Here is a 56,986-nt window from a genome sequence, read left to right as displayed (position 1 = left end):
GATGCCCTGCTGGCGGCCGCGATCGACCATAAAGAAGGTCTTGCTGTACGGCACCAGCACCCGCACCAAGCGGCGCTCACGCATGCCATCGAAGTCGCCGATCCAATCCTCCGGCACCGGCAGCACCAGGCTATCCACCTCGGCTTCTTCGGCCTCATTGAGCTGCGTCGACATCCAGTCAAACAGCCCGGCCTGCGCCACAGGGCTGGCCACGCACAGCCACAGCGCAGCCAGCACACACCCGCCCATCATCCGATAACCACGCATGGCCGCTCTCCGCCTAAGCCGTTGTCTCACTCTGCGGCTAAATACTGGCCCACACCCTGCAGCTGCGCCAGGCGAGCACAGATGCCGATTTGCCTGTGCGCGCCAGTCCGTTAAGCTCCAGCAACTGCCCCTCCATCGCACAAGGATGCCCACCATGCTTCGTTTGCTTTCCCTGGCCGCCGGCCTCGCCCTCTCCAGCAGCGCCTTCGCCCTGTCCCTCGCTGACCTCTCGCAAAGCGACGCCAGCGGCGGCCTCAAGGACGCCCTCACCCAAGGCGCCAAAGTGGCCGTGCAGCAACTGGGCAAACCCGGCGGTTTCAGCAACAACCCGGACGTGCGCATCGAACTGCCGGGCAACCTCGGCAAAGCTGCAAAAACCATGAAGATGATGGGCATGGGCGCGCAGGTTGATCAGCTCGAAGCGAGCATGAACAAAGCCGCCGAAGCCGCCGTACCGCAAGCCCAGGCGCTGCTGGTGGACTCGGTGAAAAAGATGACCGTGCAGGACGCCAAAAGCATCCTCGCCGGCTCGAACGACTCCGCCACCCAATACCTGAACAAAACCAGCCGCGAACAGATCCGCGCCAAGTTCCTGCCCATCGTCAAACAAGCCACCGACCAGGTCGGCCTGGCCAAGCAATACAACAGCTTCGCCGGCCAAGCCGCGAGCTTCGGCGTGATCGACGCGAAAAGCGCGAATATCGAGAACTATGTAACCGAGCAGGCGCTGGACGGCCTGTTCGCCATGATCGCCGAGCAGGAAGCCAGCATCCGCCAGAACCCGGCTGGTGCGGCGACCAGTTTGGCGAAGAAGGTGTTTGGGGCGTTGTAAGAAGGGTTGGATAGATGTGAAAAAGCCAGACTTTGGGGTCTGGCTTTTTTGGCACTGCAGAAGTCTGATTTATTTAAAAATAAATCTGTCCCCTTTTCCGCGCATCCAACCGCGGAGTTCGCCGCACCATGATGGAATGCATAAAGCCTGGAAACGCCATTGATGATGACGTGAAAACGTGCATTGAAGGCTTGCGAGTAAAATAGTGGTGAGACGAGTCACTATGCAACATGAGAACTGCCTCCAATCTAAAATCAAAGGCTTATGACAATTACTCTCACAAAATCACTTCGGAATTGAAAGGATAATTGTCTGAACCCACGGAGTTAACATATTCCCTAAGATGCCTGCAGGCATAGCCTCCAATGTCTTACTGAGGCGAGACAATATACCAGGCGACTCTACCTCCAATACATTTAGAGACGCATTCAGGTTTCTCTCGGACGCTGCTGTTTTTTCGCCACCAACAATCTGAGAAACCTTTTCCAAGGCCAGGAGAAAATTGTTACTTTGACTATCGCTGGCCGATAGATTCTTTATAGTTTCGATCAAACTCGTCTGATGAGTAAGCCCTTGCCCAACCAGATTATGTAAATTCGATATTTGCGACTCTAAGTTTACAATCCTACTTTCATATTGCAACGACCGCTCACATGACGCCTCCTGCCTTAACCTTAACTCTAAATTTGTCACTTCAAGCCTAGTTTTCAATTCTTGAAGAAGCACTTGATCCTTAGAGATAGACTCTATTGGTGCTTTACCCATAACAGCCATACCATAAGCATTTAGCTTCTGCTCTACCTCTTTTAAAACCTTACCATCAGGAGTTTCAATGCGCAAAGTAACGGAATTCCCACTCTGCATAATCCCCACTTTCACGGACTGATTGGAAAACTCTCTCTCAACAATCTCAGAAAAGAAATTTAAAATTGACACGCCAGCCTGGCGATATTCCGCATCGAAAACTATTGAACGCTCGATAAATGGAGCCTGAACAACTTCTGACTCGGCCACCTTAGAACCGATTAGTCTAACCGGGTTAACTTCGAGACCAGAGTATCTAGACAAATCTTGACCAAGCACTTCAGCAATTATAGAAAGGTCGCCCTCTAGAATAGACCTAGCAACCCCCCTCTCGATTTTCGATATCAGCGTTGAGGGAAACGAGCAAAAAACCCAACCTCGCTCATTCTCAATTGCATTACCTCGAGACTTCAATAGCTGCTCTTTTTCATCCTCTGAAAGCCTACTGTCTCGAAGAATAGATAACACCTTAGACCTGCGCTGCAATTCATACTGAGTGAGACCAATACTTTCTCGATCACTCTTTATAACGTGCCCCAAAAATTCATTACTCATGCCCTAACCCAGCCCTTTCTTAAAAATATCAGCCGACAATTTTTAGGCTGAGATAATTCCACGACATTTCGGATACTGCGAACGACCCCAAAACTCGTTTCCAATGTTAACACCGCGCTTAGCGAGTAGCCCGGACAACGGCAGTAACGGTGGATGAAAAAAACGTCATCCACCCTACGCAAGGATCGCTAATGTGCGGCGCGTAGGGTGGACAACGCGAAGCTTGTCCACCGGTATGTTCAAACCTTCATTACCAACCATCGTCGTCACATGCTCTACCGCCGCATCTGCCTTAACTGTAAGTCACCCTTTCGCCCTTACGGCGAGTCACTTGATTCGCTGCGCTCACCCTGCGGGCCAGCCTTTGGCTGTTACTGCGCTTCGCTCCGTATCTCTTCACTCGCGCAGAAAGTAACCAAAGAGAAAGCGCGCCCGGCATCCGGGTTTCGCTGCGCTCAACTTCCCTCGCTCCGGCGCTGCTCCGAGGGTCGTCACGGTGGGCCATCCCTGGCCCATCGTTCCTCGTTTGGCATCCATGCCAAACGCCCCTCTCCACAGCACCTACGCTCGGCCTCCTGACGGGATTCGGGGACCGCGTTGTTTGGGCGATTTGTGGAGGCATAGCGAAGGGCAAAAGCGGAACGTAAAAGCCAAAAAAAAGCATCGCGGGCAAGCCCGTTCCTACGGTTTGTTCTGCGTTATCACAGACGACGCGAAACGCCCCATCAGCAGGCCGAGTGGAATCGTTGCGGAAGGGGTTGAGCGGCATGGATGCCGCGAGAGCCGCGATGGGCCAGGGATGGCCCTTCGCGGCGGGCCCCTGGAGCAATGATGGAACGAGGGAAGTCGAGCGCAGCGAGACCCGGATGCAAGGGGCAAGACTTTTTGCTTACTTTTGGGGCGTTTGCCAAAAGTGAGCCGCCGTAAGGGCGGAACCGTTAGCCCGGTCAACACATAAGCGGCGCAAACAAAGACCAATCCCAGAAACAACAAAGTTCGCGGCCATGGGCCGCTCCTACAGAGGCGATATGCCCTCGCCCGGCCGAAAAACAAAACCCCGCCAATCAGCGGGGTTTAGTCGACCAAACGCCAGGCTTATTCCGCCTGCGCCACCAGCGTGCCGTTCTGGTTACGGCTCCACTGCGGCAACAGCGTACCAATCAACATACCGGCCATGCTGAACAGCAGGCCCGCCAGCTGTGGCGGCCAGAAGGCGGCCTCAGTCCAGGTGTATTCCAGGTAGATCCACGACACCAGACCAAAGGCGATGGCCACCAGCGCGCCCTGGGTGGTCGCGCGCTTCCAGAATAACCCGGCAAACAACGGCACCACCGCCGCCACCAGGGTCACCTTGTAGGCGTTGCCGACCATCTCGTAGATGCTTGCATCCGAATACAGGGCAAAGCTCAGGGTGGCCACGGCGCAGACCACGATGGTGACGCGCATCAGCAGCAGGAACTGCTTGTCGTTAAGCACCGGCAAAAAGCGCTTGAGCACGTTCTCGGTCAGGGTCACCGACGGCGCCAACAGGGTGCCGGAGGCGGTGGACATGATCGCCGAAAGCAGCGCGCCGAAGAACATGATCTGGGCGAACAGCGGGGTCTTGTCGAGGATCAGCAGCGGCAGAATCATCTGCGAATCTTCGGCCAGCCACTTCTCGACCAGCGCCGGGTCGATCATCGAGGCGGCGTACACCAGAAACACCGGCAGCATGCAGAAGCCGAGGTAGAACACCGCACCGGTCATCGAGGCACGCGCGGCGATGTTCTCGCTCTTGGCCGACATCACGCGCTGGTACACGTCCTGCTGCGGGATGGAGCCGAGCATCATGGTCACTGCCGCGCCGATAAAGGCGACGATGTCCTTGGGCTCGAAGGCGTGCATAAAGGTGAATTTGCCATCGCTGGCCGCCTGGCTGATCACCAGGTCGGCGCCGCCGGCCATGTCGCTGAACAGCCAGACCAGGTAGATCAAGCCGACGACGATGATGATCATCTGGAAGAAGTCGGTCAGGGCAATCGACCACATGCCGCCGAACAGGGTGTACAGCAGCACGATAAAGGTGCCGAGGAACATGCCCTGGGTGGTGCTGATGCTGCCGTCGGAGATGACGTTGAACACCAGACCGAGGGCGATCAGCTGCGCGGCGATCCAGCCCAGGTAGGACATGACGATGACCAGGCTGATGATCAGCTCGACCTGCGGCCCAAAGCGTTTCTTGAAGTAGTCACCGATGGTCAGCAGGTTCATCCGGTACAGCGGTCGGGCGATGATCAGGCCGACCAGGAACAGGCAGCCGAAGGAGCCAAACGGGTCTTCGACGATGCCGGCAAAGCCTTCTTCGAGGAAGGTGGCGGGGATGCCCAGTACCGCTTCGCTGCCAAACCAGGTGGCAAACACCATGGCGGCGACGATGGGGAAGCCCATGCTACGACCACCGGAGGCGAAATCGCGGGTGTTGTGCACCCGGGTGGAGGCGTAGAAACCGATGGCGACAGTCACCAGCAAATAGAGCGCAACGAACCAGATCAGCATGCTTTCCCGTTCCACAGACGTCAGCCCACCGCATGCATGGCCCGCGCAGGCTGCGCGGGACGGATCGATGGGCTACAGGTTTTTGTTATGACCATTCTCGACGGGGTGCTGCACGCGCCCGTCCAAGGTCGCGCAGTCTGGCAAATACGTAAAATATGTCAAACAAAAACGACGAAACGTAAGCAGATAATTCAGCAAAACGCCCTGCACGCCTCTGTAACAGACTGTAATCGCTGCATAACCTGTTCAAGCGCAACTGCAGGTAGTTGCATATTTTTGACAGCAGGTCAGCAAATCTCCTATCCGAAAGACATAAAAAAGCCAGACCCGCTGGGCCTGGCTTTTTCATATCAGCAAGCGCCGCTTCAGGCAGGCCTTGACTCCGCTTCCTTGACCCGGAACCACGCCGCATACAGCGCCGGCAGGAACAGTAGGGTCAGCGCGGTGGCGACGATCAGGCCGCCCATGATGGCCACGGCCATTGGCCCGAAGAACACGCTGCGCGACAGCGGGATCATCGCCAATACCGCCGCCAGGGCGGTCAGCACGATGGGGCGGAAACGCCGCACGGTGGCTTCGATAATCGCGTGCCAGCGGTCCATGCCGGCGGCGATGTCCTGCTCGATCTGGTCGACCAGAATCACCGAGTTACGCATGATCATCCCCGACAAGGCGATGGTGCCGAGCATGGCGACGAAGCCGAACGGCTGACGGAAGATCAGCAGGAACAGCGTCACCCCGATCAGCCCCAGCGGCGCGGTGAGGAACACCATGGCCGAGCGCGAGAAGCTCTTCAGCTGCAGCATCAGCAGGGTCAGCACCACCACGATAAACAGCGGGATACCGGCGTTGACCGAGGCCTGACCACGGCTGGAGTCTTCCACGGTGCCGCCGACGTCCAGCTGGTAGCCGTCCGGCAGTTGTGCACGCACGGGCTCCAGAGTCGGCAGAATCTGCTTGATCAGGCTGGCCGGCTGCTCCTTGCCATACACATCGGCACGCACGGTGACGGTGGGCAGGCGGTTGCGGTGCCAGATGATGCCTTCCTCGAAGCCGTACTCCAGGGTGGCGATCTGCGACAACGGCACGCTGCGGCCATTGTCGGTGGGCACCGCCAGGCTTGGCAGCAGGCCGAGTTCCTGACGCTCACTCAGGGTGCCGCGCAGGAGGATTTCGATCAGCTCGTTGCCTTCGCGGTACTGGCTGACGGGCGAGCCGGTCAGCGAGCTTTGCAGGAAGCGCGACAGGTCGGCGGTGCTGACGCCCAGGGCGCGGGCGCGTTCCTGGTCGATGTTCAGGCGCACGACTTTGCTCGGCTCTTCCCAGTCCAGGTGCACGTTGCTCACATGGCTGTTCTCGCGCACCTTGTCGGCGACCTGGCGGGCCAGTTGGCGCACTTCGTCGATATGCTCACCGGAGACGCGGAACTGCACCGGGTAACCCACGGGCGGGCCGTTTTCCAGACGCGAGATGCGCGTGCGCAGGGTCGGGAACTCGTCGTTGAGCACCTCGATCAGCCAGGTGCGGATCTTCTCGCGGTCTTCAATGCTTTTCGCCAGCACCACAAACTGGGCAAAGCTGGCGGCCGGCAGTTGCTGGTCCAGCGGCAGGTAGAAGCGCGGCGAACCGGTGCCGACGTAGGCGACGAAGTTGTCGATGCCTTCATGGCCACTGAGCAATTTTTCCAGACGCTTGGCCTGCTCTTCGGTGGCGGCCAGGGAGGCGCCTTCGCTGAGCTTGAGGTCGACCATCAGTTCCAGACGGCCAGACGCCGGGAAGAACTGCTGCGGGACAAAGCGGAACAACAGGATCGAGCCGACAAACAACGCAATAGTCAGCACGATCACGGTTTTACGCCGACGTACGCACCATTCCACCGCCGTGCGCACGCGCCGATAGAACGGCGTGCCGTAGGGGTCGTGACCGTCGGCGCTGCCGCCGTGCTTGGCCGCGTGCAGCTTGGCCAGGTCCGGCAGCAGTTTGGCCCCCAGGTACGGCACAAACACCACGGCGGCGATCCACGACACCAGCAGGGCAATCGCCACCACCTGGAAGATCGAGCGGGTGTATTCGCCGGTGCCGGACTGCGCGGTGGCAATCGGCAGGAAGCCGGCGGCGGTGATCAGGGTGCCGGTGAGCATCGGGAAGGCGGTGCTGGTCCAGGCATAACTGGCCGCTTTGATGCGGTCGTAGCCCTGCTCCATCTTGATCGCCATCATCTCCACGGCAATGATCGCGTCATCCACCATCAGGCCCAGCGCCAGCACCAGCGCGCCGAGGGAAATCTTGTGCAGGCCGATGCCGAGGTAGTACATGGCGGCAAAGGTCATCGCCAGCACCAGCGGAATCGACAGCGCCACCACCAGACCAGTGCGCAGGCCAAGGGAGAAGAAGCTCACCAGCAGCACGATGATCACCGCTTCGGTGAGCACGCGGACGAACTCGCCGACGCCGGTTTTCACCGCCGCTGGTTGGTCGGACACCTTGCTCAGCTGCATGCCGGCCGGCAGGGTTTCCTGCAGGCGGGCGAACTCGCCTTCCAGGGCCTTGCCCAGCACCAGAATGTCACCACCGGCTTTCATCGATACGGCCAGGCCAATGGCGTCTTCGCCCATGTAGCGCATACGCGGTGCGGGTGGATCGTTGAAGCCACGCTTGACCTCGGCCACATCGGCGATGCGGAAGGTGCGCTCGGCCACGCGAATCGGGAAATTGCGGATTTCATCGACCGTTTCAAAACGCCCGGTGACGCGCAGTTGCACGCGGTCAGAAGCGGTTTCGAAGAAGCCGGCAGCGGCCACCGCGTTCTGTTCTTCCAGCGCCTGTTGCACGGCCGCCAGCGGCAGGCCGAGGGTGGCCAGCTTGGTGTTGGACAGCTCGATCCACACCTTTTCATCCTGCAGACCGAGCAGGTCGACCTTGCCAACGTCCTTGACGCGCTGCAGCTGCAGCTGGACGCGGTCGGCGTAATCCTTGAGCACGGCGTAGTCGAAGCCTTCACCGGTCAGCGCGTAGATATTGCCGAAGGTGGTGCCGAATTCGTCGTTGTAGAACGGCCCCTGAATGCCCTGGGGCAAGGTGTGGCGAATATCGCTGACCTTCTTGCGCACCTGATAGAACAGGTCAGGAATGTCGGCCGAGTGCATCGAATCACGGGCGATAAAGGTGACCTGGGATTCACCCGGGCGCGAGAACGAGACGATCTTGTCGTAGTCGCCAGTCTCCATCAGCTTCTTTTCGATGCGCTCGGTGACCTGCCGCGCTACCTCTTCGGCGCTCGCGCCTGGCCAGTTGGTGCGTACCACCATGGCCTTGAAGGTAAAGGGCGGGTCTTCGCTCTGGCCCAGCTTGGTGTAGGAAATAGCCCCGACCACAGCCAACAGCAGCATGAGATACAGGACGATCTGGCGGTTGCGCAGCGCCCAGGCGGATAGGTTGAAATCCATCGGGCTTACTCCTTGACCGTCAGGTCGGACTTGGCCGTCAGCTGCACCGCACGGTTGTCACGGTCAACCGGACGCACCTGCTGGCCTTCGCGTAGCACCTGACCACCGGCCGCCACCACCCAATCGGTGGCTTGCAGGCCTTCGAGCACCGGTACAGTTTTCTCGCCGTAAGCGCCGATACGTACATTAGTGCGCTTGAGGGTGGAATCCTTGGGATCGACCACCCAGACGTAGGGCTGGCCCTTCTCCGCCGTCAGTGCCGACAGTGGCACGGCCAGCGGCACATCGCCGTTGTGGGCGATAAACACGCGGGCGCTCTGGCCCAGTTCGGCCGGCACCTTGCCTTCGACGAAGGCAACGCGGGCGGCGAAGGTGCGCGATTGTGGATCGGCCGATGGCGACATTTCGCGGATGCGCCCGGGGAAGCGCTGGTCCGGCTGCGACCACAGCTCAACCGCGACATCCTGACCGACCTTGAAGCGCTCGAAGGCTTGCTCCGGCAGGTTGATCAGCACTTCACGCTCACCGTCCGCAGCCAGGGTGAACACGGTTTGCCCAGCGGCCACCACCTGGCCAACTTCGACCATGCGCTGGGCCACCACGCCATCTTGCGAGGCGCGCAGCACGGCGTAACCGGCCTGATTGTTAGCCACATTGAATTCGGCGCGCACCTGCTTCACCCGCGCTTCACCGGAGCGGTAGGTGTTCTCGGCATTGTCGTACTGCGAACGGCTGACTAGGTTGCGCGCCAGCAGGGTCTTGTAGCGATCACGTTCGGCGCGTACCAGCTGCAGGTTGGCCTCGGCCGCTGCCACCTGGGCGCGGATGGCTTCCAGCTGCAGACGCACGTCCTGCGGGTCCAGCTCGGCCAGGGGTTGATCCTTCTTCACCCGCGCGCCGACATCGACCAGACGCTTGGCCACCTTGCCACCGATACGGAACGCCAGTTCCGGCTCCAGGCGCGCACGCACCTCACCCGGGTAGGCGTCCATCAGGTCGCCAGCCAGCTGTGGCTGCACCACCATGGCCGGGCGCACAGCAACCTTGGCGGGCTCGCCATTACCGCAAGCGCCGAGCAACAGGATAAGACTGACAGGCAACGCAACAGACAGTGCATGACGAAACATGATGACTAACCTTTGTGGAGGCTTTTGAATAATTAAACTGACAGGTATAGTAAAAATAGCAAACTCACTAGTCCAGTATTAAAAACGACCAATGCCAAACAAAGTGTTGCCAACCAGCGGCCCCGGTCGCCCAAAAGACCTGGCCAAGCGCAAAGCCATTCTGGAAGCGGCGAAGACCCTCTTCCTCAGCAATGGCTATGACGGTAGCAGTATGGATGCGATTGCTGCGGAAGCCGGGGTTTCCAAGCTCACGGTGTACAGCCACTTCACCGACAAGGAGAAGCTGTTTGCCGCGGCGGTGCAGTCCAAATGCGAGGAGCAACTGCCGGAGCTGCTGTTCGAGCTGAACGACGAAGTGCCGGTGGCACAACTGCTGCTGAATATCGGCCGGGGCTTCAATGAGCTGATCAACAGCCGTGAGTCGGTGGAACTGCACCGGGTGATGGTGAGCCTGGCAGCGCAGGACTCCAAGCTCTCGCGGATGTTCTATGAGGCCGGCCCGCAGCGCGTGCTGCACGGCATGGAAGAGCTGCTGCGCCAGGCAGACCAGAGCGGCAAGCTGCGCGTACCCGACCCGCTGAGCGCGGCGGATCAATTTTTCTGCCTGATCAAGGGCGGCGCCAACTTCCGCCTGCTGATCGGCTGTGGCGAGGCGCTGCAAGGCGCTGAGGCTGAAGCCCATGTGCGCGATGCAGTCGAGGTGTTTCTGCGCGCTTTCCGCGCCGACTAAGGCAAGGCGTCGCCAGCGTTACTCACTGGCGGCTTGCAGCTTCTTCTTCGGGTAGATGTCGTAGCGGCTGGATTTACCTTCCAGGGCATAGCCCGGCTTGGCGCCTTCAATCAGCGGAGCCTTGCGCGGACGCTTGACCACCACCCGATGGCTGGCCAGCGCCAACGCCGCTTCCAGCAGCGCCGGCGCGTCCAGGTCATCGCCGACAAAGGGGCGGAACAGGCGCATTTCTTTTTTCACCAGCGCGCTCTTGTCGCGATGCGGGAACATCGGGTCGAGGTAGATCACCTGCGGCGGCTCACCCTGCCAGGCGCGCATCAGCTCGATGGCGTTGCCGCCGCGCAGCTGCATCTGCGCGGCAATCGGCGCCACATCACGATCCAGCGCCGCACGGGCCAGACCATCTTCCAGCAGCGCAGCAATTAGCGGCTGACGCTCGATCAAGGTCATGCGGCAACCCAGACTGGCCAGCACAAAGGCATCGCGCCCCAGGCCGGCCGTGGCATCCAGCACAGTCGGGCGCACCCCGGCTTGCACGCCCACCGCCTTGGCGATCATCTGCCCACTGCCGCCACCGAACAGTCGGCGATGCGCCACCGCGCCCTCGACAAAATCCACTTTCACCGGCCCGGGCGCTTGCGGGCCCAGTTCAACCAGCTGCAAGCCGCCCTCACCCAGTTGCAAGGCAAACTCGCTGTCGCCCTCCAGCGGTAAACCCAGGCGCGCCGCCCAGGTTTCAGCCGCAGCCTGCAAATGGGGCGCTAGGGCTTGCATACGAATTCTGGCTATTAGCCGCTCATCACTCATCAGAAAATGTGCTCAAAAATCACTCAATTGACTGGAAAAGCAGCCGATAACCTGCCTGAGCGGCATTTTGCCAGACCCGGCAGTTTCCAGCCGCACCGAGTTCGCCATGTTCGATGTAATTTCCGCCCCGCGCAGCGCCGCCCCTTCGGCCGCCAACACCAGTTCGATCAGCGAAACACTGGAGGAAGGCAAGCGCGCCTCGCTGGACTATCAGATCCTGCGGCGCACCCTGATGCCCGATGAAGCCGAAGCCAAGGCGCCCGCCAGCCCGCCAGAAACGCCCAGCGAGCCACCCGCCGTCACCGCCCAGGCCAGTGATTTTCAGGAGTTGGCCGCCCAGCGCGAGCTGGAGCTGAACGTCAATATCAACGCCGAACCGAAGAAAACCGATCCCCTGGTGCTCGACTTGGCCGGCAACGGCTTCAGCACCAGCGGCCTGAATCGTTCGGTACGTTTTGACCTGGATGCCGACGGCAAACTCGACCAGATCAGCGTGCCCATCGGCGACGATGCCCTGCTCGCCTATGACCGCAACGGCAACGGCCGCATTGATGATGGTCGCGAACTGTTCGGCGACCAGAACGGCGCGGCCAACGGCTTTGCCGAACTGCGCAAGTACGATGACAACGGCGATGGCCGCATCGACAACCAGGATGCGATCTTCGAGCGCCTGAGCCTGCTGCGCTTCGATGCTCAGGGCCGGCAATCCAGCCAGTCGCTGAGCCAAGCCGGGGTCAGCGCCATCGACCTGCAAGCACGCGACGTAAAGATTGCCCTGGGCGCCTATGACGAAATCGCCCAACTCGGCCGCTTCGAATTCGCCGACGGCCGCAGCGGTCAGGCAGCCGATCTATTGTTGGCGCAGCGTTAGCACGACAGCAGACATGGGGCAGTTGTAGGTTGGCGCTGAGGCACGAAGCCCAACACCATCAACAACCTGCTAGCGGCACATCCGCCACAGCCCCATATCCACATGAAAGTGGTCACGGTGCGCGGCGTTGTACTCCGGCCCCAGGGTGGTGTTAAAGCGCTTGCAGGCAGCCTGTTGCACCTGGCGCAGAAACTCGGCGTTCTTGCCCTGCTTGGGCCAATCCTGCAGCACGCTGATGCGCCGGCCATCGGTCAGGCGAAAACCGATGATATCCAGCGCATTCGCCGAGGCATGTTGGCTACGCCGCTGACTGCCGGCAATGGTGCGACAGGCGAAGCTGCCGACATGCTCGACCCGCGCCACCCGCTGACCAAACACTGCCTGGGCAGTTGGCTGCAGATCATGCTGCTCGAACAGGGCAAAGGCCGCTGCCAGCGGGCAGCTGGCGATAAAGCTGCTGCTAAACGCAACACCTGCGCTGTGTACACGCAGGGTGTTGTTCAGCGGACAGGCCGCTTCCGGGCTACTGTCGGCCTGCGGGGTAAAGCGCAGTGAGGAGGTGTTCAAGGCCTGCTGACACAACGCCGGATCATCCTGCAGCCGCCAGAGTTTAAAGCTGGTCAGCAGGTTCGGCGCCTCGCGAATATCCAGCACCGCCCAGGGATTCCAGCGCGGCGGCACCTCCAGCCAGCCACGCCAAATTGCCAACAACAGGCCGGCGAGCACTACACAAAGAATAAGAAAGGCACGAAAGAAGCTCATGCGGCGCAGCCTATCAGAGCAAACCTAACTGCTCGACCTGATCTTCGGCCTGCACCTGCGGCAAGGCCGCCAACCCAGGCAGACGCAACATCAACTGCTGATGGAAGCGCTGCGCCAGTTGCGGCGCCAGGCGGTTGTCCGAAGTGTGCAGAAAGACATAAGGCGTGCGGCCTTCTTCGATCCAGCCCGCCACCTTGTCCAGCCAGGGCGCCATAAACGGATCATTGGCCAACAGCTCGGGGTGGCCAATAAAGCGCAGCTGCGGCGCCTGGCTAAAGGCCGTGGGCCGCAGTGGCAAGCGCGGCTTCTTCGCCTGCGCATGCATTACCGCTGGTGCGCTGGAGACGCAGCTGAACAGCGCCCGCGAATCCAGACAGATACGCTCGATACCACGGCCATGCAGCAGGCGATTAAGGCTGCGCTCCTCCTCGTCTTTGGCAAAGAACGCCGGATGACGCACCTCGACGGCCAGCTCCTCGGCCTGCCAGGGCTCGATAAACGCGCTCAGCTCCGCCAGACGCTGCGGGCCAAAGCTCGCCGGCAGCTGTAACCAGAACGGCGCCACCCGCTTACCCAGCGGCGCCAGCAGACGGCGGAAATCCTCGGTGGCGCTCAGTTGGTCACGCAGGTCGCCGTTATGGCTGATCTCGCGCGGCAACTTGGCGCAAAAGCGCAGATGCGCTGGCATGCGCTCGGCCCAACGGGCCACGTTATCGACAGAAGGCTTTGCGTAGAAAGTGGTATTGCCCTCAACGGCATTGAACACCTGGGCATACAACGGCAGAAAGTCGGCGCTGCGACAGCCGTCTGGATACAAGGAGCCGCGCCAGGCGGGCTCGCTCCATGACGGGCAACCGAGGTAGTAAGGCAACATTAATTAGGCGTAAAGATCGAGGCCGAGCACCTGCTGGGCATCCGTCTCGCTGGCGAAACTGGCGGTTGAGCTGTAGCTGGCCAACGCCTGGGCGGCGCGGTTGTTTAGCGGCGGCTGGTAGAGCTGGTCTTGCAGGCGCGATGGCAGGCTGTCGCTGCTGGCATTACTGGCTTCGACCTTGCGCGCCTGGGCAACTTGTTCGAAGCCCTGGGTGCTGGCTGGGGATGCGGGCTGCTCACGACGTTCCTCAATCTCGCGCTGCGCTTCGCGAAATGGCGTAACCGCAGAGCCCGGGCGGGCACTGCGGTCTGGCGAATAAGAGGAAGTAAAACCGTCGATACGCATCAGTTACTGCTCGGCTTGCTTAGCCAACGATGGACACAAGTGATGGCAATTTAGCCCCCGTAGACCGGCTTGGCAATCAAGCGCGGCGTAACGCGGCAATATGCGCGACAGAAGGTGCGCCGCTATCGGCGGTTTAAACCGGAGCCTTGGGCGTGGCCACCTGATCACGCAGGTAAACCGGTTGCGCCAGGTCAGCGACCACCGCCTCACCACGGGCCCAGGCAAAGCGCGCCAGGCTGAGCAAGTCTTCGGCGTGCGGCAACATGGCGGCATCCTGCCCGCTGACGGCAACCGGAATACGCGCAGCAAAGGTGCCCCAGCCAGTGCCTGCGGCAAACCAGTCACCACTGGCATCGCCCGGCAGGCTGGCGCGCTCCGGTGGCAATACCGCCTCGACGCCGGCCAGGCGCATTTCGCCCTGCTCGGCGCGGTAGCAGCCCCAATAGACTTCATCCATGCGTGCATCAATGGCTGCCGCCACCTGCTGCGCGCCGTGTTCGCGCAAGCTGCGCTGAGCCAGCACGGCCAGGTTGGACACCGGCAACACCGGGCGCTCCAGGGCAAAGGCCAGCCCCTGCACCACGCCGATAGCAATTCGCACGCCGGTAAAAGCACCCGGGCCACGACCAAAGGCAATCGCATCGAGCGCCGACAACGGCACTTCGGCATCGGCCAGCAGCTGCTTGATCATCGGCAGCAGACGCTGGGCATGCAGGCGCGGAATCACTTCGTAATGGCTGAGCACCTGGCCGTTATGCAGCAGGGCAACGGAGCAGGCTTCGGTGGCGGTATCCAGGGCCAGGAGAGTGGTCATTGCATTCGGACAGGTGACGAAATGGATCGGCATTAGAACGGCTTGGGGCTTTTTTTTCCAGCGCAATCATTAGGGGCTGTCACACGAGCGGACTCGAAGAACTACAGGCACGCAGCGGGCCCGAACAGCCCCGCTGCTGCCAGAGTAAAGCGCTTACCAGGGCTCGATAACGGTCTTGGCGTCCCAACCTTGCAAAGGTGCCTTGGACCAGGCGCCGTAGCCGGCATTGGGGAAGACGATCCACTCGGTGCCCCATTTGCCTGATTCGGCAGCGACGGTGGCGCGCTGATCGGCCAGTGGTGTCTTGCGGAAGCGCCCATCGAAGTCATGCAGCGTATCGCCCAGCAGCAACACGATCTGATGATCAGCACTGACGATGGCACGGCGCTCGACCTTGGGCGGCCCCAGCAACAGCACGCTTTGTTCAGAGATTTGCGGCAAGCCGAGCTTGTTCAGGGTGGCCAGTGTGTGTGGCTTCTGCTCGTCGGCACGGTCCGAGATATAACGGATGGTCACGCCCAGGCTGTCGGCGTGCTGCAGGAACTGCTTGGCGCCGGGGATCAGCGCCGGAGTGCCGTCGCGCTCCCAGGGCAGCCAGGTGTCCCAGGCGTCATAGGTGTGACAGTTGGCCAGATCGCGCGCCAACAGGGCGCTGTTATCAATGACGGTTTCATCCAGATCGGTAACGATGGCCAGCTTGGACGGATCTTTCGCCGCGGCCACCGCCGCATCCAGTTTCAGCGTCGCAATGTTGTAGGCCTGCAGCTGCAAGGCCTGAACCTCCGCCGATTGCTGCTGGAAGCGCAGCCCCATGGTGAACTCGGCAACGCTGCAATCGGTCTTGGGTTTCGCCGGGGTCTCGGCGAAGGCCGCAGGGCTCCCCACCAGCGCTAACGCAAGGCCCAACCAGATGGCACTCTTTGCTGTTTTCTCGGTCATTGACTGCGCTCTCTTCCTTAGTATGGGTAAAGGCATAAAGTCTATGACCCCTCATCGTGGTATAGACCAGAACCGATGCTAGCCTAGGCGAGCAAGGTTACTGTTCTATGAACGACGCTCAGCGAGTCCAGCGCGCCAAACGCAGAAACGACAACGGCCCGCAAAAGCGGGCCGTTGGCTGACTGCAGCAAGGCTTAGCTGAGAGCTGCAAGCACCTTGGCAGTGATCTCGTCGACCGAACCAACGCCGGCAATGGCGCTGTACTTCGGCGTGCCGTCAGCGGCAGCGAGCTTCTGGTAGAAGTCCACCAGCGGCTTGGTCTGCGAGTGATAGACCGACAGGCGATGACGTACGGTTTCTTCTTTGTCGTCTTCGCGCTGGATCAGCTCGTCACCGGTTTCGTCATCCTTACCGGCAACTTTCGGCGGATTGTGCTCGGTGTGGTAGACGCGACCCGACGCCGGGTGCACGCGACGACCGGCGATACGGCCGACGATTTCTTCGTCATCAACCGCAATTTCGACCACGTTGTCGATGACCACGCCGGCTTCCTTCAGGGCTTCAGCCTGAGGAATGGTGCGCGGGAAACCATCAAAGAGGAAACCATTGGCGCAGTCGGCTTGGGCGATGCGCTCTTTGACCAAGTTGATGATCAGGTCATCGGAGACCAGACCACCGCTGTCCATTACGCTTTTGGCAACCAGGCCCAGTTCAGTGCCGGCCTTGACCGCAGCACGCAGCATGTCACCGGTGGAGATTTGCGGAATACCAAATTTCTTGGTGATGAAACCAGCTTGGGTACCTTTACCGGCACCGGGCGCCCCCAGCAAAATCACACGCATCGATGTGCTCCTCAAGATTTAAGTAAAAATCGTCGGACTCGCCTCGTGGGGCCAATCTCAGAATTGTTCAAGCAGCGCTGCCAAACTGGGCCAGAGTGCCGAAAGGCCGCTCAAGATACACAGCGCACCCATAGCGCACAAGCCACCGAAAGTCGGATACACCTGCGACCACTTCTAGCAGGTAGTGCTTTATGCCGCGCACTACATCTGCACCGCCGAAAGCACGACTGCCCTTATCAATCCACCTAGCCGGTATTGCGCAAACCGGCCGCAATGCCCGCCACGCTGACCAGCAAGGCCTGTTCCAGAGGGCTGTCAGCCTGATTGTCGCGCAGCCGGGAGCGGGCCAGCAGCTCGGCCTGGAGCAGGTGCAGCGGGTCCAGGTAGGTGTTGCGCACGCTGATCGACTCCAGGGTTTCCGGGCTGTGCGCCAGCAGCTGCGACTGGCCGGTCAAACCCAGCACTGCGGCCACCGCCTGCGACAATAGGCCGCGTAGATGCTCGCCCAGCGGACGCAGGGCCGGCTCGACCAAACGCTCGTCATACAACTGGGCGATGGACTCGTCGGCCTTGGCCAGCACCATCTCCAGCATGTCGATACGCGTGCGGAAGAACGGCCAGTGCTCGCGCATTTGCCCAAGCAGCTCGCCTTCACCGCGCTGAAAAGCGTTATCCAGCGCCGCTTCCCAGCCCAGCCAGGCAGGCAGCATCAGGCGGGTCTGGGTCCAGGCGAAAATCCATGGAATCGCCCGCAGGCTTTCCACCCCACCCTCGCGGCGCTTGGCCGGGCGGCTGCCCAAGGGCAAGCGACCCAACTCCTGCTCTGGCGTTGCCTGACGGAAATAGTCGACAAATTGCGGGTGTTCACGCACCACCGCGCGGTAGGCGCTGACGCCATCGCTGGCCAGTTTGTCCATCAACTCGCGCCAGGCCGGCTCCGGGCTGGGCGGCGGCAACAAGGTGGCTTCCAGCACCGCGGCCAAGTACAGATTGAGGTTTTGTTCGGCGATATCTGGCAGGCCGAATTTGAAACGAATCATTTCACCCTGTTCGGTGGTGCGGAAACGCCCCTTCACCGACCCCGGCGGCTGCGACAGAATCGCCGCATGCGCCGGGCCACCGCCACGCCCTACCGTGCCGCCGCGACCGTGGAACAACAGCAGCTCAACATCCTGCTCGCGGCACACCTGCACCAGGGTTTCCTGGGCGCGGTACTGCGCCCAGGCCGCCGCGGTAGTGCCAGCGTCCTTGGCCGAGTCGGAGTAACCGATCATCACCTCCTGCGGCCCATGCAAGCGCGCGCGATAGCCATGCAGCGCCAGCAGCCGGCTGATCACCGGACCGGCGTTGTCCAGGTCGGCCAGGGTTTCAAACAGCGGCACCACGCGCATCGGCCGTTGCAAGCCGGCTTCCTTGAGCAGCAGCTGCACCGCCAGCACATCGGAGGCCGCACCAGCCATGGAGATCACGTAAGAACCCAAGGATGCAGCGGGCGCGCCAGCGACTTCACGGCAGGTGGCCAGCACCTCCTCGGTTTCACCGCTGGGCTTGAAGTGCCCCGGCAACAGCGGCCGACGGTTTTCCAGCTCTTTCAGCAGGAACGCCAGGCGCGCTTCTTCATCCCATTCGGCGTAACGGCCCAGGCCGAGGTAGTCGGTGATTTCACTCATGGCGGCAGCGTGGCGGCTGGAGTCCTGACGCACATCCAGACGCACCAGAAACAGCCCAAAGGTCGCCGCGCGGCGCAGGCAATCGAGCAGCGGGCCATCAGCGATCACGCCCATGCCGCATTCATGCAGCGACTGGTAACACAGGGTCAGCGGCTCCAGCAGCTCGCGGTTGTCCTGCAGCACGGCGGCGGGCGCTGGAATCTGCTCATGCAGCGCGGCCTGAGCCCAGCTGCGGGTGGCGCGCAGACGCTCACGCAGCTGCTTGAGCAGGCTGCGATAGGGCTCGGCACTCGCCCCCACCCGCGCCAGCAGCGCCGGGCTGGCCTGCTGCATGGACAGTTCAGCAGCCAGGTTATCGACATCGCGCAGGTACAGGTCCGCCGCCATCCAGCGCGCCAGCAGCAGCACTTCGCGGGTAATGCTTGCGGTGACATTGGGGTTGCCGTCACGGTCGCCGCCCATCCAGGAGGCGAAACGAATCGGCGCGGCGTCCAGCGGCAGGTGCAACCCGGTGGCGCTGTGCAACACCTGATCGGCCTTGCGCAGCACATTGGGGATGGCATGCCAGAGCGAATGCTCAATCACCGCAAAGCCCCATTTGGCTTCATCCACCGGGCTCGGCCGGCTGCGGCGGATTTCCTCGGTGTGCCAGGCTTCGGCAATCAGCCGCTGTAGGCGCTGTTTAACCTGCTCACGCTCGGCAGCCGACAGGTCGCTGTGGTCGCCGGCCGCCAGCTGTTCGGCCATCGCGTCGTATTTCTGGATCAGGGTGCGCCGGGCTACTTCGGTGGGGTGTGCGGTCAGCACCAGCTCGATATCTAGACGGCCGAACTGACGGGCCAGAGCCTCGCCCTTGTGGCCGTTGCTGGACAACCGCTGCAGCAGCTCGGCGAGGATATTGTCTTCAAACGGCTGCGCCTCACCCGGCGCGCGGCGGCGCACGCGGTGGTACTGCTCGGCGATATTGGCCAGGTTGAGGAACTGGTTGAAAGCCCGTGCCACCGGCAGCAGCTCGTCATCGTCCAGTTGATTCAGGGTTGCACTGAGTTGCTCCGCGCCCTCCTGCGAGCCACGGCGCGAGGCCTTGGCGCCCTTGCGAATGCGCTCGATCTTGTCAAGAAAGGCGGCGCCATGCTGCACGCTGATGGTGTTACCCAGTAGCTCGCCGAGCTGGTGGACGTCCTCGCGCAGACGCGCGTCGATTTCTGCCATGAGTCTTGCCTCCGCTGATCCTGTCTCCAGAGTGCCCAGCGCGCCAACTTCTTACAAGTGCGCGACGCACAGGCCGCACTTATCGGCCTAAGCACTAGTCTTAACTGTGCAGCCCACCAAAACACGGCGGGCACAGAACAGACACGAGGCAATCATGAAGATTCGCGAGCTTGTTCAGCACTGGCAGGAAAATGCCCAGGGGCGGCTGAGCGTAACGCCTTATCAGATAAGGCTTGATCTGGAAGCCGCCGCGCGCCTGGCGGCACTGCAGGAGATGTACCCCAAGCACCACGTTGAAGAGCTGCTGGGCGAATTGCTCGGCGCGGCGCTCGATGAGCTGGAGGCCAGCCTGCCCTACGTTCAGGGCAGTAAGGTGGTGGCCAGCGATGAACAGGGCGACCCGCTGTATGAAGACATCGGCCTGACACCGCGCTTTCTCGCCCTGTCACGCCGGCATTTGCAGCGCCTTAGCGAGCAGCAAAAACAGGCGGGCTAAGACTATTGGCCTTCGCTGCAACGCACGGCTTGCTTGCGCTGATCGACCAGCACGCCGCTCAGGCCCTTCTGCTCCAGATCAAACAGCACCAGCACGCCATCAATGCACTGGGCGACCTGGCTGGCAGGCTTGAGCGAGACTTTGTAATCCTCACCGGGCACCGTCTTGAGCATGGTGAACTCGGACAGCAGCAAGGCATCTTCCGGCTTGGCGATATGCAGGTAGCCGTAATAGCCGAGCACAGCCACCGTGGCGCAGATGCTGCCGATACCAGTGAGGATCAGCGGGATGGGGTTTACTTCACTCATAACAGGCTCTCGGATTTTTCAGTTAGCGGGCTAGCACAGGCGGCGCAGCTTGCAGCAAACACTCACCCCTGCAAAGGCCCAGATTGCCGCATCATTTACCGCCAGCGCGTACTTCCTCGCGGGCCTTGAAGGTCGCTTCATACACACGCTCGGCCAGGCGTGAGAACGGCAGACTCTGAACCCACACGGTACCTGTGCCCTTGAGCGTAGCGAGGAGGATGCCCTCGCCGCCGAACAACATGCTTTTCAGGCCGCCGGCCAGGGCGATGTCGTAATCGATGCCGCTGGTAAAGGCCACCAGGCAACCGGTGTCCAGGCGCAGGGTTTCGTTGTTCAGCTGCTTACGAATCACCGTGCCGCCGGCATGCACAAAGGCCAGGCCGTCGCCTTCGAGCTTTTGCAGGATAAAGCCCTCGCCGCCGAAGAACCCGGCGCCCAGGCGCTTGTTAAAGCTGATGCCGACCGCAGTGCCGTGAGCCGCGCAGAGAAAGGCGTCCTTCTGGCAGATCAGCGTGCCGCCGTGCTCAGCCAGCTGAATCGGCACCACGGTGCCGGGGTACGGCGCAGCAAAGGCTACGCGCGCCAGGGTTTTGCCGGCATTGGAAAAGTGCGTCATAAACAGCGACTCACCCGTGAGCATGCGCTTGCCAGCACTCCACAGCTTGCCCAGCACGCCCGTGGCCGCGCCATCGCCCATGCGCGTTTCAAAGCGGATGCCGTCGGTCATGTAATTCATCACCCCGGCTTCGGCGATCACCGTTTCACCCGGATCAAGAATGATTTCCACGCTCTGCGCGGAGGCGCCGAGGATTTCGTAGTCGAGTTGATGGCTGGGCATGCAGGGCTCCTTGGCGACAGGTAAACAGGTATGCGGGGCTGTGAGTTCGTAGGAGCGGGCCATGCCCGCGATGCCTTTGGGGTGCATGGCTTATCGCGGTCATGGACCGCTCCTACACCCGACGACAGGGATTACTCCATCAGAGAATATTGGCGTAATCGGCCTCTATCCGATCAAGACTTAGGTGGTTCAAGAAATTGGAGAAGCACATCCAGGCCGACAACGAGTTGAGGTCGCTGAACTGCGGCGGCAGGTATTTGGGTGCAACAACCAGCCCTTCATCCACCAGCTGGCGCAGGGTGCGCATGTCTTCCAGGGTGGTTTTGCCGCAGAACAGCAGCGGAATCTGCTCCAGCTTGCCTTTGCGCACAGCGAGCTGGATGTAGTTGTAAATCATGATAAAGCCTTTCAGGTAGGACAGGTCCTTGGTGAAAGGCAGGCCATTGGGGGTGGAGCCACGGAACACCCGGTTGGCGTTGCTGTAGCTGTCTTCCTGGCTGAAACCCTGCTCGCGGTAGAAGTCGAACACCTGTAGGAAATCCGCGCCCTCTTCGGCCATATGAATGGCGCGGGTGCGGTTGGTCAGCTTGCGCAAACGGGTTGGATAGGAGGCGAAGGTGATCACCTCCATCAGGATCGCCAGGCCTTCCTGAGTCACCGTGGACGAGGGCGGGCCCTTGGCCAGAAAGGTGCAGATCGGCTGGTTCAGCCCGTTCAGCGTGGTCGCCACATGCACCAAGCCCTCGTGCACTTCCAGGGCTTTTACATCGCGATCATTGAACATGGCATCGGCGCGAATCTTGATGTAATCGGCGCCGGCTGCGGCGTCGGCAAGAATACCGTCGGACTCGAACACCCGAATGGTGCCCTCCTCCTCGCCAAACACCTTGTTCAGGCGATGCTGCAGCAGGTTGACGGCCTCCTTGGCAGTCAGGGTCTTGGCTTCGTCCTTGAGGTCGCCGCGTTTGTCGATGTTATTGAGGAAATCGGAAAACATCAGACCCAGATCGGCCAGGGTCGGGTCGCCGGCATGGAAGGCATCGGACGCCGCGCCGTAGAGTTCCTGACTGATCAGGCCGAAGTCTTCGGTGCCGCGCGCTTCAAGCATGCGGATGACCATGCGGTACTCGCGGCACATGCGCCGCATGATCTTGCCCACCGGGTTGAACTGGCCGAGCTGGCGAGTGATGTCGCGCTCGATATTCTGGAATTCCAGCTTCTTCGCCGACGCATCAAAGGGCAGCGGCCGGTTGGCGTAGTAGCCACGGTCAACGGCGGGCAGCTTCTTGCCTTTGTGCTTGAGAAACTCGCTGCGGATCGAGTCATCCCACTTCACCGCATCCAGCACGCGAATCGGCGTTTGCGCGTCGACCAAACGGTCGGACAACGCGCGCACGATCAACTGGTAATCGTCCAACCCGGTATGACTGTTCATGCTTTCCTCACCACAACCTGCTAGTCACCCGCCCGCTGATAACGCGCGACTTCAATAAATACATCCGAATTGGCCTGATCGTCGAGGTAGCTGAACACCTGCTCCAGCGGACTGCTGATCAGCACGCCATCGCCTTCGGCGCCGTCAATCACCTCGCCCTGCAAGGCGCCCTGCTCCAGCTCCTGAAGAATCCGGTCGACATCCAGGTTGTAGATCACCAGCTCATTGCTGGTGGTCAGCTCGAAACCGGCGATGGCGAAGTTCGCCCCCAGGCTTTTCGGCAAGCCCGCCGAGAGGTACCAGCGACGGCCATGGTGGGCCACGGTAAAGCCGTACTCCTCAACACTGTCGAGGTTATCCAGGCTGTCGACATAGGCCCGCGCCTTGTAGACGTTGGAGCCGGCACGGGTGATCTGCAGATACAGCTGCTCGCCCCATTCATTCTTGCGCGACCATTCGCCAAGCAAGGGAATTGGGGCTGCTTCATTGGCGGGAATCGGGTCCTTGAAGGTCACCAGACAGCCACCAAGCAACAGGAAGGACACGGCAAGCAGCGCGCGCCAGGCTTTCATTCAGCTCTCCTTGTGAACGGATTGACCGGGTTAACAGGTCTGTTAGAGGCCCAGTACCAGATGCATATAACGTTTAAGCATGGCCAACATCTCTTCACTGTCCAGATGATCGACACCATCGAGCAGGCCCTGATACTCCATGCGCACAATAATCGCCGTCAAGAGCTTGGCATCCTGCTCTGCCTGCTGCGAGCCCAGCACCTCGAAGAAGTGCGTCACACCCTGCAGCAGAATCTGCCGATGGGCGCGTAACAAGCCGTGCAGGCGCGGGTTAAGCAGGGCCTCCTGCTGAAAGGCCTGCTCGGCCAGCAGGTGCTCACGGCGGGTCAGCAATTGCTGGCGCACGTACTCCACCGCCAAGCGGGCAATCTCATTGGCCAGACGCCGACGCGCCTCGGCACTGCCATCCAGGCGGCTGACCTGCTCACGCAGCAAGCCTTCGGTACTGCTCCAGAACTGGCCCATATGCGCCGCGCTGCGCTCAACGAACTGAGCGAAGGTATCGGTGATCAGGTCGTTGATGTCTTTGAAGTAATAAGTAGTCGCCGACAGCGGCACTTCGGCCTCGGCGGCCACCGCGCGGTGGCGCACGGCGCGCACGCCTTCACGCACGATAATGCGCATGGCGGCATCGAGAATGGCCTGGCGGCGCTGTTCACTGCCCTGTCGGCTGGCTTTGCGGCCGTGGTACTGCACGCTCTCAGCGACGGCGTTGGCCACCAGGGTGGCGCTTTCTTGGGCGGGCTTGGCTGTCACAGCAAGACGATCCTCTGTCGTTTATTCACGATTAATAATGACTTAGTCAGTAAATCGCAAAAATAATCCACTGGGCGCTAATAAAAAATGACTGCCGTGGCTGGCAGGCTAGAAAAAACCAGGTAATAAAAAGCCGCCCGGAGGCGGCTTAGCAACATCAGGCTTGCGGGCGCATGTGCGGGAACAGAATCACGTCGCGAATCGACGGTGAGTTGGTCAGCAGCATCACCAGGCGGTCAATACCGATGCCCTCACCAGCGGTTGGCGGCATGCCGTACTCCAGGGCGCGGACGAAGTCGGCGTCGAAGTGCATGGCCTCGTCGTCGCCGGCGTCCTTGTCGGCCACCTGCTGCATAAAGCGCGCGGCCTGGTCTTCGGCATCGTTGAGCTCGGAGTAGGCGTTGGCGATTTCGCGACCACCGATAAACAGCTCGAAGCGGTCGGTAACGCTCGGATCATCATCACTGCGACGGGCCAGCGGCGACACTTCGAACGGGTAGCGGGTAATAAAGTGCGGCTGCTCCAGTTTGTGCTCGACCAGCTCTTCGAAAATCATCACCTGCAGTTTGCCCAGGCCTTCGAAGCCCAGCACCTTGGCGCCGGCCTTCTTGGCGATGGCGCGGGCCTTGTCGATGTCGGTCAGGTCGGCAGCGGTCAGCTCAGGGTTGTACTTGAGGATCGAGTCGAACACCGACAGGCGCACAAACGGCTCGCCGAAGTGGAACACTTTGTCACCATAAGGCACGTCGGTAGTGCCGAGTACCAGCTGAGCCAGCTCGCGGAACAGTTCCTCGGTCAGGTCCATGTTGTCTTCGTAGTCGGCGTAAGCCTGGTAGAACTCGAGCATGGTGAACTCGGGGTTGTGCCGGGTCGAGACGCCTTCGTTACGGAAGTTGCGGTTGATCTCGAAGACTTTCTCGAAACCACCCACCACCAGGCGCTTGAGGTACAGCTCCGGCGCGATACGCAGGAACATCTGCATATCCAGGGCGTTGTGGTGGGTCTCAAACGGCTTGGCCGCCGCGCCGCCTGGGATGGTCTGCAGCATCGGCGTTTCCACTTCGAGGAAGTCGCGCTTCATCAGAAAGCTGCGGATATGCGCGATAACCTGCGAGCGAACGCGGAACGTCTGGCGCACGTCTTCGTTGACGATCAGGTCAACGTAGCGCTGGCGGTAGCGCTGCTCGGTGTCAGACAGGCCGTGGTGCTTGTCCGGCAACGGGCGCAGCGATTTGGTCAGCAGGCGCACATCGGTCATTTCCACGTACAGGTCGCCCTTGCCGGAACGGGCCAGGGTGCCAACGGCGGAGATGATGTCGCCCATATCCCAGGTTTTCACCGCGGCCAGGGTTTCTTCCGAGAGGGTCTTGCGGTTGACGTAGACCTGGATGCGCCCGGTCATGTCCTGAATCACCATGAACGAGCCACGGTTGAGCATGATGCGCCCAGCCACCTTGACCGGAATAGCCGCCTCGGCCAGCTCTTCCTTGGTCTTCTCGGCGTACTGTTTCTGCAGATCAGCGCAGTAGTTGTCGCGGCGGAAGTCATTCGGGAAGGCGTTGCCCTGCTCACGGATAGCAGCAAGCTTTTCCTTACGCTGGGCAACCAGCTTGTTTTCTTCCTGCTGCTGGTCTTCGTGGGAAAGGGCTTGTGGGTCGAGTTGTTGGTCGCTCATGGTCATCGGTTTCCATCACGGGGTCGTTGCCGCCCTCTCAGGAGGGCGGAATCGAAAGGTATTACAGGCCTTGCTTGAGGCTGGCCTCAAGGTACTGGTCGAGGTCGCCATCGAGGACCTTCTGGCAATCGCTACGCTCGACGCCGGTCCGTAGATCCTTGATGCGCGAGTCATCAAGCACGTAGGAGCGGATCTGATGGCCCCAGCCAATGTCGGACTTGGAGTCTTCCAGAGCTTGAGACGCAGCGTTGCGCTTCATCATTTCCAGCTCGTACAACTTGGCCCGCAGCATTTTCATCGCGGTGTCCTTGTTGGCGTGCTGCGAGCGCTCGTTCTGACACGCCACCACGGTGTTGGTCGGTACGTGAGTGATACGTACCGCCGAGTCGGTGGTGTTGACGTGCTGACCACCGGCGCCGGAGGAGCGGTAGGTGTCGATGCGCAGGTCAGACGGGTTGATCTCGATCTCGACCTTGTCATCGATCTCGGGCGACACGAATACCGCCGAGAACGAGGTGTGGCGGCGAGCGCCTGAGTCGAACGGGCTCTTGCGCACCAGCCGATGCACGCCGATTTCGGTGCGCAGCCAACCAAAAGCGTACTCGCCCTTGATATGCACAGTGGCGCCCTTGATCCCGGCGACTTCACCTTCGGACAGCTCGACGATCTCGGCACTGAAGCCGCGTTTGTCGGCCCAGCGCAGGTACATGCGCAGCAGGATGTTGGCCCAGTCTTGCGCCTCGGTGCCGCCAGAGCCGGCCTGGATATCCAGGTAGCAGTTGTTCGGGTCCATCTCGTGGCTGAACATGCGGCGAAATTCCAGCTTCTCGAGAATGTCGCGCAGGCGTTCGATTTCGGCGGCGACGTCGTCGACCGCGCCCTGATCGTCTTCTTCGACGGCCATATCGAGCAGGTCGCGCGAATCGGCCAGGCTGCCGGTCAGATCGTCGATGGTTTCGACAATCAGCGCCAGCGTGGCGCGCTCACGGCCCAGGCTCTGGGCATATTCGGGCTTGTTCCAGACGTTGGGGTCTTCGAGTTCGCGGTTTACTTCGACCAGACGATCATGTTTGTGATCGTAGTCAAAGATACCCCCGAATGGTCTGGGTGCGCTCGGACAGGTCCTTGATGCTATTAAGGATCGGGTTGATTTCCATGGCTGGCAGCACTCGTAGGTCAAACTTTCGGAAAAGCCGGCGAGTATAGCCCAATCAAATCAGCCCTTGCAGCCGGCAATTGGCGCTGGCACACAGCAAGGCAGACCAACGGCGCACTATACTCAAACGCATCTGTAAACCAGCTACCCGCCCACAGGAGCCGTCGTGCCATGCGCTCATCGCACAGCCTGCGTAGTCGTTTCGCCATTTTGATCGCCCTTCTTGTCGCCAGCCTGAGCTGGTTGCTCGGCACCCTGATTGGCCAGGACGCCACCCAGCGCATTCGCGAAGAGGTCGGCCGCGATCTTGCCGAAGTCTCTTTTATGATGGTTGACCGCCTGGATCGCGACATGCAGAGCCGCGCCGCCATGCTGCAGGTGATCGGCAAACTGCGCGCGCTCAGCCAGCCGGACGATATCGCCGAGGTTCGCGTACTGCTCGACCGCCTGCAGGCTGAATTCCCCAGCATCGCCTGGATCGGCTTTACCGACGCCACAGGCACGGTGCTGGCTTCCAGCAATGGTGTGCTGGAAGGTGTCAGCATCGCCCAGCGCCCGGTGTATCTGGAGGCGCAGAAAGACGTGTTTATCGGTGACGTGCATGAAGCCGTGCTGCTGGCCAAGCTGCTGCCCAACCCGACGGGTGAGGCGATGAAATTCGTCGATATCAGCCTGCCGGTGTTTGCTCCCGACGGCAGCCTGGTGGGCGTACTGGCCTCGCACCTGTCCTGGTCATGGGCCGATGAAGTACGCCTGGCCATCCTCGAGCCGATCCAGAAGCGCCGTAATGTCGAGTTCTTCGTGATCGGCCGGGACCGCACCGTGCTGCTCGCCCCCAAGGAAATGATCGGCCAGCGCCTGCACCTGCCCGCCCTCAACGAAGTAACGCAACACAAGGACCTCTGGGCCGTGCAGGAATGGCCAAACGGCAAGCAATACCTCACCGGCCTGGCGCTAAGCCAGGGCCATATGGACTACCCGGGGTTGGGCTGGACGGTGATCGCCCGTCAGCCGCTGGATGAGGCCTATGCCCCGGCGCGCGAGACCACGCGCTATATCCTGCTGTGGGGTAGCGGCCTGGCGCTGCTGTTCGCCCTGTTCGGCTGGCTGGTGACCGGCTATTTCACCCGCCCCTTGCGGCAGATTGCCGAGGCAGCGGACCGCCTTAGCGCCGGTGAAATCAGCGTGATTCCCGAGCTGAAAAGCACCCGCGAGATCGAAATTCTGAGCAACTCGATTCGCCACCTGGTGGAAAGCCTGACCCACCAGCAAAACGCCCTCGGCGTCATGGAAAATCTTGCCCACCACGACGCACTCACCGGTCTGCCCAACCGCGTCGCCCTGGAAAGCTACCTGCCGCGCGCGCAACAACGCAGCCAGGCCAACAGCAATTGCCTGGCATTGTTTTATCTGGATCTGGACGGTTTCAAACCGATCAACGACCAGTTCGGCCATGCCGCGGGCGATCAGCTGCTACGTGAAGTGGCGGTGCGTCTGCGCAGCTGCCTACGCGAAGGCGATCTGGTCGCGCGCCTGGGCGGTGACGAATTTCTGATGGTGCTGCAAGTACCCAGTGGCGAAGCCCTGGGGCAAGCGCAACTGGTGGCCGAACGCACCCTGGCGGCGCTGAGTGCGCCGGTCGATCTGGGTAACAATCAGGTCAAGGTTGGCTGCAGCATCGGTGGCGCGCTCTGGCCACTGGACAGTAGCAACCTGGCCGAGGCGCTGGAACTGGCCGACCAGGCTCTGTACCGAGCGAAACATGCCGGCAAAAACTGCGCGGTGTTCCACTCGGCCTACAAAAACTGAGGACTATTTAGCCCGCAGGCGCAGCAACTGATCCGCCATCTCGGCCGCATGCCGCTCGACCACCAACGGCACCAGGTTGTCGTTGTAGCCGACCAGGCGCGAGTAGATAAATTTCCAGCGCGTCTGCGCCCGCTGCAAACGCTGTTGCTGCTCGCCGGTCAACTCAGTGGCCAAGCTGGCGAGTTCGGCATCGACCTGCTTGGCCAGCACGTCGATATCCTGATTCAGGTAATGCTGCTGTTGCTCAGGCAGGGTCTCGATATCACCAACGTAAGCCCGAGCGGTGTAACGCGCCGCCAGGTATTGCACCTTGGCCGGCAGGCTCTGCAAGCGCATATCTGCCGCTGACAATGGCTGCGCCAGGCCTTTGAGCAGTTGTTGCTCAAGTGCCTCCAGGGCCGCCACCAACTCACGCAGGGCCTTGCTGTACTGGAAGTTGAACTCCCATGGCAGGTCCGGTTCGCTGGGGTTATAGGCCAAAGTCTGCTCGACCAGCGCGGTAAAAACGGCCAATGACGGCTGTAATTGCTCCATCGCCAAGCGCGCCGAATCGGTCAGCGGCTGCGCCTGCAAGGTCGCCATGCTTTCACGTAGTTTGCCTAGGTCAGCCTGCACCTTGGCTGCCAGTTCGGCATGCCCGCCTTCACCACGGTGGATAAACAGATCGGTACTGGCGCGAAACACCTGCACCTGCGCGTGCTGTACCTGAGTCAAGGCTACGTCAGGCGCGGACTGCGCGATTGCACTGAAAAGAACCAGCGCCAGACTCAGCAGGCAATTCGTGTAGGTACGGCGCATCGGGCGTCCATCCATAGCGAGGAAAGGCGCCGATTATAGGCAGGCCGCCGGCTAGCGGCCAGAACCCTTGGCAGATGGCCGCTACGCGCTATTAGCCAACCACCAATTCCTGACGCACCTGGGCCTCAAGCTCGGCCTTTAGCGCTGGATCGAGCTTAAGCTGACGAGCCAGCTCTTCCAGGTAGGCGCGCTCCATAAAGTGCTCTTCATCGACCATCAGCACGCTGGCGATATACATTTCAGCGGCCATTTCCGGCGTGCTGGCCGCACGGGCGATTTCGGCGGGGTCCAACGGCTTGTTCAATTCGGCCTGCAGCCAATGCTGCAATTCGGCGTCAGTGGTGAGCTTGACCAGCTCGCCTTCGATCAGCTGCCGCTCGCGGGCATCGACATGGCCATCGGCTTTGGCCGCGCCGACCAGTGCCTTGAGAATCGCCTGGCTATGCAGCTCGGCCTGCGGTGCCGGCAAGCGATCCAGGGTTTGCGGCTCCGCCTGTGGTGCACTGGCCTGTTGCGCCTGCCAGTTGCTGTAGGCCTTGTAGGCAACCACGCCAAGCGCGGCCAGGCCGCCATAGGTCAGCGCCTTGCCGCCCATCTTGCGCGCACTCTTGTTGCCCAGCAGCATGCCCAGCGCACCGGCTGCCAGCGCGCCACCACCCGCCCCTTTGAGCAGAGTGCCGAGATCACCGCCCTGACCACCTTTACCGGCGCCGCCGAGCAAACCGCCCAGAGCGCCGCCTAGGCCACCGGCCGAGCCACCAGCGGAACTGCCGGCGGATTTCTGCTGCATCAGGTCCTGGCCGGATTTCAACAACTGATCAAGCAAGCCACGGGTAATCATCAAACGCTCTCCCTAAAAATGGTTGTGCAAGCACACAGACTGATTCTAGAGACGGAGGTTTCTCGCCACCTAACGCCAGAGTGCTTCGAAAGATTGCCAACGGACGTGAAAGCCAGGAAAACCGGCTATTCGTCGGTTATCCGACTACAAATATGTCAAATAGTGGTCACCATCACATTCTGCCGATAGTCGATCTATATTTGACGCCGATAGGATGACGGACACAAACCTCGCAACGGCAAAAGGCTATCAAGAGCCGACGCCGGAGACTTCGCGCCATGCACCCACGCGCCAATCGCCCCACTCACCGCCTGCTGCGCAGCCTGCTTGCCAGTTGCTGGCTATTCAGCCCGGTGCTGGTGGCCGATGCACCGAGCACCCAGCACAGCGCCCTGGCGGCGGCGCTCAGTGACACGCGCCTGGCCAGCTGGCTCAACCTGCTCGATAACTCAACCGGCGACGACGAGCGCGCGCAGTTGGAGCGGGTCAACCACTTTATCAACCGTTCAGTGAGTTTTGTCAGTGACCAGCAGGCTTGGGGAGCTGACGATTACTGGGCAACGCCGGCGCAAACACTCAGCCTGGGCAAAGGTGACTGCGAAGATTTCGCCATCGCCAAATACTTCAGCCTGGTGCGCATGGGCGTACCGAGCGAGAAGCTGCGCCTGACCTTCGTCAAGGCGCTCAAGCAGAACCAGGCGCATATGGTGTTGGCCTATTACCCCAGCGCCAGCGAGCAACCGCTGATTCTCGACAACCTGGACCCGCGCATCCGCCCGGCCAGTGAGCGTGGCGATCTGTTGCCGGTGTACTCCTTCAATAACCACGGCGTGTTCCTGGCCAAGTCGCCGCAGCGCGTCAGCCAGCCTCCGCAGTTTCTTGCGCGCTGGAATGAGCTGAGCGAACGCGCCCTGGCCGATGGCTCGGCACCTTCCGCACCACGCAGCTAATACCTTCTTACCCGTAGCCTGGATAAGCGCAGCGCAATCCGGGCGACCGAAAGCATTGGTAGTGCCTAACGCGGTTGAATATGGGCGATCAGCAGCTGAACGCTTTCCTGCCCACGGTACTCATTGACGTCCAGCTTGTAGGCCAGCTCGACCCAGCGCACGGTTGGGTTTGGCCAGATCTCGCGGTCCACACCAAAGGCGATGCCATCGAGTTGCACGCTGCCGCATTCGCTTTTCAGCACCACCTTGAGATGCCGCTCACCGACCACACGCTGCTGCACCAGCTGAAATACGCCATGAAACAGCGGCTCGGGGAAATGCTGACCCCAGGGTCCGGCATTGCGCAGCTCCTTGGCTAACGGCAGGTGGAATTCTTCGATAGACAAGGCGCCATCGGACAGCAACCGCCCGGTCAGATCGTCCTCACACAACTGGCGGCGCACTTCGGCGTCGAAGGCGGCGGCAAAGGCGGTGAAGTTCGCCTGCGGCAGTGACAGCCCAGCAGCCATGGCGTGGCCACCGAATTTGCTGATCAGCTGTGGATGTTTGGCGGCCACGGCATCCAGCGCATCGCGGATATGAAACCCCGGCACTGAACGCGCCGAGCCTTTCAGTACGCCATCGCCGGCATCGGCAAAGGCGATGGTCGGACGGTGATAACGCTCTTTCATCCGCGAGGCGAGGATACCGATAACCCCCTGGTGCCAATCCGCCTCAAACAGGCACAGGCCAAAGGGCATATCTTCCAGCGGCAGGTCCTTGAGTTGGGCCAAGGCCTCGCGCTGCATACCCTGCTCGATGGCTTTGCGATCCTGATTGAGCTGATCGAGCTGCACCGCCATATCACGGGCCAGGGCTTCGTCTTCACAGAGCAGGCACTCGATGCCCAGCGCCATGTCGTCCAAACGCCCCGCCGCATTCAGCCGTGGGCCGAGGATAAAACCCAGATCGGTAGAGGTGATGCGCCGATGATCGCGCCCGGCCACTTCGAGAATTGCGCGCAAGCCCGGTCGTGCCCGCCCAGCGCGAATCCGCGCCAGGCCCTGATGCACCAAAATGCGGTTGTTGGCATCCAGCGGCACCACGTCGGCGACGCTACCCAGGGCCACCAGATCAAGCAGCTCACCCAGGTTTGGCTCCGGGCGCTGCGCAGTAAACCAGCCCATCTCCCGCAGCCGCGCACGCAACGCCAGCAGCACATAAAACATCACCCCAACCCCTGCCAGCGCCTTGCTGGGGAACTCGCAACCTGGCTGGTTGGGATTGACGATGGCATCCGCCGCTGGCAACTCAGCACCGGGTAGATGGTGATCGGTGACCAGTACGGTCAAACCAGCGGCCTTGGCCGCCGCGACGCCCTCGACGCTGGAGATACCGTTATCCACGGTGATCAGCAATTGCGGTTCGCGCTCAAGCGCCACCGCAACAATTTCCGGAGTCAGGCCATAGCCGTATTCGAAACGATTGGGCACCAGATAATCGACATGCGCCGCGCCGAGCATGCGCAGACCGAGCACCCCCACAGTACTGGCGGTGGCACCATCGGCATCGAAGTCGCCGACGATCAGCATGCGCTGGCCTTGCTGCAACCCCTGCACCAGCAGCTCGACCGCCCCGTCCATGCCCTTGAGCCGCTGATACGGAATCAAGCGCGCCAGGCCTTTATCCAACTCGGCAGCGGACTGCACGCCGCGAGCGGCATACAGGCGGGTCAGAAGTGGCGGCAGCGCGCCTAGATCAGGCAGGTTTTCAGGCAGCAGGCGGGATTCGATACGCATGGGCATTCTTATCTGTAGGGCGGGTGCAACCCGCCGGAATTTAAACGCAGCAGCAATTGAACGACGTAGCCCGGATGCAATCCGGGGCACAGGCATCAACCGCCCCCGGATTGCATCCGGGCTACAGTCACCAGCGACTCAGCGCTCGCCAGCCAACCACTCGATCGGCAGCTCATGCTGGCCGCGCTCATCGGTGACGAACAGTTCGCCGTCGCTGATCATCACGCTCCAGTTCAGCGAACGCGGCATGTCCAGCGCCAGCTTGGCCAGGGCTTCCTGGTCGAGGGCGACGACGTTGATATTTTTCAGGCTGCGCACCGGATCGAGCGCCTTGGTCTGCCATACGCGCAGGTTGCCATAGGCCACCAGACTGAATTTCTCGGTACGCCGCGAGCACCAGGTAATACGGTCGCTATCAGGCTGGCCGACTTCGATCCAGTGCAGCACACGGTCATCCAGGCTCTTTTCCCACAACGCAGGCTCATCCACATCGGACAGGCCACGACCGAACGCCAGGTGCTCGTGATAGAACAAGGCATAGGCAACCAGGCGCGCCGCCAGCCGCTCTTCGGTTTCCGAAGGGTGCTTGGCCACGGTGAAACGCAGGTTTTCATAGACGCTGCGGTCCATGTCGGTGAGGTTCAGCTCGATTTTGTAAGTGGTAGACGGCAGGGCCATGGACGGGGCTTCTTGACTGGTCGAATAAGCCGGCAAGTCTACCGCAAAGGCTGCTCCATCACGAACCGGAACGCTCAGCGGGCGTAGCGCGCCCAGAGCTTGTCGAACTCACTACGGTAGCTGGCGACCAGCAGCGCATGATCGGTTACCAGCAGGTTTTCCTCGTTGCTGGTGGTGGCGCTGCGGGTCCAGTTGAAGCTGCCGTTAAGCAACAGGTTAGCGTCGAACAACGCGAACTTGTGGTGCATGTGATATGGGCTGTCGTCGATGCGCAGCGGCACGCCCTGGGCGATCAGATGCTGGATATCACTGCCTTCGTCGAACTGCTTTTCATTGTCGCTGATCACCCGCACGGCAACGCCGCGGCGATGGCAGGCGATAATTTCTTCGCTGAGGCGGTCATCGGAGATGGTGTACACGCAGATATCCAGCGATGTACGCACCTGCCGGCACAGCTCGCGAATCTTGCGCAAACAATCATCGCCGGGACTGAAGTGCGCGCTGGCCAGAGCCGGACGAGGTGGACTGCTGCTGGCATCGAGGGTCTTGACCACCTGCTCCAGCCATTTCAGCGCTGGCTCGCTATTGTTCAAATCGGCCTGCACCAACTCACGCACCAGGGCAAAGGCGCGGTTACGCAGGTAGCGCACTTGATCCTGACCCAGGTCACTGCCCAGCTGGCGCAACTCATCACGCTCTTCATTGCTCAGGCGCAAATCGGCCAGGCTGTCACGCAGCTGTTGGTCGAGACGATTGAAATCCATTTAACCTCCCTGTCGTGCGCGCGGCGTGTAGCGCCAGGCAGCATAAAGACCGCCGCAGAGCGCGCCGGCCAGATGATATTCAAATGAGACGCCCTGCTGCGGCAGCAGACCGAAAACCCAGCCGCCGTGCAGAAAGAACACCAGCACCGCCAGCAGCAGGTCGAGCCAGCTGCGGCGGAACCAGGCGCGCGCCAGCAGCAGCGCCCACAGCCCGAACAACCAGCCGCTGGCGCCGACATGGATACCCTCGCGACCGAACAGCCAGACCAACAGCCCACTGCCGAGGATGATAAACAGGCTGGCCTGGATAAAGTCGCGTCGCGATTCCAGCAGGGCCAGCAAGCCCAGCACCAGCAGGCCGCTGAGGTTGCTCAGCAGGTGCATCCAGCCGCCATGTAGCCAAGGCGCAAACAGCACGCCCGGCAATGACTCAAGCCGGCGCGGTATTACGCCCCAGAGATTCAGGCTGTAACCACTCAGGCTGTTACCCAGCTGCAACACCAACATCAGTGCGGCGATGCCCAGCAATAGCTGCACGCGCGGCAACAGCCCGGCCTTCATGGCGTTTCGCTTGCGCTGTCGCCACCCAGGCGCTGCTCATGGCCCAGTTGCTCGCCCAGATCACGCAGTTGGGTAGAGATTTCCAGCATGCGGTTGTGGGTGCGCAGGTCGATATCGATCTTCTTGTCCATGGCGTTGATCAATGGCAGAAAGCTGTTTTGCAAGCTGTCGGCCAGACTTTCCAGCACCTTCTGCACCGCTGGTTGTGGCGGCGTAATCACCTCCACCTGCGGGCGCAGCTTGCCCAGGTTATCCAGCCCGGCGAGCAGCTCGGCCCAGGGAATCGTCGGCGCGGCGGGTTGTTCGCCCGGCGCCAGCTTAGCCAGGCCGCGCACACCTTCGACCAGATCATTAAGCTGCGCCACCACCCGTCCACCGACATCGGTGTCGCTGCCGCCCATGGCCTTGTTGCGCATAAAGTCGCGCTTGATCTGCGTCCAACGCTCGGCTTGTACATCGGTCATATTGCCGCGCAGCTCGGCAAGCTTGAGCAGGTTTTCCTCGGCGCCGGTGGTGAGCAGCTGGGATTCGCCCTGGTAGTGATCGGCGATCAGTTGCAGCACTTCGCTATCGTTCATCACCGAGCTGATTTTCTCCGCCATCTTGTTCATGTTGCGGTAGCTGCCCTGCAACTTGAACGGCGGCTCGGTGCGGTACTGATCGGCCTGGGCAGCGCTGGCGATGTACTGCTGGTTGACCCGGCCGACCACATCACGCACCTGCATCAAACGCTGCAAGGTAGTGACGATTTCATTGATCTCCGCGCCGCTGTAGCTGTGGCTCAGCTCGTTGGCAGAGAACGGCTTGCCCTCGGCCTTGGCGACAAAGCGGTAGACATCGGCCATCTCACGGGTGGCCAGTGGAGCCAGCACCGGGTTGGAGGTCAGGCCGTTTTCGATATAGCTCAGAGCGAAGGCTTCCTGCATGCCGCCCAGGGTGTCGCCGAGGTTATAGATATCGGCGCGGTTGGCCAGCATATCCGGGATCTTGAACACGTCGCCGGACTCGGTGTAGGGGTTGCCCGACATGATCACGCAGAACTTGCGCCCGCGCATGTCGTAGGTGCGCGTACGGCCCTTCCACACGCCTTCGATACGCCGTGTACCGTCACACAGCGAGATAAATTTCTGCAGAAACTCCGGGTGGGTGTGCTGGATATCGTCGAGATAGAGCATCACGTTGTTGCCCATCTCCAGCGCCAGGTTGAGCTTTTCCAGCTCCTGACGGGAAGTGGCGTCCGGCGCCTGGGCCGGGTCCAGCGAGCGCACTTCGTGGCCCAAGGCCGGGCCGTTGATCTTCATAAAGATCAGACCCAGGCGGTGGGCAACGTATTCCATCAGGGTGGTCTTGCCGTAACCGGGCGGTGAAATCAGCATCAGCAAGCCGGACAAGTCCGAACGGCGGTTCTCCCCGGCGGTGCCCATCTGCTTGGCCAGGTTGTCGCCGATCACGCCCAAGTAAACATCGTTGATCAGCTTGTTGCGCACAAAGGAGCTAAGCGGCTTGGGCTTGAACTCATTGAGACGCAGCGCCTCGCGCTCGCGCGCCACCACTTCCTGGCGCAGTGCCTGGTAGCGCTGCAAGCCGGGCAAAAACTGCTCGCGATGCACCCGCAGGCGGGCGAAGAAATCGTCCACCGCCAGCACCAGTTGCCGTTCGCTGATGCGCGGGTGTTCGCCCATCAACTCCTTGGCGGTAAAACGCAGATCAACCTCAGTGATGCGCTTGGGCACGTCCTCGGCGAGCAGGCTCAAGGCCACGGCCTCAGGCACATAGGCGCTGAGTGCGGCGAACTCCTCTGCTGCGCACAGGCCGCGCAGCCAGTTTTCCACCAGCGCCCATTGCGCCGCCGGGCGCTCGTGCAGTTGCGTCAGGGTTTGCTGATACACATCCCACATATGCGCCGTCTGCAGACGCGCCTGCAGGCCGGCCAGCAGCTCGCGGGCGTATTTACTGAAGACGAACTCGATACGTTCGGCGGCCAGTTCCTGCACCAGGTATTCCGCCGCTTCAGCCAGCGTCACCTGGCTCAGGCTCATGTTCTGTTGGGCGATATAACCGGTCATGACCTCGGCGATTTCCGCTTGCAACTGCAGCAGGCTGTCGCGCTGGCCGAATAACTGCTGGATATGGCGGGCACTGCGCGCGCGCTGCGGCCACTGCTTGGCATCGTCGCGACGCTGCGCCTGGCCCCAGAAAAAGCTGGCGAAACCACGGGGCAAGGCGCCGTAGCTAAGCAATCCAGCGCTGTCGCGCAGCGGCAACAATTGGGTGAGAATCAGCGCCGCATCGTGGTCGTGGATGCCCTTCTCGTAGCCTTCCTTGTAGCGCGGCGCAGCGAAGTCGCGAATGCTCTTGATCAGCGCCTCCGGCTGGGCCAGCTGCTGTTTGAGCAGGTCCAGGCTGAGGCCATCGCGTCCGGTATCGGCGGCCGCCAGCACTTCGCCGGCCAGGTATTCGGCGCGGTACAGCGTGGCGGACTCGGACTCCAGGGACACCTGCCAGTAATCGCGCAGCGCTTCCAGCTCATCGTTACGCAGCGGTTCGAGGAATTCGGTGCCGGTCAGGTGCAGGTAGAGCTGATCACCACGCGGCATCAGAGTCAGATCCAGCTCCTGGGTGTTGACGCTGAAGCGGTGGCGCGGACCGAGCTTGATGACGTTGCCGCCCTCCTCGAACAGCTCGCTCTTGTCGCGCAGGCTGCGCACAGCTTGGTCGCGGGCGGCCTTGAGGCGCGACTCGACATCCTCGGCCTTGACGCTGTCCTTCAGCTCGCGCAAGCGCTCGGCCAGTTCACGCAGTTTGAGAATCAACGGGTCAGAAGCGAAGAAGGCGTTCAGCTCATCGGGTTGAGTCAGGCGCGCGATGCGCCGGCCAAGGCTTTCCAGAATCCGCCGCGCGGCATCTAGCAGGCCCTGGGCCTTGCGCTGACGCTCGTCGAGCAGCGCCTGCTTGTGCGCCTCGAAGGTTTCCAGCAGCTCTTCGCGCTTGGCCAGAATATCGCCGAGGAACTGCTCCTGATCGCCGAACTGGCTTTCCAGTTCTTCCAGCTGCACCAGCAGACGCGACAGCTGTTCGTCGCAGCGCTCCGGGTCCTGGGCCATGGCCAGGGCATTGGTGATGCCCTGACTGAACAGTTTGAACTGGGCGCCGAACTGCGCCACGGTTTCTGCCGAGCCCAGGCCCTTGCGCCGTTGTTCGGCACGGGCCTTGGCCTGGTTAAGACGGGCATAGACTTCGGAAATCGACTCGACGATCTCGGTACGCTGGGTGGCGTCGTCGATTGGCAGCGAGGCCATCAGGCTGGAGAGCATATCCAGATTGCCGGCCATGGCCTGCAGCGCTACCAGCGGCTCGTTCAATTGGCTGACGGTTTCGGCTTTCTGCGCCTGGGCGTCGAGCTGGGCCAACTGCTGCACATAGGGCTGCAGCGCCGCCGGGCTGGCGAGAAAGGCCGAGGTGGCAGTCGCGACCTGATCCTGGGCGGCGAGCAGCTCGGTTTCCATGGCGTCGATACGCGCCACATCGATATAGCGGTAATCACGAATGGTCAGCAGTTGGCCGCGCAGGGCATTGATGCCATTGAGCGCGTCGACGAAGTGCTGCACCTCATCCCAACTGTCGATCAGCAGGCCGGACAGCAGCGCCTGCTGGCGGGTTTCCGCTTCGGCCATGGCGCGGGCCGATTGCTGACGAATGCTCTCGACTTTCTCGAACTCGTCGAGCACCAGCTCGCCGGTGGAGGCGATCTCGCGCAGCAGCGGCGCCATGCCCTGGCACTGGGCATCGCCCAGCCAGTGGTAGACGTCGAACAGGCGGCGGGTGTTCTGACACAGCTGGGTGTAGCGCTGCACCGAGACTTCCGGGGTTTCAATCTCGCGACTAAGGCCCAGCAGATCGGAGACGCCGCGTACCAGCTCGGCGTTGCCGATGCGCCCGAAGAAGCCGCCGCGCACCGGTTGGCGAGCGGCGAAATCATCACTGCAAAATGGCGTCTGCCAGATTTGCATCGGATGGATACGGGTCGGCTCCGTGCCTTCGGCGGCGAAGATCACCATGCGCCCGTCTTCCAGGCGCGCGTAGCCGTGGCCGAAGATCGGGTTGTGCAGCTGGCGATTGATCATGTTGTAGGTAAACAGCGCCGAGCGGCCTTCTTCCGGGTGGTAGAAGATGTACTGCACGTCCTCGCCATTGGGCGAACGCACCGCGCGCTTGAAGCGCATGCCGGCCATGGGCTGCTCGAACGCCTTGGACTCGCCGTTCTGCAGGTAGTAGCCACCGGGGAAGATGATGCCGTGGTCTTCCGGCAGCTGCACGCAGGCCAGGCCGATGGCGTCGATGCGCTCGACCTTGCGCGTCAGGCTGTTGAAAACCAGGTAACGCCACTGCTCTTCGCGGTATGGCAGGACTTTCAGCAGAATCAGACTGCCAAGCTTGGCGTACTCGATCTGCGCGTCATCCAGCGACTGGGTCTTGTCCAGCACCGCTTCGCGGTAGATGCCCAGGCCGTCTTCGGTGTTGTTCTCGACCTTGACCGTAAGGTCGCCGCCGATGGTCTCGACAAAGATGGTGTCGAGGATATTCATATGCGGATGGCGACCGTTGACTACCATCTCGCGGGAAGTCTTTTGCCATTCGAAATCGAACGGCTCAGGCAGCGCTATATCGCGCTCGCCGCGGTTATCGATATAGCGAACTTCTTTGCCGTCGAGGGAGATCGACCAGCGGAACACCCGGATATCACTGATCCGCTCACCGATCTGGAAGCTGGCCAGCAGCTTGCCGTCGCGCACCAGCAGTTGCAGCAAGCGGGTGTTCTTGTAATAGGTGTAAAGCTCATTGAAGTCGTTAACGAAGCTGCTCTGGCCGAGAAAGCTGTCGGCCAGCGCCACGCTCTCGGCTTCATAGCCTTCGTCCTGCTCGCTCAGGCGATACAGGGAGAACACGTCCTCGACGCGGGTTTCCTTTTTCAGGCCGAGGAACACGTTGTAGCCGAACAGCAGGTTCTCGCCGACCTGAACGATATCGCGGGCCGTGCAGTTGTTCTCGGTGCGGATGCGTACCCGCCCGACCACTTCCATCTGGCTGCTGCCGAACTCCTGCAAGCGCTGAGCGTTCAGCGCCTCGGTGGCCTGGCGCAGGCGCAGGCCTTGCTCCTGCAGGCGCTTGTGCAGCACCTCGTAGGCACCGCCTTCGGCGACGGCCTTGTCCAATACATCCTGTGGTTGGGCTACGGCTGGAGCATCCGACATCGTGGTCTTCCTGAATCTGCGCTGTCTGCTAGCAAGGTGGGATAAAGCGAGGGGCGGCTTCAGCCAGCCCCATGGGCGAAGCACATGGCTTCACCCTTTTTAGGCACCAATCTTTTGGGCAATTTCGGCAAGTTTGTCGCGCATCGCCTGATCGAGTTCTTCGGGTTTGATATGAGCAATGATCTTCTTCAGCACGCGAATTTCATTGTCATCAATCACCCCATCACGCTCAGCAACAGCCAGCAGCGCACCCAGTTCCTGCACATCCAGGCGGCCGTCATTGGCGAAGCACTGGATCGAGCGAAACGACATTTCCAGATAATCCCGTGATTCCGACATAAGACTTCCTAATTAGAGATAAACGGGCCATTCAAGGAGTTGGCTTTCGCCAACCCCAAGAGAACATCCAACTTATTGCGAAGACGCTAGCTTTCAGCCGTTACCGGCAAGCACTTAGCTCTCGCTGCTATCCACTGCCGCCGGCGTTTTGCTTTCGCCGACACGACCATTCAGCAGACGGGCCAACACGTCCTGCACCACCGGGCTCTTGCCGACCACGCCTTCGATGGCTTTGCCCACCGACAGCGACTTGGCGAAGGAGTTGAAGAAGTCGCCTTCGCCGCCGACGATCTCGATCTTCGCCTTGGACAGCGCCGCCGAGAGCACTTCGGCCTGATCCTTGGCGATTTCCTTGTTGGCGGCGATGGCAGCCATGGCTTCGTCGAAGTTCGCCTCCAGCTGCATGCGGAACTCTTCGTGCTGACGCGCGTTGTCGCTGAGTGCATCGAGAGCACCGAACTTCTTGCCCAGACCTTCGGCCTCGGCATTCAAACGTTCCAGCAGCACATGGGCTTCGGCCATACCCAGGTCCTGGGTGGCTTTGGCCTTGGCCGCGCCGAGCTGTTCTTCGCCGCGCGCCTGAGCACCGAGTTTCTCTTCCAGCACCTTGGCATCGGCCAGGCCGTCTTTCTCTTTGGCCGCTGCTTTGGCTTCGGTCACCCGCGCCTCGGCCAGACCTTTCTCCTGGTCGCCCTTGGCTTCGGCAATCAGCTGCTCAGCATGCACGCGGGCTTCGGCCAGGCCTTCCTTCTCCTTAGCTGCGGCGGTGACTTCACGCACCCGCGCATCGGCCAGGCCAGGCGCGGCGCGCTCGGCCTCGATACCTTCGGCCATTTTCTTCTTGGCTTCGGCCTGCTTGGCCGCGGCCTCCAACTCGGCCTGAGCCAGGTTGTTGATTTCTACGGCCTTGTGCTGGGAACGAGTTTCGTCGGCTTCGGCCTGTTTGACCTGGCGCACCAGCTCCTGCTCGGCTTCGGCCTGGGCATTGAGCACCATGACCTGCTTGGCGCGGTCGGCTTCAGACACTTCACGCACTTCCTTGATGCGTTCTTCTTCCTGAGCCACGGTCTTCTCGACCGCTACGCGCTCGCGGATCACCCCGGCGATATTCTTGCGCTCGACTTCCAGGGCTTTTTCTTTCTCGATGCGCTGCAGCTCGACTTCGCGTTCGCGGGAAACGATTTCCAGGTCCTTGGCGCGGGTGACTTTTTCAACCTCGATCACCACCGCACGCTGGCGGTTCTGCTGCGCCACTTCGACTTCGCGCTGATGGTTCTCGGCGCGAATATCCAGCTCCTGCTGGGTGTGGATGCGTGCTTGCTCGGACTTCAGGCGCTCTTCTTCCTGCACCTTGAGGGTTTCGGCCTGCTCGCGGGCGCGGATGGTTTCGATCTCGCGCTTCTGCCGAGCAACCGCATCGGCTTCCTGGCGTTCCAGGGACAGTGTGGCCTCACGTGTTTCAACGTTCTTTTTCTTGATCGCCAGCTCTTCGTTGCGCTCCAGCTCGTTGGTGATGACGTTCTGTGCGGCGGTCAGCTCGGTGATCTTGCGGATGCCCTGGGCATCGAGAATATTGCTCGGATCGAGCGACGCCTTGGAGGTTTGCTCCAGGTAGTCGATGGCCACGTCTTCCAGCACATAGCCGTTAAGGTCGTTGCCGATCACCTCGACGATACGGTCGCGGAAATCCTGGCGGTTCTCAAACAGCTGGACGAAATCGAACTGCTTACCAACGGTTTTCAGCGCTTCGGAGAACTTGGCGTTGAACAGCTCATTGACCGCTGAACGGTCAGACGCGCGCTCCACGCCGATGGCCTTGGCCACTTTGAGCACGTCCTGCTGGGTTTCGTTAACCCGCAGGTAGAAGGCCACGGTGATGTCGGCGCGCATATTGTCGCGGCAGATCAGCCCGTCTTTGGCACGGCGGTCCACTTCCAGGGTGATCAAGGAGATCTTCATAAACTCCTTGAGGTTGATCACCGGGTATACCAGGGCACCGGTGAAATGCACCTTGGGCGTCGACGACATGTCGTTGACGATCAGCGCAGTGCCCTGCGGCACCTTGATATAGAAGGCTTTGAACAGGACGAAAAAGCCAAAAATAACCAGGAAAAACAGACCTACACCGGTCAGAAAAGGCATTAGCAGCTCGAGGCTCATTACAATCAATCTCCTTTGATAAACGGGCTAGATGCCCTTGAACTCGTCTTCGGTAATCACCCGATAGGCGTGTTCGGCCTCCAGGTACTCCAGCAACACCACGCGGTCGCCACGTTTGAATCCCTGCGCCTCATCGGCACGTACACGCAAAATCAGCCCGGCACCGCCATCTTCAAGCGTCGCCTCACCCTGCGTGGACGTTATCCGACCACTGCGCACGATGGCCACCTGCCCGAGTACGGACTTGCTGCTGGTGGCCTCCAGCTTGAGAAACAGCGGGCGCAAGGGCCGCACCAACAGGCTCACCACGGGCACCACGGCGATCAACGCAGCGGCGATCACCAGCAAACCCAGGGGGTAACGCAAAATGCCCAAAGGCAGAAAGCGCAACAAGAACAGCTCGGCGAAATAGCAGAGGAACCAGGCAAAAAAGAACAGCAGGGTGAGAATCAACGTCACCGGCACGCCATTGAGGCCCAGCTTGAGTAACAAACCGGCCAGGCCTTCGGGCTGCAACGCGTGGTTTTCCAGCGACGAGTCGACTTCGATATCCAACAGATCGACATCGACAATCCCCATGGCTGCGACCAGCCAATACAGAATCGCCACGCAGAGTGCAAAACTGAGCAGCACCACGGGGAACGACAGCGCGGTCTGTATAAATAGCTCCATCTTCTTTACATCCTGCTAGTCGAAGAAGCGGCAGCCGCAGCCCCCGCATTGGCCGTTTAGGCTTCTGGCTTGGCCTTACTCTTCAGACGTGCCAGCACGCTATCAGCACTGGCGTTGTCCGGCACAATACCGGCAGCCCGCAGTTTGACCTCCAGGGCGTCATCCGGCGCGTTGGTGGCGGCCAGCTCTGCATTGGCTTCCATCATGGCTGCACGCTCGGCCTGTTTGAGCTTGATGCGCTCCAGCGACTCGACGGCGGTATGCAACTTGGCCTGCGAACCGCCATAGCGCTGCGCCACGGCCATCTGCGCTTTCTGCACGCTCTCCGTGGCCTTGACCGTATCGACCTGTTGTTTCAGGCGCTTGATATGCCCTTCCGCCTGAGTCACGGCCTTGCGCAACTGCGCCACGCTGGCCGCAAAACCATCGGCCTGTTCACGGTCGCTGGCCTGTTCGGTTTCCAGATTGGCGATCTTCTCGGCGACTTCCTTGGCCAGGGTTTCATTGCCTGCATCCAGAGCCTTGAGCGCGTACTGCTCATACTCGGCGATCTTCGCCGTGCTCTTGCCCAGTCGATCACTGGCCAGTTTCTGTTTGGCCATAATCTCAGCCAAGGCTTCCTTGGACTTGCGCAGCTCTAGATCGGCATCGCGAATCTCCTGATCGAGAATACGCAGCGCCTGACCATCTACCACGGCCTCACCCACTTCATTGGCGCCGCCCCGCAGCGCCGTCAGCAATTTGCTCCAGACGTTCATAGCATCACTCCTTAGCGTCGGCTTTGAGGAAGCCTTCATAGGCTTCGGTGGCCTTGATCACGTTGTCGGCCAGCAATTCAATCTCGAACACCACATCGGTCAAGGTCGACGCCGAGCTCAGCGCACCAAACATGGTGTAGCAAGGCTGACCGTCCGGCAGGGTTTCCAGACCGATAGAGGACAGTGGAAACAGCTTGTGGGTACGCAGCACCTGCTCGTTGAACGCCGCACTGTCGCGCACATCGGCGGCAGGCCACAGCAGGCCCTCGACCACGATCTGCTCGCCAAATACGGCGACAAACAAAGGCAGATCGCCATAGTCGTGCATGGTCACGTGCAAGCTGGCATCCGAGCTCTGAATCAGCTCGATGCTCGCCTGCCCGCCCTTGAATAGCTCAACAGCCGACAGTGCATCGTATAAAGCCTGTGCAGTCCAAACCTGCGGCATGCTCATACCCTCCTCCTTTTCCATTGAAGCCAGCTTTACTGAGTGCGGCTGGCGAAGTTTCCGCTCGAATGCCATAAGCAGCGGGGCATGCTCTGGCAGTATCCAGACCTCTTTTTTCACCAATCCCTGCTCGCGCAGACGTTGACGGAAGAGACGCTGGTAATGGGCTGATGATTTGCTTTCCATGAACGCAGACTAGACCTACACATGTAATGAATCAACACATCACATGTAATATTTTAAAGCGCATGTTTGTTGATTCTCAGGCGAGCACAAGCGAACCGCTCAAGAGCAGCGCCACAGAGAACACACAGGGAAAAGTCGCAGGAGGGGAACCATCCAGGGCCAGCAATACCGAGCATCCGTTCGTGGCAGCAATTTAACGCCATATCAGCGGCCAACTAAACAGCTAAATCTGCCAACCCCATCGCAGCCGCAGCGGCCGATAGCGAGCATTGAAATATGACGCAGCACCTCACAATCGAATAGCCTTGGCCAGCCTAACGCCCAACGGAAGCCCTTATGAGCACAGCCAACAAACCCCTCGCCGGCCTGAAAGTGATTGAGCTCGGCACCCTGATCGCCGGCCCGTTTGCCTCGCGCATCTGCGCGGAGTTTGGCGCCGAGGTGATCAAGGTCGAGTCACCGGACGGCGGCGACCCGCTGCGCAAGTGGCGCAAGCTGTATGAGGGCACTTCGCTGTGGTGGTTTGTGCAGGCGCGCAACAAGCAGTCGATCACCCTTAACCTCAAGCACGAGGCCGGGCGTGAGGTGCTGAAGAAGCTGCTCAGCGAGACCGACATTCTTATTGAGAACTTCCGCCCCGGCGTGCTGGAGAAACTTGGCCTGGGCTGGGACGCGCTGCATGCACTGAACCCTAAATTGGTGATGGTGCGTCTGTCGGGCTTCGGTCAAACAGGCCCGATGAAGGATCAGCCGGGTTTCGGCGCGGTGGGCGAATCCATGGGCGGACTGCGTTATATCACCGGCTTCGAGGACCGCCCGCCGGTGCGCACCGGCATCAGCATTGGCGACTCGATTGCTGCGTTGTGGGGCGTGATCGGCGCATTGATGGCGCTGCGTCATCGTGAAGTGAACGGCGGCTGCGGCCAGGTGGTCGACGTGGCGCTGTATGAGGCGATCTTCGCCATGATGGAGTCCATGGTGCCGGAGTTCGATGTGTTCGGATTTATCCGCGAGCGCACTGGCAACATCATGCCCGGCATCACCCCCTCCTCGATTCACACCAGCAGCGACGGCAAACATATCCAGATCGGCGCCAACGGTGATGCGATCTTCAAGCGCTTTATGCAGGCCATCGGCCGCCAGGACCTGGCCGACGACGCGACCTTGGCCAGCAATGACGGCCGTGATGCGCGTCGCGACGAGCTGTATGGCGTGATTGATCGCTGGGTCGGCTCATTGCCGCTGCAGCAGGTGCTCGATGCACTGAACCAGGCCGAGGTGCCTGCCAGCCGCATTTTCAGCGCCGAGGACATGTTCCATGACCCGCAATTTCTCGCCCGAGAAATGCTTCTGTCGGCCAAGCTGCCAGACGGCAAAGCCTTCAAGATGCCCGGCATCGTACCCAAACTCAGCGACACACCGGGTGAAGTGAACTGGGTCGGCCCGGAGCTGGGCGAGCACAATGAACAGGTGCTGAGCGGGCTGGGCTACAGCGGTGAACAGATCGCCCAATTGCGCAGTGAGGGCGCCATCTGATCAACCACTCCGCTAAAGGTGAACGCCATATTTGGCGTAGATCCCCTCAATAACCCCGCGCCGCTTGAGCATCAAAATGGCCGCATCGAGCTTATCCAACCAGGCTTCGTGGCGAGGATGAATGCGCATGCTGACATCGAAAGAGCTCATCACGTCGCCGATTTCGAGGTGACGGTACTCCGGATTCTTGACCAGACTGTATTGGGCAATCGCCTTGTTGACCACAATTTGATCGAACCGCGACTTGGCCAACATTTCCAGCAACTGCGCTTCATTCAGCGCATTGCGCCGATCAAGCTGCCCCGCCTCGATCAACGCACGCAGGTCAGGGTAGGCATAGCCCCGCACCAACCCCACTGACTTGCCGCGCAAATCCTCAGGCCGCGACACCGGGAAAGCTTTACCCGGAGCAAACACCATGACATCGACAACCTTGCCAAACGGCACCGAAAACACCCCAGGCGTCGATTGCCCCTGCACCCACCCCGGATAAACACCCGGCTCGATATCGAGCTGCCCGCCGTTGAACAGCAGGCCAATACGCGGATAGGGGTAGTACTGCACGCTGAAGGTGTCGCCCGTGAGCTTGCCTAGCTCATCGAAGATATCCTGATAGATACCGGTCTTACCCTGCTCGATCATCATCGGCGGGTAGTTATAAAAGCCGACTTCAAAGGTGGCGGCGTAAGCGCCAGCCTGGAAATAGATACCGCACAGCAACACAACCGCCTTGATCAACCACTTCACCCGACTACCTCTACTGCACAACACACTGCCGCTAAAACGCGCCAGACCACCAGGCGACTGCAGCACCCAGCACGAGCAAACCCAACAACCAGAAGATACCGCCATGCCCACCAGACTGCACCACCGATACACCGCCCGCCCGTCGCTCAGACGTGTAGCCATCCACGGCATCCTTGGCCTCTTTCAAACCCATCCCCCTGAGCTCGCGCAGCAGCTTGATCGCCTCGATTTTCTGCCCGCGCTCAAGTGCCGCCACCACCTCCACTGGTAAACCCTGATCAAACTCAGCCATCACACACCCCGCTCCAGCAACCTTCCCAGAGCATAGCCACAAAAAAAGCCGGCCCCTTGCGGGTACCGGCTTTATTGACCAGCGCCAGGCTTACAGCGGCTTGCCGCGATTGCCGTGCTGAGCCACAAAGCTCTGTACGGTTTTCAGATCATTGGCCAGTACCGTGCAGCGCTCTTCACGCTCGAACAGATCCGCCAGGTGCGCCGGCAACGCCGGCGCCTGGCCTACGCCAGCCTTCTCAACGGCTTCCGGGAATTTCACCGGATGCGCGGTGCCCAGGATGACCATCGGCGTCGCCAGGCTACGACGGCATTCACGGGCGGCACGCACGCCAATCGCGGTGTGCGGGTCGAGCAGCTCACCGCACTCGTTGAACACCTCGGTGATGGTTTCGCAGGTCTGCGCATCATCCACGGCGAGGGAGTCGAACAGCTTGCGTGCTTCGGTCCAACGATCCTGATCAACGCTGAAGCCGCCGCCCTGCTTGAAGGTGGCCATCAACTCGGCAATCGCCGCGCCGTTGCGACCGTGCAGGTCAAACAGCAGGCGCTCGAAGTTCGACGAGACCATGATATCCATGGACGGCGACAGGGTCGGGTGCAGGGTGTCCTTCACGTACTGATTGCCGCTCATAAAGCGGTGCAGGATGTCGTTACGGTTGGTCGCAACGATCAGCTGGCTGATCGGCAGACCCATATTGCGCGCCAGGTAACCGGCGAAAATATCGCCGAAGTTGCCAGTCGGCACCGAGAACGCGATGGAGCGTGCAGGCCCGCCGAGCTGCAGGGCCGCGTGGAAGTAGTAAACGATCTGGGCCATGATCCGCGCCCAGTTGATCGAATTGACCGCCACCAGACGCGTGCCCTTGAGGAAGCCCTGATCAGCGAAGCTGTCCTTGACCATTTCCTGGCAGTCATCGAAGTTGCCTTCGATGGCGATGTTATGGATGTTGTCGCCGAGGATGGTGGTCATCTGCCGGCGCTGCACTTCGGACACGCGGTTGTGCGGGTGCATGATAAAGATGTCGACGTTGTCGCAGGCCTTGCAGCCCTCGATGGCCGCCGAACCGGTATCACCAGAGGTGGCGCCCATGATCACAACGCGCTCGTTGCGCTTGGCAAGCACGTAATCGAGCAAACGGCCAAGCAACTGCAGGGCGAAGTCCTTGAAGGCCAGGGTCGGGCCGTGGAACAGTTCCAGCACCCACTCGTTGCCGTTCAGCTGACGCAACGGGGCGACAGCGCTATGGGCGAATACACCGTAGGTTTCTTCGAGGATCTTTTTGAAGTCGGCATCCGGAATGCTGCCGGTGACAAACGGGCGCATCACCCGGAAGGCCAGCTCGTGGTACGGCAGGCCAGCCCAGGAGGCGATTTCTTCCTGGGTAAAGCGCGGCAGGTTTTCCGGCACATACAGGCCGCCATCGCTGGCCAGGCCAGCGAGCAGCACATCTTCGAAATTCAGGGCCGGTGCCTGGCCACGGGTACTGATATAGCGCATAAGGGCAAACCTTCGGTTGAATCTTTAAAAGCCGCAGCTGCCTGCGGCCAGAGGCTGATTAGTTCAACTGCTCGACGCGGATACGCACAACGCTGCCAACCACATCTTCGAGCGCCTCAAGGGCACTGATCGCCTCGTTGATCTGCGCTTCGACCACGCGATGAGTGACCAGAATCATCGGCACCAGGCCATCCTGCTCCTCGACTTCCTTCTGCATGATCGACTCGATATTGATCCCGCGCGCCGACAGAATGCTCGCCACCTGGGCCAGTACGCCCGGATGATCCTTGGCCTGGATGCGCAGGTAATAGGCACTCTCGCAGGCTTCGATCGGCAGAATCGGGTGATCGGACAGCGAGTCCGGCTGGAAGGCCAGGTGTGGCACGCGGTTGGTCGGATCGGCCGTCAGCGCGCGAACCACATCAACCAGATCGGCGATGACCGAGGACGCGGTCGGCTCCATGCCGGCGCCAGCGCCGTAGAACAAGGTGCTGCCAGCAGCGTCGCCATTGACCATCACCGCGTTCATCACGCCATTGACGTTGGCAATCAGGCGATCCGCCGGGATCAGCGTCGGGTGTACACGCAGTTCGATGCCAGCGTCGGTGCGGCGCGCCACACCGAGGTGCTTGATGCGATAGCCAAGTGCTTCGGCGTAGTTCACGTCAGCGGTGGTCAGCTTGGTGATGCCTTCGGTGTAGGCCTTGTCGAACTGCAGCGGAATACCAAAGGCGATAGACGCCAGGATGGTCAGCTTGTGCGCGGCGTCGATGCCTTCGACGTCGAAGGTCGGATCGGCCTCGGCATAACCCAGCGCCTGCGCTTCGGCCAGCACGTCGTCAAAGGTGCGACCCTTCTCGCGCATTTCACTGAGGATAAAGTTGCCAGTACCGTTGATGATCCCGGCCAGCCAGTTGATGCGATTGGCCGCCAGGCCTTCACGAATCGCCTTGATCACCGGGATACCGCCAGCAACAGCGGCTTCAAAGGCGACGATCACGCCCTTTTCGCGGGCCTTGGCGAAAATTTCATTGCCGTGCACGGCGATCAGCGCCTTGTTGGCGGTGACCACATGCTTGCCGTTCTCGATGGCCTTGAGCACCAGCTCCTTGGCCAGGGTGTAACCGCCAATCAGCTCGATAACGATATCGATCTCAGGGTTGTTCACCAGCTCAAACACATCGCTGGTCAGGCTAATACCGGTGGTGTCGTACTGCGGCTTGGGCGAGCGAATGGCAATCTGGGCAACTTCAATACCACGCCCTGCGCGCCGGGTAATTTCCTCGGCATTTCGCTTGAGTACATTCAACGTACCGCCACCGACGGTACCCAGCCCACAGATGCCTACTTTCACCGGTTTCACACTGAACTCCCCATCTGCACTGCGTAAAACGGCCGGAGCAAGCCCCGGCCGTAGAAAAAGAGCCGCACCATACGAAGCGGCTGTTTATTAGTCAATCAGGCGCGCGCCTCAGATCACTTGGATTCCAGGGCTATTTTCGCCAGCTGCGGTGCTGGTTGATAGCCGGGAATGATCTTGCCATTGGCCAAGACGATGGCCGGCGTACCGCTAACCCCGATCATCTGCCCCAGCGCGTACTGCTTGGCAACCGGGCTGTTGCACTGCGCATCTGCCACGCCCTGGCGGCTTTTTGCGCGGTTCATGGCGTCCTGCTGGTCCTTGGCGCACCAGACATTCGACAGCTCTCTGGCCGCAGCACTTTCCAGGCCCTGACGCGGGAAGGCCAGGTAACGCACCTCAACGCCGAGACGATTGAGCTCAGGCACTTCGCTGTGCAGCTTCTGGCAATAACCGCAATCGGTGTCGGTGAATACGGTGATATGGGTTTTCGGCTGCTTGGGCGCAAACACCACCATTTCCGCGGCAGGAATGGCGTCCAGCAGCTTGACCACGCCCTTGCTCTCAGCGGCCTCGGTCAGGTTCACCGGCTTACCGTCCTTGACCTGAAACAGGTAACCCTGCAGCAGGAACTGGCCGTCAGCGCTGGTGTACAGCTGCCGACCACCGGCCAGCTCGACCTGATAAACGCCAGGCATCGGACTTTCGGCAATTGCCTCAATCGGCAGAGCCGGATCGATAGCTTTGAGGCTATTGCGGATAGCCTGATCGGCATCGGCGGCAACGCCCACGCTGCTGGCCAGACCCAAGGCCAATGCAACAACAATGCGGTTAAAACGCATACAAACTCCCGGCAGAAAACGACCCAACAAAAGATGCACGCAGCCTACCATAGAAGCCCACAGAGACCGACCATCGCAGGCTGGACGGCGTTCTCAGCCTCGCGGGTGGTGCTGCGCATGCAACTCCTGCAGCCGCGCGCGGGCAACATGGGTGTAGATCTGCGTGGTCGACAGATCGCTGTGCCCCAACAGCATCTGCACCACGCGCAAATCGGCGCCGTGATTGAGCAGGTGCGTGGCAAAGGCATGGCGCAGGGTATGCGGCGACAGGCTCTTGGCAATCCCCGCCACCTTGGCCTGGTGTTTGATGCGATACCAGAAGGTTTGCCGAGTCATCTGCTCGCCACGCAGGCTGGGAAACAGCACATCACTGGGCTTGCCATCCAGCAGAAACGGCCGCGCCTCCTTGCTGTAGCGCTCGATCCAGGCAATCGCCTCTTCACCTAGCGGCACCAGGCGCTCCTTGCTGCCCTTGCCGAAGACGCGCAGCACACCCTGACGCAGATTGACCTGCTCCAGCGTCAAGCCAATCAACTCACTGACACGCAGACCGCAGGCATACAGCACCTCAAGCATCGCCCGGTCGCGCAGACCAATCGGGTCATCCAGCTCGGGAGCGGCCAGCAAGGCCTCGACATCGGCTTCGGACAGCGACTTGGGCAGCGGCCGCCCCAGCTGTGGCAAATCCACCTGCAGGGTCGGGTCACGACTGATCAGCTGTTCACGCAGAAGAAACCGGTAGAAACCGCGCAAGCCCGAGAGCAGGCGCGCGGTAGAGCGCGCCTTGTAGCCCTCATTCAGGCGCCAGGCCAGGTGATCGAGAATCAGCTCACGCCCCGCATCCGGCAGCTGCACATCACGCACCTGCAGCCAGCCATTGAACAGCGCTAGATCACTGCGGTAGGCAGCGCGCGTGTGGGCCGACAAGCCCTTTTCCAACCATAACGACTCAAGAAAACGGTCAATCAGCGGATGATCGATAGCTGGCATCAAGAAACCTCAAACGATACGCCCGATAGTGTCTACGAGCGCAGCGCCATGGGCCAGCGCTAAGCATACGAACACAACATCGCGTCGAATGGTCGACAAACAACCGACCAGCGGTGGCGAGAGCAATAGGAAAAGCCGCCGTCACCCTATCTTTGGGAGGGTGACAGAGCGCCATTTGCAGACCATGATTGCATCACGCCACTACAGCACAACGGTGCCCACGCATGTCCAGCCAACAGCATTCACGTCTTGGTCAGATTCTGATCAACAAAGGACTGATTAACCGCGGCCAGCTGGATGCTGCCATTCAACTGCAACTGACCAACCACAAACGCCTGGGCGAGACACTGATCGAGCAAGGCTGGCTAACCGAACGCCAGCTGAAAAAGGCCCTCAGCAAACAGAACAACCTGCGCCTGGCCGCCACCCTGGTTGCAGCGCTGCTCAGCCCCTTCCAGATCGCCAGCGCCGACGCCCCGAAAAACGCGCCCAACGCCATCAGCCAGGAACAAACACCGCGCGGCCTACGCCCCCTGAGCGACATGGAATTGAGCAATGTCAGCGCCCAAGGCCTGGATGATGTGCTGCAAGGCCTGTTTCTCCAAGCCGGCAGCGGTGATGGCCTGGGCACCGTCGGCCAACTGAGCAAACTGGTGATGCCAGTGCTGAGCAGCCTTGAGGCGGAAACCTCGATGAAGGATGTGCAGTACGACACCAGCAAATTGACCTCAGTGATCAACGCCGACGGCTCGGTGAACGTGCGCCTGCCCAGCTCGATTGGCGAGCTGCGCTTCGACAATATCCGCGTCGCCGGCGCCCCCCAGGGCCAGAGCATGGGCAGCCTGAGCCTGCATGACATCGACCTGTCGCAAGCTTCGCTGAAGATCAGCCTTCGTTAACCGCACCCGATAATCGAAACGCAGAAACGAAAAAAGCAGCCCGAAGGCTGCTTTTTTATTGGAAAGCCGAGACTTAGCCCAGTTTTTCCTTGATACGTGCTGCCTTACCGGACAGGTCACGCAGGTAGTACAGCTTGGCTTTACGTACGTCACCGCGACGCTTAACGGCCAGGCTGTCAACCAGCGGGCTGTAGGTCTGGAAAGTACGCTCAACGCCAACACCGTTGGAGATCTTACGAACAGTGAAAGCACTGTTCAGACCACGGTTACGCTTGGCGATTACCACGCCTTCGAAAGCCTGCAGACGCTGACGGTCGCCTTCTTTCACTTTAACCTGGACAACAATAGTGTCACCCGGTGCGAAAGTCGGGATCTCTTTGCCCATCTGCTCAGCTTCGAGCTGCTGAATAATCTTGTTGGTCATGCTGCGCTCCTAAGACAGGCCTCGGCCGGTCATCGATACATTAACTATCGTCCCGCTGGCGGACGTATTCCTCCAGCAGCTTCTTCTCTTCTCCAGAAAGCGAGCGGCTTTCCAGAAGATCGGCGCGTCGTTCGTAGGTCCGACCAAGGGACTGCTGCAAACGCCAGCGCCGGATGTGTTCGTGGTTGCCACTAAGCAACACGTCGGGAACACGTTTATCCGCATACACCTCCGGGCGGGTGTAGTGCGGGCAGTCGAGCAAGCCATCCGTAAAGGAGTCTTCCTCGGCCGAATCTGCATGACCCAATGCACCAGGCAAAAGGCGCGTTACCGCGTCGATCAGCACCATGGCCGGCAGCTCACCGCCAGACAGGACGTAGTCCCCAATCGACCATTCTTCATCGACATGCGCCTCAATAAAGCGCTCATCAATGCCTTCGTAGCGGCCGGCAATCAGGATTAACGCATCCTCATTGACCAGTTCGCGTACTGCTGACTGCGTCAGCTGGCGACCTTGCGGCGACAGGTAAATCACCTTGGCCGCACCACCTGCAGCGTGCTTCGCTTCAAGCAAAGCATCTTCAAGCGGCTTGATCTTCATCACCATGCCTGGGCCACCGCCAAAAGGCCGATCATCCACGGTGTGGTGACGGTCTGTGGTGTAGCTACGCGGGTTCCAGCAGGTCAATTGCAACAAACCCTGCTTCACCGCTCGGCTGGTAATGCCGTATTCGCTGATAGCGGCAAACATTTCCGGGAACAGCGTAATGACTTCAACGCGCAGATTTGGCATCAGGCTTAGAAGTCCGCATCCCAGTCGACCCGCATTTCGCCAGCACTCAGATCAATCGACAACACGCATTGCTCGGTATAGGGCAACAGGCGCTCACGATCATCCAGGCTGTCGGTGCAGGGTTTGACCACCATCACATCGTTGGCACCGGTTTCTAGCAGGTGATCAATCTTGCCGAGCAATTGCCCTGCCTGATCAATAACCTTGAGACCTTCCAACTGGTACCAGTAGTACTCGCCGTCAGCCAATTCAGGGAACAGGTTGCGCGGCACACAGATCTCATAACCGGCGAGAAGACGCGCTTCTTCACGATCATCAAGACCCTTGAGCTTCGCGACCAGGAACTTATCACTCCCGCGTCCGCTGACCAGCTCTACCTGTTTGACACTGCCTTCGCGCCTAAGCGTCCAGGACTTGTACTGCAACAGGTTTGCAACAGGATCAGTAAAGGAATACACCTTCACTTCACCGCGAACGCCATGTACAGAGTAGATCTTGCCGATAACGATCAAATCATCGGTAGAAACAGGCGTCGCACTCATATTGCTTAGGCCGCAGCCTTAGCAGCGTCCTTCAACAACTGAGCAACACGATCAGAAGGCTGTGCGCCAACGCTCAGCCAATGGGCCAGGCGATCTTGCTTCACGGACAGACGAACTTCCTGACCACGAGCGATCGGGTTGAAGAAACCGATTTCTTCTTTATGCGAACCGTCGCGTGGGTTACGGCTGTCGGTCACGTTGATTTTGTAGAACGGGCGCTTTTTGGAGCCGCCAAGGGCAAGACGAATCGTTAGCATGTGAACATAGTTCCTGTAGTCGGTGCTGCAAATCTAAATGCACAGCGGGCATGGGTGCCCGAAAGGCCGCATATTCTAAGGAATATCCGGATTTTTGCAAATGGCTTTTTCAGGCGCATGAGGCCGTGCAAGCAAGATTTGCCAGAGGGCCGCGGTCCAAACCGGCCAATCAGCTCCCGCGAAAGGCGGGTTTACTGTAAACACCCGCCAACTCAGCGGGGTTTGCGCCGACATTGCTGCCGACGCGGATTCCTTACATTTTCGGCAGACCGCCCGGCATCATCCCGCCCATGCCGCGCATCATCTTGGCCATACCGCCTTTGGCAGTGAATTTCTTCATCATCTTTTGCATCTGCTTGTGCTGCTTGATCAGACGACCAATATCCTGCACCTGGGTACCGGAACCCATGGCGATGCGGCGCTTGCGCGAGCCGCTGATGATTTCCGGGTCGCGGCGTTCCTGAGGAGTCATCGAGTTGATGATCGCCTCCATCTGTTTGAACTGCTTCTCGGCCGCGCCTTGGGCATTGCCCATCTGCGCCAGATTGACGCCGCCCATCTGCGGCAGCTTGTCCATCAGGCCGCCAAGGCCGCCCATGTTCTTCATTTGTTGCAGCTGATCACGAAAGTCTTCGAGGTCGAAGCCCTTGCCCTTCTTCAGCTTTTTGGTGAGTTTCTCGGCTTTCTCGCGATCCAGGGTCTGCTCGGCCTGCTCGATCAGACTGAGTACGTCGCCCATACCGAGAATGCGCGAGGCAATCCGGTCCGGGTGGAAAGGCTCAAGCGCCTCGGTCTTCTCGCCCATACCGATAAACTTGATCGGCTTGCCGGTAATCGCCCGCACCGACAACGCCGCACCGCCGCGCGCATCACCGTCGACCTTGGTCAGCACCACGCCAGTCAGCGGCAGCGCATCATTAAAGGCCTTGGCGGTGTTGGCAGCATCCTGGCCGGTCATGGCGTCGACCACGAACAGGGTTTCGACCGGTTTGATCGCCGCGTGCAGCGCCTGGATCTCCGCCATCATCTCGGCATCGATGGCCAGACGACCGGCGGTATCGACGATCACTACATCAATAAACTTGAGCTTGGCTTCCTTGATCGCCGCTTCCGCAATATCAACCGGCTTCTGGCTGAGATCGGAGGGAAAGAAGGTCACGCCAATATCATTGGCCAGGGTTTCCAGCTGCTTGATCGCCGCCGGACGGTAAACGTCGGCAGACACCACCATCACGGTCTTCTTCTTGCGCTCTTTAAGAAAGCGCGCCAGCTTACCGACGGTAGTGGTCTTACCCGCCCCTTGCAGACCGGCCATCAGCACCACGGCTGGCGGCACAGCATTCAGCGCCAGGTCTTCGTTGGCCGCGCCCATCAGCTCTTCGAGTTCGGCGCGGACGATCTTCACGAACGCCTGGCCCGGGGTCAGGCTCTTCGACACTTCGGTGCCGACCGCGCGATCCTTGACCTTATTAACGAAGTCCTTGACCACCGGCAGGGCAACGTCAGCCTCAAGCAAGGCCATGCGCACTTCACGCAAGGTGTCCTTGATGTTGTCTTCGCTCAGCTTGGCTTTGCCAGTGACATTTCGCAGGGTCTGCGAGAGGCGGTCAGTCAGATTTTCGAACATGCGCGTTCCTTTCAGGCTCAGTCGAGCCGAGGGTGGGCTTGCAACAGGTGGCGGATTATAGCGAAGACTGCAAGGCACCGACACCGCCAGACGCTTTCGTGGCGCACGGGTTGTATGCCACACTGGCCGCCTTTCGGGTTTGCCTGACAAGGATTTATGCACCCTCTGCTACCCAGCCTCGCCGCTGCCTGCCTCTACGCCGGAGCCGCACTCTATCAAGGCCTGCGCCTGCAACAGCGCAGCACATCCAACAAGCGCCTGCTGATTGCACTCGGCACACTGGCGCTGCTGCTGCACGGCAGCAGCCTGTTTCTGCAGATGTTCGATGCCAGCGGTTTGTCGCTGGACTTCTTCAAGGCCGCTAGCCTGATTGCTGCTGCCGTAATTCTGCTGACGCTGCTGGCCTGCACGCGCATCCCGGTGGAAAACCTGCTGTTGCTGCTGTTTCCCCTGGGCTTTATCACCGTGCTACTCGCCGAATTTATGCCCAGCGGCACCACCCAGGCCATTGATGA

51 protein-coding genes and 1 pseudogene (2 of these 52 only partly in view) are annotated in these 56,986 nt (G+C 60.5%); 9 read left to right on the top strand and 43 right to left on the bottom strand.

The window, feature by feature from the left end; genetic code table 11:
- Nucleotides 1–267, bottom strand: the beginning of a protein-coding gene (locus Q8O69_RS22140; protein WP_371136062.1) for a transporter substrate-binding domain-containing protein. The gene continues 654 nt to the left of window position 1, outside the view; the window shows 267 of its 921 coding nt (coding positions 1–267); its start codon is at nt 265–267; its stop codon lies off the left edge, out of view.
- A 154-nt stretch (nt 268–421) separates the two neighbouring features.
- Between Q8O69_RS22140 and Q8O69_RS07255 the strand changes: the two genes are divergently transcribed.
- The gene (locus tag Q8O69_RS07255) at nt 422–1,099 is read left to right on the top strand and encodes a DUF4197 domain-containing protein (RefSeq protein WP_305590810.1); all 678 of its coding nucleotides are present in this window, start codon (nt 422–424) and stop codon (nt 1,097–1,099) included.
- A 285-nt stretch (nt 1,100–1,384) separates the two neighbouring features.
- Here the strand turns inward: Q8O69_RS07255 and Q8O69_RS07250 are convergent, their stop codons facing one another.
- From Q8O69_RS07250 to Q8O69_RS07235, 4 genes are all read right to left on the bottom strand, one after another.
- Nucleotides 1,385–2,458 (bottom strand): hypothetical protein, encoded by a 1,074-nt coding sequence (locus Q8O69_RS07250; RefSeq protein ID WP_305590808.1) that lies wholly within the window; start codon nt 2,456–2,458, stop codon nt 1,385–1,387.
- A 1,095-nt stretch (nt 2,459–3,553) separates the two neighbouring features.
- Entirely contained in the window at nt 3,554–4,993 is a 1,440-nt protein-coding gene (locus Q8O69_RS07245; protein WP_305590806.1) for a sodium:solute symporter family protein, read from the bottom strand.
- A 365-nt stretch (nt 4,994–5,358) separates the two neighbouring features.
- Complete coding sequence (locus tag Q8O69_RS07240) at nt 5,359–8,439, bottom strand: efflux RND transporter permease subunit (RefSeq protein ID WP_305590804.1); 3,081 nt, start codon at nt 8,437–8,439, stop codon at nt 5,359–5,361.
- A 5-nt stretch (nt 8,440–8,444) separates the two neighbouring features.
- Nucleotides 8,445–9,566 carry an efflux RND transporter periplasmic adaptor subunit gene (locus Q8O69_RS07235; protein WP_305590802.1) on the bottom strand — a complete coding sequence of 374 codons (1,122 nt, stop codon included), beginning with the start codon at nt 9,564–9,566 and terminating at the stop codon, nt 8,445–8,447.
- Between the two features lie 91 nt (nt 9,567–9,657).
- Between Q8O69_RS07235 and Q8O69_RS07230 the strand changes: the two genes are divergently transcribed.
- Nucleotides 9,658–10,296: a TetR/AcrR family transcriptional regulator gene (locus Q8O69_RS07230; RefSeq protein WP_305590800.1), complete on the top strand. Its 639-nt coding sequence runs from the start codon at nt 9,658–9,660 to the stop codon at nt 10,294–10,296.
- An 18-nt stretch (nt 10,297–10,314) separates the two neighbouring features.
- Here Q8O69_RS07230 and Q8O69_RS07225 read toward each other — a convergent pair whose 3' ends face one another.
- Entirely contained in the window at nt 10,315–11,103 is a 789-nt protein-coding gene (locus Q8O69_RS07225) for a class I SAM-dependent methyltransferase (protein WP_305590798.1), read from the bottom strand.
- A 106-nt stretch (nt 11,104–11,209) separates the two neighbouring features.
- Here Q8O69_RS07225 and Q8O69_RS07220 point away from each other — a divergent pair, with 106 nt between their 5' ends.
- On the top strand, nt 11,210–11,974 hold the full coding sequence (locus Q8O69_RS07220; protein WP_305590796.1) for a hypothetical protein: 765 nt from the start codon (nt 11,210–11,212) through the stop codon (nt 11,972–11,974).
- Nucleotides 11,975–12,043: 69 nt separating this feature from the next.
- Here Q8O69_RS07220 and Q8O69_RS07215 read toward each other — a convergent pair whose 3' ends face one another.
- From Q8O69_RS07215 to ppc, 7 genes are all read right to left on the bottom strand, one after another.
- Entirely contained in the window at nt 12,044–12,736 is a 693-nt protein-coding gene (locus Q8O69_RS07215) for an extensin family protein (protein WP_305590794.1), read from the bottom strand.
- 13 nt (nt 12,737–12,749) lie between these two features.
- The gene (locus Q8O69_RS07210) at nt 12,750–13,610 is read right to left on the bottom strand and encodes a DUF72 domain-containing protein (RefSeq protein WP_305590792.1); all 861 of its coding nucleotides are present in this window, start codon (nt 13,608–13,610) and stop codon (nt 12,750–12,752) included.
- A gap of 3 nt (nt 13,611–13,613) precedes the next feature.
- The gene (locus Q8O69_RS07205) at nt 13,614–13,955 is read right to left on the bottom strand and encodes a hypothetical protein (protein ID WP_090387935.1); all 342 of its coding nucleotides are present in this window, start codon (nt 13,953–13,955) and stop codon (nt 13,614–13,616) included.
- Between the two features lie 133 nt (nt 13,956–14,088).
- Nucleotides 14,089–14,769: a tRNA (adenosine(37)-N6)-threonylcarbamoyltransferase complex dimerization subunit type 1 TsaB gene (gene tsaB, locus Q8O69_RS07200; RefSeq protein WP_305590790.1), complete on the bottom strand. Its 681-nt coding sequence runs from the start codon at nt 14,767–14,769 to the stop codon at nt 14,089–14,091.
- Nucleotides 14,770–14,922: 153 nt separating this feature from the next.
- Nucleotides 14,923–15,708 (bottom strand): 5'-nucleotidase, lipoprotein e(P4) family, encoded by a 786-nt coding sequence (locus tag Q8O69_RS07195; RefSeq protein ID WP_305590788.1) that lies wholly within the window; start codon nt 15,706–15,708, stop codon nt 14,923–14,925.
- A 194-nt stretch (nt 15,709–15,902) separates the two neighbouring features.
- A complete protein-coding gene (gene adk, locus Q8O69_RS07190; RefSeq protein WP_305590786.1) occupies nt 15,903–16,550 on the bottom strand; it encodes an adenylate kinase in 648 nt (215 codons plus the stop codon).
- Nucleotides 16,551–16,795: 245 nt separating this feature from the next.
- Entirely contained in the window at nt 16,796–19,432 is a 2,637-nt protein-coding gene (ppc, locus tag Q8O69_RS07185; RefSeq protein ID WP_305590784.1) for a phosphoenolpyruvate carboxylase, read from the bottom strand.
- 154 nt (nt 19,433–19,586) lie between these two features.
- Here ppc and Q8O69_RS07180 point away from each other — a divergent pair, with 154 nt between their 5' ends.
- Entirely contained in the window at nt 19,587–19,928 is a 342-nt protein-coding gene (locus Q8O69_RS07180) for a pilin assembly protein (protein ID WP_275961083.1), read from the top strand.
- A gap of 2 nt (nt 19,929–19,930) precedes the next feature.
- Here Q8O69_RS07180 and Q8O69_RS07175 read toward each other — a convergent pair whose 3' ends face one another.
- The 7 genes from Q8O69_RS07175 to prfB all read right to left on the bottom strand — a co-directional run bounded on the left by Q8O69_RS07175 (nt 19,931) and on the right by prfB (nt 26,669).
- The gene (locus tag Q8O69_RS07175; RefSeq protein WP_090387930.1) at nt 19,931–20,236 is read right to left on the bottom strand and encodes a hypothetical protein; all 306 of its coding nucleotides are present in this window, start codon (nt 20,234–20,236) and stop codon (nt 19,931–19,933) included.
- Nucleotides 20,237–20,327: 91 nt separating this feature from the next.
- Entirely contained in the window at nt 20,328–21,074 is a 747-nt protein-coding gene (locus tag Q8O69_RS07170) for a TIGR00266 family protein (protein WP_305590782.1), read from the bottom strand.
- A gap of 139 nt (nt 21,075–21,213) precedes the next feature.
- Nucleotides 21,214–22,509, bottom strand: coding sequence for a flavohemoglobin expression-modulating QEGLA motif protein (locus tag Q8O69_RS07165; protein WP_305590780.1), 1,296 nt, complete (start codon nt 22,507–22,509; stop codon nt 21,214–21,216).
- A 20-nt stretch (nt 22,510–22,529) separates the two neighbouring features.
- Complete coding sequence (locus tag Q8O69_RS07160) at nt 22,530–23,081, bottom strand: hypothetical protein (RefSeq protein ID WP_304865448.1); 552 nt, start codon at nt 23,079–23,081, stop codon at nt 22,530–22,532.
- A 42-nt stretch (nt 23,082–23,123) separates the two neighbouring features.
- A complete protein-coding gene (locus Q8O69_RS07155) occupies nt 23,124–23,837 on the bottom strand; it encodes a TetR/AcrR family transcriptional regulator (protein ID WP_090387928.1) in 714 nt (237 codons plus the stop codon).
- Between the two features lie 157 nt (nt 23,838–23,994).
- Nucleotides 23,995–25,512, bottom strand: a complete 1,518-nt coding sequence (gene lysS / locus Q8O69_RS07150) for a lysine--tRNA ligase (protein WP_275961079.1) — start codon at nt 25,510–25,512, stop codon at nt 23,995–23,997.
- Nucleotides 25,513–25,573: 61 nt separating this feature from the next.
- Nucleotides 25,574–26,669 (bottom strand): peptide chain release factor 2 gene (gene prfB, locus Q8O69_RS07145; RefSeq protein WP_275961078.1). Its coding sequence is split into 2 segments (ribosomal slippage): nt 25,574–26,596 and nt 26,598–26,669, totalling 1,095 coding nucleotides; the frame shifts between segments, so codons are not numbered across the junction.
- 170 nt (nt 26,670–26,839) lie between these two features.
- On the opposite strand from prfB, the gene Q8O69_RS07140 reads away from it, so the two are divergent.
- Nucleotides 26,840–28,477, top strand: a complete 1,638-nt coding sequence (locus tag Q8O69_RS07140) for a diguanylate cyclase domain-containing protein (protein WP_305590778.1) — start codon at nt 26,840–26,842, stop codon at nt 28,475–28,477.
- 3 nt (nt 28,478–28,480) lie between these two features.
- On the opposite strand, the gene Q8O69_RS07135 is transcribed toward Q8O69_RS07140, so the two are convergent.
- Nucleotides 28,481–29,275 carry a hypothetical protein gene (locus Q8O69_RS07135; protein WP_305590777.1) on the bottom strand — a complete coding sequence of 265 codons (795 nt, stop codon included), beginning with the start codon at nt 29,273–29,275 and terminating at the stop codon, nt 28,481–28,483.
- A 91-nt stretch (nt 29,276–29,366) separates the two neighbouring features.
- Nucleotides 29,367–30,116, bottom strand: coding sequence for a tellurite resistance TerB family protein (locus Q8O69_RS07130; RefSeq protein ID WP_275961598.1), 750 nt, complete (start codon nt 30,114–30,116; stop codon nt 29,367–29,369).
- Nucleotides 30,117–30,394: 278 nt separating this feature from the next.
- Between Q8O69_RS07130 and Q8O69_RS07125 the strand changes: the two genes are divergently transcribed.
- Nucleotides 30,395–31,066, top strand: a complete 672-nt coding sequence (locus Q8O69_RS07125) for a transglutaminase-like cysteine peptidase (protein WP_305590776.1) — start codon at nt 30,395–30,397, stop codon at nt 31,064–31,066.
- Nucleotides 31,067–31,131: 65 nt separating this feature from the next.
- On the opposite strand, the gene recJ is transcribed toward Q8O69_RS07125, so the two are convergent.
- The 10 genes from recJ to Q8O69_RS07075 form a co-directional block, all read right to left on the bottom strand.
- A complete protein-coding gene (gene recJ, locus Q8O69_RS07120; RefSeq protein ID WP_305590774.1) occupies nt 31,132–32,844 on the bottom strand; it encodes a single-stranded-DNA-specific exonuclease RecJ in 1,713 nt (570 codons plus the stop codon).
- 138 nt (nt 32,845–32,982) lie between these two features.
- Nucleotides 32,983–33,522, bottom strand: coding sequence for a YaeQ family protein (locus tag Q8O69_RS07115; protein ID WP_305590772.1), 540 nt, complete (start codon nt 33,520–33,522; stop codon nt 32,983–32,985).
- 74 nt (nt 33,523–33,596) lie between these two features.
- Entirely contained in the window at nt 33,597–34,286 is a 690-nt protein-coding gene (locus Q8O69_RS07110) for a phospholipase D-like domain-containing protein (RefSeq protein WP_305590770.1), read from the bottom strand.
- Nucleotides 34,287–34,847: a rhomboid family intramembrane serine protease gene (locus Q8O69_RS07105; RefSeq protein WP_090387920.1), complete on the bottom strand. Its 561-nt coding sequence runs from the start codon at nt 34,845–34,847 to the stop codon at nt 34,287–34,289.
- The gene (locus tag Q8O69_RS07100) at nt 34,844–40,099 is read right to left on the bottom strand and encodes a DNA repair ATPase (protein ID WP_305590767.1); all 5,256 of its coding nucleotides are present in this window, start codon (nt 40,097–40,099) and stop codon (nt 34,844–34,846) included. The genes Q8O69_RS07105 and Q8O69_RS07100 overlap by 4 nt, the downstream gene beginning before the upstream one ends.
- Nucleotides 40,100–40,198: 99 nt before the next feature.
- Complete coding sequence (locus tag Q8O69_RS07095; protein ID WP_305590766.1) at nt 40,199–40,438, bottom strand: hypothetical protein; 240 nt, start codon at nt 40,436–40,438, stop codon at nt 40,199–40,201.
- Nucleotides 40,439–40,552: 114 nt separating this feature from the next.
- Entirely contained in the window at nt 40,553–42,598 is a 2,046-nt protein-coding gene (locus Q8O69_RS07090) for a flotillin family protein (RefSeq protein ID WP_305590764.1), read from the bottom strand.
- Nucleotides 42,599–42,625: 27 nt separating this feature from the next.
- Entirely contained in the window at nt 42,626–43,270 is a 645-nt protein-coding gene (locus Q8O69_RS07085; protein ID WP_305590762.1) for an OB-fold-containig protein, read from the bottom strand.
- A gap of 56 nt (nt 43,271–43,326) precedes the next feature.
- Nucleotides 43,327–44,028 carry a PspA/IM30 family protein gene (locus Q8O69_RS07080; RefSeq protein WP_305590760.1) on the bottom strand — a complete coding sequence of 234 codons (702 nt, stop codon included), beginning with the start codon at nt 44,026–44,028 and terminating at the stop codon, nt 43,327–43,329.
- Between the two features lie 4 nt (nt 44,029–44,032).
- Nucleotides 44,033–44,662, bottom strand: a complete 630-nt coding sequence (locus Q8O69_RS07075; RefSeq protein ID WP_275961065.1) for a YjfI family protein — start codon at nt 44,660–44,662, stop codon at nt 44,033–44,035.
- Nucleotides 44,663–44,967: 305 nt separating this feature from the next.
- Between Q8O69_RS07075 and Q8O69_RS07070 the strand changes: the two are divergent.
- Nucleotides 44,968–46,198, top strand: a pseudogene (locus tag Q8O69_RS07070) (CaiB/BaiF CoA transferase family protein).
- A gap of 12 nt (nt 46,199–46,210) precedes the next feature.
- Here Q8O69_RS07070 and Q8O69_RS07065 read toward each other — a convergent pair.
- The 6 genes from Q8O69_RS07065 to xerD form a co-directional block, all read right to left on the bottom strand.
- Nucleotides 46,211–46,945 carry an ABC transporter substrate-binding protein gene (locus tag Q8O69_RS07065; protein ID WP_305590758.1) on the bottom strand — a complete coding sequence of 245 codons (735 nt, stop codon included), beginning with the start codon at nt 46,943–46,945 and terminating at the stop codon, nt 46,211–46,213.
- 31 nt (nt 46,946–46,976) lie between these two features.
- Nucleotides 46,977–47,237, bottom strand: a complete 261-nt coding sequence (locus tag Q8O69_RS22135; RefSeq protein WP_371136059.1) for a ribosomal protein L7/L12 — start codon at nt 47,235–47,237, stop codon at nt 46,977–46,979.
- Nucleotides 47,238–47,327: 90 nt separating this feature from the next.
- Nucleotides 47,328–48,737 (bottom strand): threonine synthase, encoded by a 1,410-nt coding sequence (thrC, locus tag Q8O69_RS07055; RefSeq protein WP_305590756.1) that lies wholly within the window; start codon nt 48,735–48,737, stop codon nt 47,328–47,330.
- 58 nt (nt 48,738–48,795) lie between these two features.
- The gene (locus Q8O69_RS07050; RefSeq protein ID WP_305590754.1) at nt 48,796–50,100 is read right to left on the bottom strand and encodes a homoserine dehydrogenase; all 1,305 of its coding nucleotides are present in this window, start codon (nt 50,098–50,100) and stop codon (nt 48,796–48,798) included.
- A 113-nt stretch (nt 50,101–50,213) separates the two neighbouring features.
- Nucleotides 50,214–50,939 (bottom strand): thioredoxin fold domain-containing protein, encoded by a 726-nt coding sequence (locus Q8O69_RS07045; protein WP_305590752.1) that lies wholly within the window; start codon nt 50,937–50,939, stop codon nt 50,214–50,216.
- A gap of 93 nt (nt 50,940–51,032) precedes the next feature.
- On the bottom strand, nt 51,033–51,929 hold the full coding sequence (gene xerD / locus Q8O69_RS07040; RefSeq protein WP_305590750.1) for a site-specific tyrosine recombinase XerD: 897 nt from the start codon (nt 51,927–51,929) through the stop codon (nt 51,033–51,035).
- Nucleotides 51,930–52,153: 224 nt separating this feature from the next.
- Here xerD and Q8O69_RS07035 point away from each other — a divergent pair, with 224 nt between their 5' ends.
- Nucleotides 52,154–52,828: a hypothetical protein gene (locus Q8O69_RS07035; protein WP_305590749.1), complete on the top strand. Its 675-nt coding sequence runs from the start codon at nt 52,154–52,156 to the stop codon at nt 52,826–52,828.
- A gap of 73 nt (nt 52,829–52,901) precedes the next feature.
- On the opposite strand, the gene rplS is transcribed toward Q8O69_RS07035, so the two are convergent.
- The 5 genes from rplS to ffh form a co-directional block, all read right to left on the bottom strand.
- Nucleotides 52,902–53,252, bottom strand: coding sequence for a 50S ribosomal protein L19 (gene rplS / locus Q8O69_RS07030; RefSeq protein ID WP_090248568.1), 351 nt, complete (start codon nt 53,250–53,252; stop codon nt 52,902–52,904).
- Between the two features lie 40 nt (nt 53,253–53,292).
- Complete coding sequence (gene trmD, locus Q8O69_RS07025; protein WP_305590746.1) at nt 53,293–54,045, bottom strand: tRNA (guanosine(37)-N1)-methyltransferase TrmD; 753 nt, start codon at nt 54,043–54,045, stop codon at nt 53,293–53,295.
- A 5-nt stretch (nt 54,046–54,050) separates the two neighbouring features.
- Complete coding sequence (rimM, locus tag Q8O69_RS07020) at nt 54,051–54,587, bottom strand: ribosome maturation factor RimM (RefSeq protein WP_275961057.1); 537 nt, start codon at nt 54,585–54,587, stop codon at nt 54,051–54,053.
- Between the two features lie 5 nt (nt 54,588–54,592).
- Nucleotides 54,593–54,844, bottom strand: a complete 252-nt coding sequence (gene rpsP, locus Q8O69_RS07015) for a 30S ribosomal protein S16 (RefSeq protein ID WP_090239277.1) — start codon at nt 54,842–54,844, stop codon at nt 54,593–54,595.
- Between the two features lie 253 nt (nt 54,845–55,097).
- Entirely contained in the window at nt 55,098–56,471 is a 1,374-nt protein-coding gene (gene ffh / locus Q8O69_RS07010; RefSeq protein ID WP_275961056.1) for a signal recognition particle protein, read from the bottom strand.
- Nucleotides 56,472–56,627: 156 nt separating this feature from the next.
- Between ffh and Q8O69_RS07005 the strand changes: the two genes are divergently transcribed.
- Nucleotides 56,628–56,986, top strand: partial view of an inner membrane protein YpjD gene (locus Q8O69_RS07005; protein WP_305590743.1) — the 5' portion only. 442 nt of this gene lie beyond the right edge of the window; the window shows 359 of its 801 coding nt (coding positions 1–359); it begins with the start codon at nt 56,628–56,630; its stop codon lies off the right edge, out of view.

The sequence above is a fragment of the Pseudomonas sp. genome (assembly GCF_030690725.1).
Taxonomy (GTDB): Bacteria; Pseudomonadota; Gammaproteobacteria; order Pseudomonadales; family Pseudomonadaceae; genus Aquipseudomonas.
Note: the sequence above shows the minus strand (reverse complement) of the source record. Positions and strands in the feature narration are given on the sequence as shown.

Excerpts from the sequence above, each read along its gene's own strand:
- Q8O69_RS07255 (WP_305590810.1), top strand. The coding sequence starts at position 422 with ATGCTTCGTTTGCTTTCCCTGGCCGCCGGCCTCGCCCTCTCCAGCAGC.
- Q8O69_RS07250 (WP_305590808.1), bottom strand. The coding sequence starts at position 2,458 with ATGAGTAATGAATTTTTGGGGCACGTTATAAAGAGTGATCGAGAAAGT.
- Q8O69_RS07245 (WP_305590806.1), bottom strand. The coding sequence starts at position 4,993 with ATGCTGATCTGGTTCGTTGCGCTCTATTTGCTGGTGACTGTCGCCATC.
- Q8O69_RS07240 (WP_305590804.1), bottom strand. The coding sequence starts at position 8,439 with ATGGATTTCAACCTATCCGCCTGGGCGCTGCGCAACCGCCAGATCGTC.
- Q8O69_RS07235 (WP_305590802.1), bottom strand. The coding sequence starts at position 9,566 with ATGTTTCGTCATGCACTGTCTGTTGCGTTGCCTGTCAGTCTTATCCTG.
- Q8O69_RS07230 (WP_305590800.1), top strand. The coding sequence starts at position 9,658 with ATGCCAAACAAAGTGTTGCCAACCAGCGGCCCCGGTCGCCCAAAAGAC.
- Q8O69_RS07225 (WP_305590798.1), bottom strand. The coding sequence starts at position 11,103 with ATGAGTGATGAGCGGCTAATAGCCAGAATTCGTATGCAAGCCCTAGCG.
- Q8O69_RS07220 (WP_305590796.1), top strand. The coding sequence starts at position 11,210 with ATGTTCGATGTAATTTCCGCCCCGCGCAGCGCCGCCCCTTCGGCCGCC.
- Q8O69_RS07215 (WP_305590794.1), bottom strand. The coding sequence starts at position 12,736 with ATGAGCTTCTTTCGTGCCTTTCTTATTCTTTGTGTAGTGCTCGCCGGC.
- Q8O69_RS07210 (WP_305590792.1), bottom strand. The coding sequence starts at position 13,610 with ATGTTGCCTTACTACCTCGGTTGCCCGTCATGGAGCGAGCCCGCCTGG.
- Q8O69_RS07205 (WP_090387935.1), bottom strand. The coding sequence starts at position 13,955 with ATGCGTATCGACGGTTTTACTTCCTCTTATTCGCCAGACCGCAGTGCC.
- tsaB (WP_305590790.1), bottom strand. The coding sequence starts at position 14,769 with ATGACCACTCTCCTGGCCCTGGATACCGCCACCGAAGCCTGCTCCGTT.
- Q8O69_RS07195 (WP_305590788.1), bottom strand. The coding sequence starts at position 15,708 with ATGACCGAGAAAACAGCAAAGAGTGCCATCTGGTTGGGCCTTGCGTTA.
- adk (WP_305590786.1), bottom strand. The coding sequence starts at position 16,550 with ATGCGTGTGATTTTGCTGGGGGCGCCCGGTGCCGGTAAAGGTACCCAA.
- ppc (WP_305590784.1), bottom strand. The coding sequence starts at position 19,432 with ATGGCAGAAATCGACGCGCGTCTGCGCGAGGACGTCCACCAGCTCGGC.
- Q8O69_RS07180 (WP_275961083.1), top strand. The coding sequence starts at position 19,587 with ATGAAGATTCGCGAGCTTGTTCAGCACTGGCAGGAAAATGCCCAGGGG.
- Q8O69_RS07175 (WP_090387930.1), bottom strand. The coding sequence starts at position 20,236 with ATGAGTGAAGTAAACCCCATCCCGCTGATCCTCACTGGTATCGGCAGC.
- Q8O69_RS07170 (WP_305590782.1), bottom strand. The coding sequence starts at position 21,074 with ATGCCCAGCCATCAACTCGACTACGAAATCCTCGGCGCCTCCGCGCAG.
- Q8O69_RS07165 (WP_305590780.1), bottom strand. The coding sequence starts at position 22,509 with ATGAACAGTCATACCGGGTTGGACGATTACCAGTTGATCGTGCGCGCG.
- Q8O69_RS07160 (WP_304865448.1), bottom strand. The coding sequence starts at position 23,081 with ATGAAAGCCTGGCGCGCGCTGCTTGCCGTGTCCTTCCTGTTGCTTGGT.
- lysS (WP_275961079.1), bottom strand. The coding sequence starts at position 25,512 with ATGAGCGACCAACAACTCGACCCACAAGCCCTTTCCCACGAAGACCAG.
- Q8O69_RS07140 (WP_305590778.1), top strand. The coding sequence starts at position 26,840 with ATGCGCTCATCGCACAGCCTGCGTAGTCGTTTCGCCATTTTGATCGCC.
- Q8O69_RS07135 (WP_305590777.1), bottom strand. The coding sequence starts at position 29,275 with ATGCGCCGTACCTACACGAATTGCCTGCTGAGTCTGGCGCTGGTTCTT.
- Q8O69_RS07130 (WP_275961598.1), bottom strand. The coding sequence starts at position 30,116 with ATGATTACCCGTGGCTTGCTTGATCAGTTGTTGAAATCCGGCCAGGAC.
- Q8O69_RS07125 (WP_305590776.1), top strand. The coding sequence starts at position 30,395 with ATGCACCCACGCGCCAATCGCCCCACTCACCGCCTGCTGCGCAGCCTG.
- recJ (WP_305590774.1), bottom strand. The coding sequence starts at position 32,844 with ATGCGTATCGAATCCCGCCTGCTGCCTGAAAACCTGCCTGATCTAGGC.
- Q8O69_RS07115 (WP_305590772.1), bottom strand. The coding sequence starts at position 33,522 with ATGGCCCTGCCGTCTACCACTTACAAAATCGAGCTGAACCTCACCGAC.
- Q8O69_RS07110 (WP_305590770.1), bottom strand. The coding sequence starts at position 34,286 with ATGGATTTCAATCGTCTCGACCAACAGCTGCGTGACAGCCTGGCCGAT.
- Q8O69_RS07105 (WP_090387920.1), bottom strand. The coding sequence starts at position 34,847 with ATGAAGGCCGGGCTGTTGCCGCGCGTGCAGCTATTGCTGGGCATCGCC.
- Q8O69_RS07100 (WP_305590767.1), bottom strand. The coding sequence starts at position 40,099 with ATGTCGGATGCTCCAGCCGTAGCCCAACCACAGGATGTATTGGACAAG.
- Q8O69_RS07095 (WP_305590766.1), bottom strand. The coding sequence starts at position 40,438 with ATGTCGGAATCACGGGATTATCTGGAAATGTCGTTTCGCTCGATCCAG.
- Q8O69_RS07090 (WP_305590764.1), bottom strand. The coding sequence starts at position 42,598 with ATGAGCCTCGAGCTGCTAATGCCTTTTCTGACCGGTGTAGGTCTGTTT.
- Q8O69_RS07085 (WP_305590762.1), bottom strand. The coding sequence starts at position 43,270 with ATGGAGCTATTTATACAGACCGCGCTGTCGTTCCCCGTGGTGCTGCTC.
- Q8O69_RS07080 (WP_305590760.1), bottom strand. The coding sequence starts at position 44,028 with ATGAACGTCTGGAGCAAATTGCTGACGGCGCTGCGGGGCGGCGCCAAT.
- Q8O69_RS07075 (WP_275961065.1), bottom strand. The coding sequence starts at position 44,662 with ATGGAAAGCAAATCATCAGCCCATTACCAGCGTCTCTTCCGTCAACGT.
- Q8O69_RS22135 (WP_371136059.1), bottom strand. The coding sequence starts at position 47,237 with ATGGCTGAGTTTGATCAGGGTTTACCAGTGGAGGTGGTGGCGGCACTT.
- thrC (WP_305590756.1), bottom strand. The coding sequence starts at position 48,737 with ATGCGCTATATCAGTACCCGTGGCCAGGCACCGGCCCTGAATTTCGAA.
- Q8O69_RS07045 (WP_305590752.1), bottom strand. The coding sequence starts at position 50,939 with ATGCGTTTTAACCGCATTGTTGTTGCATTGGCCTTGGGTCTGGCCAGC.
- xerD (WP_305590750.1), bottom strand. The coding sequence starts at position 51,929 with ATGCCAGCTATCGATCATCCGCTGATTGACCGTTTTCTTGAGTCGTTA.
- Q8O69_RS07035 (WP_305590749.1), top strand. The coding sequence starts at position 52,154 with ATGTCCAGCCAACAGCATTCACGTCTTGGTCAGATTCTGATCAACAAA.
- rplS (WP_090248568.1), bottom strand. The coding sequence starts at position 53,252 with ATGACCAACAAGATTATTCAGCAGCTCGAAGCTGAGCAGATGGGCAAA.
- trmD (WP_305590746.1), bottom strand. The coding sequence starts at position 54,045 with ATGCCAAATCTGCGCGTTGAAGTCATTACGCTGTTCCCGGAAATGTTT.
- rimM (WP_275961057.1), bottom strand. The coding sequence starts at position 54,587 with ATGAGTGCGACGCCTGTTTCTACCGATGATTTGATCGTTATCGGCAAG.
- rpsP (WP_090239277.1), bottom strand. The coding sequence starts at position 54,844 with ATGCTAACGATTCGTCTTGCCCTTGGCGGCTCCAAAAAGCGCCCGTTC.
- ffh (WP_275961056.1), bottom strand. The coding sequence starts at position 56,471 with ATGTTCGAAAATCTGACTGACCGCCTCTCGCAGACCCTGCGAAATGTC.